The sequence below is a fragment of the Gordonia sp. DT218 genome, assembly GCF_049847105.1.
Classification (GTDB): domain Bacteria; phylum Actinomycetota; class Actinomycetes; order Mycobacteriales; family Mycobacteriaceae; genus Gordonia.
This window is the reverse complement of the sequence record NZ_JBNCNS010000005.1, coordinates 161738-218383: the sequence shown is the minus strand read 5'-3', so window position 1 is coordinate 218383 and position 56646 is coordinate 161738. Positions and strand designations below refer to the sequence as shown.

The window sequence follows — 56646 nt, the reverse complement described above, 5'->3', positions numbered from 1 at the left end:
CATGCCGGGCGACACCCCTGGGTTCTGGGAGAGCCGCGGCTACCACATGCACGGCGATCCCTGGACCGAGCAGCGTTACTCATGAACGAGTGGCAGGTGACGACGGTCCTCTCGCAGATCCGCCACAGCCCCAGTGCGCGTTCGCTACGGCTCGGCCTCGCCGAGCCGTTTCAGGGTCTGCCCGGCCAGTCCATCGACATCCGCCTGACCGCGGAGGACGGCTATTCGACCGCGCGCACCTATTCGCTGTCCGATGTCCGGGAGACCCGGACGATCGAGGTCACGGTCGAACGCGCCGACGACGGTGAGGTGTCGCCCTATCTCGTCGATGTGGTCGAGGTGGGTGAGCCGCTCGAGGTGACCCGCGCACACGGCGGTTGGTTCACCTGGGACGAGCAGGACCCACACCCCGTGCAGCTCATCGCGGGCGGCTCCGGGCTCGCGCCACTGATGGCGATGATCCGCAGTCGGGAGGTTTCCGCGCCGATGGTGCCGTTCGGCCTCGTGTACTCCTTGCGGACGCCGGACCGCCTCCTGTTCGCCGACGAACTACGACAGCTCATGGACCGGGGACGGATGCCGGTACATCTCGCCTACACCCGGGAGGCGCCGGCCGACGATCCGCGACCGGCGGAGCGGCTCGGCGGCGGTGAACTCGCCGAGATCACGATCCCTCCCGACCGCGAACCGACGGTGTTCATCTGCGGGCCCAACGGTTTTGTCGAGCAGTGTGCGGCCGCGATGGTCGCGGCCGGTCATGAGCCCGGCCGGATCCGAACCGAGCGCTTCGGCTGACCGTTGGCGTCAGAACATCGCGGATCGCAGGGCGATCTCACTCGCCAACGCTGCCGCGGCGTTCTGCGGAATCCAATGGTCGACTCCCGGCAGTTCGCAGAACCGGTAATCGGAATACGCGTAGCGGCCGCTCAGCTCCGCCTGCTCGCGCCCGAGCGCGGTGTCGCCGTCGCTCCACACCATCGTCGTCGGGATCTCGACCGCCGGGCAGGCAAGCGTGTCGGCGATGTTCCCGGTGAAGTTGGCGCGGTACCAGTTGAGCGGTCCGGTCAGCGCACCCGGCTCCATCAGAGGCTTGAGCTCGTCGGCCGTCACACCCGCCCGACGCAACAGCACGCCGTTGCGGGCCAGTAGCTTCTCCTCGGCGTCTTCGGCGATGAAATCCTTGATGTACGACGACTTCTCACGCTGATCGCTCGACGCCAGCGCATCGCGTAACGCCGACGGATGACCGGTACTCACCGCGACGAGACTGGTGAACCGGTCCAGATGCTTCGCCGCCAGATGCCACGCGACGATGCCTCCCCAGTCGTGTCCGACCACCATTGCGTATCCGACTCCGAGTTCGTCGAGGACGCCGAGGGCGTCACCCACGAGGTTGGAGAGGTGATAAGCATCCGTACCCTCCGGCCGCGCACCGGGGCTGTAGCCCCGCTGATCGAAGACGATGGTGCGCAGTCCGCTCTCGTGCAGCCGCGGGACCACCGCGTCGAAGCACGAACTGTTGACCGGGAATCCGTGCAGGAGCAGCACCCATTTGCCGTCCTCGGGTCCGCCGATCCGGACGTCGAATGTGTGTTCCCCGACCCTCACCGCGCGCTGTTGCGTGTCCACGGGCCCAGGATAGGCGACATCGTCCGGTTCGGGCTTTGGCGCAGATCATTCGAGACGATGAGTGATCACCGGCGATCGCGGGTCCGGGCCGTGTTCGATGACCGCCTCCAGAGCCGAGAGGTCGAGGTGTTCGCCGACGAGATCGGCCATCAGGTCGACCTGGGTGCCGCGGATCTCGGTCACGACCGTGTCCGGAGCGGCGACGAAGCCGGTGACACCACGTTCCTCGGCGACCGTGCGCAGCAGATCGCGACGAAAGGCATCGGAGGCGAGGAGCCCATGCCAGTGGGTGCCACGCACGGCCCCGCGTACTGCGCCCTCGGGACCGTTCTGTGCATCCACGATCCAGGGCCGCTCACCCGACCATCGCACGCGGCCGTGGTGGATCTCGTAGCCACTGATCGGCCGGCCGTCGCCGTCGCCGGTCACCTGCCGCAGCACCTTGCCCGATTCGAAGCCGATCTCCAGGTCGAGGATCCCGAGCCCCTCGACGCGACCGGCGGCTGACTCCACCGGGTCGTCGATCTGGCGACCGAGCATCTGGAACCCGCCACAGATCCCGATCACCGGCCACCCCCGCCGCGCGCGGCCGACCAGCGCGTCGGCGAGTCCCCGGCTCCGGAGCCACGCGAGATCGGACACCGTCGCCCGTGTGCCCGGCAGGACCACCAGGTCCGCCGACGCCACGCTCGCCGCGTCGTCGACCCAGGTCACATCCACACCGGGCTCACAGCCCAGGGCCTCCACATCCGTGGTGTTGGACACCCGGGGCAATCGGATCGCCGCCACCGACAGCGCCACCGCGGACGGATCGGCGGTGCCGTCGTCGGGAGGACCGACCCGGCGGCCCACCGGAGCGGCGAGCGAATCCTCGGCGTCGATCCAGAGATCGGACCGGAACGGGATCACCCCGAACGTGGATCGTCCGGTCAGCCCCTGCAACTGATCGAGTCCCGGCGCGAGGATTGCCGGGTCGCCCCGGAACTTGTTGATCACGAATCCGGCGATGAGGCGCTGATCCGCGGCGTCGAGTACAGCCGTCGTACCGAACAGATGTGCCAGTGAACCGCCGCGGTCGATGTCGCTCACCAGGATCACCGGCAGATCCGCCGACCGCGCGAGACCCATGTTCGCGATGTCGGTGGGACGCAGGTTGATCTCCGCGACCGAGCCGGCGCCCTCGGCGATGACGACGTCGAAATCGTCTCGGAGCGAGGCGAGTTCGTCGGCGACGATCCCCACGAGCCGAGCGCGCCACGCGTGGTAGTCGCGGGCACCGACGTCACCAGCGGGTTGTCCGCGCACCACCACGTGGGACCGACGATCACTGCCCGGTTTGAGCAGGACCGGATTGAACCGGGTCGACGGTTCCAACCCGCACGCGAAAGCCTGCAGAGCCTGAGCACGCCCGATCTCCCCGCCGTCGAGGGTGACCACGGAGTTGTTCGACATGTTCTGCGCCTTGAAGGGCGCGACGCGAATCCCCTGCCTGGCCAGGTGACGGCACAGCCCCGCGACGATCAGGCTCTTGCCTGCGTCAGAACTGGTGCCGCCGACCAGCAGTGCGCCTTTCACCGCTCCGCCACCACGGCGCCCCGCCGATGCCACGGCCCACCATTCGTGCGCCTGGATTCGCTTCGTGCGCCAGATCCTTCGGGCGCACGAACACACAAGACGCGAACGAACCCCGCCGGGCGCGGGACGGCCATGAAGGACACCGGGGCTAGTCCGGCAGAGTCAGGATCTCCGCGCCGTTCTCGGTCACCACGAGGGTGTGCTCGAACTGTGCGGTCCATTTCTTGTCCGTCGTCGCGACGGTCCAGCCGTCATCCCAGATCTCGTAGCCGAGGCCCCCGAGGTTGATCATCGGTTCGATGGTGAACACCATGCCCGGCTCGATGACGGTGTCCACGTTGGGCTGGTCGTAGTGCAGGACCACGAGTCCGTTGTGAAAGGTCTCACCGATCCCGTGCCCGGTGAAATCGCGCACCACGTTGTACCCGAACCGGTTCGCGTACGCCTCGATGACCCGGCCGATGACGTTGAGTTCCCGGCCCGGTTTGACCGCCTTGATGGCACGCTCCGTGGCGACCCGCGTCCGCTCGACGAGATCGGCGGCCTCGGATGCGACATCGCCGGCCGAGAACGTCGCGTTGGTGTCGCCGTGCACGCCATCGATATAGGCGGTCACGTCGATGTTGACGATGTCGCCGTCCTCGACGACCGTCGAGTCCGGGATTCCGTGACAGATGATCTCGTTCAGAGATGTGCAACACGACTTGGGAAAGCCCTTGTAGCCCAAGGTCGACGGGTATGCACCATGGTCGACCATGTACTCGTGGGCGATGCGATCCAGCTCATCGGTGGTGATGCCGGGCGCCACCGCGGCACCCGCCTGTGCGAGCGCGTTGGCGGCGATCTTGCTCGCCAGCCGCATTTTCTCGATGGTCTCCGGGGTCTGCACCCACGGTTCATTGCCCTCGTTCGCCGTCGGTTTCCACGCGTACTCGGGACGCTCGATCGAGTCGGGAACCGGGCGGGTCGGCGACACGGTGCCGGGCCGCAGGGCAGCGCGAACAGTCATGCACCCACCTTATCCAGACCTCGCGGCCGAGGTGAACGCCGCTCGCACGAGTCCCGGAAGTCGGGACGCCCGTCGGCGCAAACTAAGGTGAGACTCAGTAGACGGGTGCGGAGGACGAGTGATGCGGGTGAGCAGGTGACGAGGGCGCGCCGACTGATACGGCCGGTCCTCGTCGTGGTCGTGCTGATGCTGGCGGGTTCCACCACGGCATGTTTCGTCGAGCCGATCGAGCAGACAACCGAGTCGTCGGTCAACCCCACCGCACACCTCCGCAACGGCCCGCAGACCGCCGAGCTGCCGGAGCATGACGTGCGGCCCGTCGCCGACGACCCGACGCCGTCGCTGCCGGCGACCGTGGACTCGGTCCGCTACGGCAAGGTCACCGTCGCCGACGCCGGCCGCATCATCGCCGTCGACATCAACGGGACGCTCGGCAGCATCGTGTTCTCGCTGGGTCTGGGCTCCCATGTCGTCGGGCGGGACACGTCGACGGCATTCCCGGCGGCCGCACGCCTGCCGGTGGTCACCAACCGGGGCCACAGCCTCGACGCCGAGTCCGTGCTCGCGCTGAATCCCAGCGTGCTGCTCGTCGACGAGAACACCGTCCCGGCCGCCGCAGTCGATCAGATCCGCGACTCCGGGGTCACCGTCGTGGCGTTCCCCGGTACCCGAAGTCTGCAGTCCAACGACTCGCTCATCCGGTCGGTCGCCGGTGCACTCGGTGTTCCGCGCCAGGGCGAACAGCTCGTCTCTCGCACCGACGCGGAGGTCGCCGCCGCCAAGCGGCTCGTGCCCGCGCCGTCCGGCGACCCGACGATGGCATTCGTCTACATCCGCGGTCGCAATCTGATCCTGCTGGCCGGACCCGGCTCCGGCGCCGACGACCTCATCGCGAGCCTCGGAGGCAAGGACGCCGGAGCCGAGGCCGACCTGACCGGAGCATTCACCGCCATCAGCGCCGAGGCGATGATCAAGGCCGATCCCAACGTGATCCTGGTGATGACCCAGGGCGCCGACACGGTCGGCGGCCTCGACGGGGTGCTGAGTCTGCCGGGGATCGCGGAGACCGACGCCGGCCGGAACGGACGCGTGGTCCAGATGGACGAGACGAAGATCCTCGCGTTCGGCCCCGACGTCGGCGAGGTGCTCGGCTCCCTCGCCGGAGCGATCTACACATGAGCGCCCCGACCACACCGCGGGCCTCCGCCGCCACGACAGCCGACCACCGCAGCCGGCACCGAACCCGCAACATCATGGTGATGGCGGTGATGGTGGTCGCGACCGCCGCACTCATCATCGTCTCGGCCGGCGTCGGCAAGGTGTCGGTGCCGCCGATCGAGGTCCTTGGCAGCCTGGCCCACCACTTCCACCTGGACCTCGGACCACTCCCCTCGCACCCCAACGGCGAGGGCGCCCTGTGGAATGTGCGTTTCCCGCGCATCGTCCTGGGTCTGCTCGTCGGGGCGGCACTCGGCGCCGGCGGGTGCCTGCTGCAGGGTGTGCTCGCCAATCCCCTCGCCGAGCCCGGCATCATCGGGGTGTCGTCGGGGGCTGCGGTCGGCGCGTGCCTGATGATCGTGCTCGGCGGCGGGATGACCAACGACTGGGCATTGGCAGGCGCGGCCTTCGTGTTCGGCCTGTTCACCGCCGCGGCCGTCTATCTGCTGTCGCTGCGGGACGGCTCGACGTCCGCGATCATGCTGGTACTCACCGGCATCGCGGTCAACGCCTTCGCCCTCGGCATCATCGCCTACCTCACCTTCGTCGCCTCCACGGCCGCGCGCGAACAGATCGTGTTCTGGCAGCTCGGATCGCTCGCCGGGGCGACCTGGGACGAGATCTGGGTATCGGCACCGCTGATCATCGCCGCGATCGCGGCCGCACTCGTCCTGGTCCACAAGCTCGATCTGCTGGCACTCGGCGAGATCCAGGCGGCTTCCCTCGGCGTCAACGTGGAAGTGGTCCGGCGGCAGGTCATCGTGCTGGTGTCCATCCTGACCGCGGCCGCGGTGGCGTTCTCCGGGATCATCATGTTCGTGGGCCTCGTGGTGCCGCACGTGATGCGCCTCATCGTCGGACCCCGGCATGCGATCCTGCTGCCCACAAGCGTGGTGGGTGGCGCACTCGTCATCACCGCCGCCGACCTCGCGGCACGCACCATGCTCGGCGACGCCGACCTGCCACTGGGCATGTTCACCTCGCTGATCGGCGGGCCGGTGTTCTTCATCCTGCTGCGGCGCAGCAGGCACGCCGGGGCCGGGTGGTGAGCATCGTGGCCGAGGCGACCGACGGCGTGACCGCCGAGCACATCACCGTGACTCTCGGTGGCCGTCACGTGGTGGAGGATGCGTCCCTCCACGTCGAGCCGGGTTCTCTGCTGGCCCTCGTGGGACCCAACGGATGCGGCAAGTCCACCTTGTTGTCCGTGCTCGCGGGTCTGCGCCGCCCCGACCACGGCACGGTGCGCATCGGCGATCATCTGGTGTCCAAGGCCTCGTCGACCGAACTGGCCCGCCTGCGTTCGTTTGTGACGCAACACAACCGCACCGACACCCCGTTCACCGTCGTCGAGGTGGTCGAGATGGGCCGGTTCCCCTGGCTGCGGACACCGCACGCGGCCGAGTCCCCCGAGATCATCGACGACGCGTTGCGTGCCTGCGATCTCACCGACATCACCGACCGTCCGTTCGCCCAGCTCTCCGGCGGCCAGCAGGCCCGTGTGTCGATCGCCCGGGCTCTGGCCCAACGGACACCGGTGATGCTGCTCGACGAACCGACGGCCGCCCTCGACATCCACCACCAGGAATCGGTGCTCGACATCCTGCGAGCCGCACGCGACGGCGGCGGGGCCATCCTGCTGGTGGTGCACGACCTGTCGCTGGCAGCGGCCTACGCCGACCGGGTCGCACTGATGAAGGACGGCCACCTGCTCGCCACCGGACCGACCCGCGAGGTGATGACGGCCGAACTGCTCTCCGAGACCTACGACCATCCCGTCGAGATCTGGAATCACCCGGCGTCGGGACAGCCGATCGTGGTGCCGCGCCGAACCTGACCGGTTCCGCGACTCACGACCGGGCAGCTGCGGCGTATCCCGGCGGTAGTGAGGCGAACATGTCCCTGGTCACGGCGACCGCGTTGTTCGAGTCGCCGCCACGCACCACCAGCGTCGCGAATGCGAGATCGCCTCGGTAACCGGCGAACCACGCATGTGAGCCGCCGTCGAACTCCGCCTCGCCCGTCTTCCCGAGGATGTCGCCCTGTCCGGCGATGACGGTGCCGGTGCCCTGCTGGACGACGGCTCGCATCATCGGCCGGAGCTCGGCCACCACCGACGGATCCAGGGAAGGTTGCGGACCCTCGACCTTTGTCGGCTTGCCCAGGATCAGTTGGGGTATCGGTGCTTTGCCGTTGTGCGCGACGGTGGCCGCGACCAGAGCGAGGCCGAGCGGACTGACCAGGACCTTGCCCTGGCCGAAGCCGTCCTCGGTGCGTGCCACCAACTCCGGGGCGATCGGCACCGACCCGGAGACGGCCGCGAGACCCGGGATGTCGTAGTGCTGTCCGATCCCCATCGACGCAGCGGTGTGTGCGAGGTCCGACGGCCCCATCTCGCTGGCGAGTTTGGCGAACGTCGTGTTGCAGGAATTCGCGAAGGCCTGCAGCATCGGCACGGTCCCCAACGAGAATCGGTCGTAGTTGGGGATACGACGCGGCCCGATCTCGATCTCGCCGGGGCACGGCACCATGGTCCCGGGATGAGCCAGGTTGCGGCTGATGGCCGCGGCCGCGGTGACCATCTTGAACGTCGAGCCGGGCGGATAGAGCCCGGCGGTCGCGATCGGTCCGTCGCGATCGGCCGACTTGTTCTGCGCGACGGCGAGAATATGGCCGGTGGACGGCTGGATGACCACCATCGCGATCTGGAAGCGGTTGGTGGCGTCGACCGCCCGCTGCGCGGCCGTCTGCACCTGCCGTGACAGGCTCAGCGAGACCGCAGGTGCGGGCTGCGCGGCGTGATCGGCGAGGACATCGGCGTCGAGGCCGTTGGGGTTGACGGTGACCACCCGCCACCCCGCCCGACCGTCGACTTCGCTGTCGACCACCTTCTTGACCTCGGTCAGCAGGGCGGGCGCGAAGTCCGGATTCTTCGGTACCAGCTCGGCCTGTTCGTTGTGCTCGACCCCGGGGATGGCCAACCGGTCGCGGAGTCGGTCGAAATCACGCTGGGACAGGCGGGTGATGGGATACGACCCGCCGCCCGCGGTGGACTCCTCGGCGATCTTCTGCGCCGACAGCGTCGGGTCGAACGGCTTCAGCACCGACACGAGCTGCGTCACCGAATCGGCCACCGAGCCACTCGCGGCAGCGGCCTGCGCGTCGAAGTTGATGCCGACCACCGTGCCGTTGACCATCACCTCTGAACCGTCGGATTCGTTCACCGTCGCCCGCGGCGCACCCGTCGTCCGCAGCGAAAGCCGTTGGTTGGCACCGAGGTCCGGGTGGATGTCGGTCGAGATCCACCGCACGCCCCACCCGGAGTCGGAGCGGATCATCGCGATCCGGGCTGGATAGCTCCACTCGCGTCCACCCGGCAGGCCCCATTGGTAGGTGACGTCGATGTCGGCGGTGTCGCCGGTGACCTGCGCCTTCCCGGTACTGAAGGTGAGCTTCTGGGCCGATATGCCCTTCCAGGCGGCGTCGAGATCGGTCTGGGCCTGCGACGCGTTGTCGGTGAGCTGGGCAGCGGCCACGGTGTCGTGGGCACCATATGCGGTCAGGAACCTCTCGACGGCCTGACGGGGTCCGTCGTCAGCCGTGGAGCAGCCGGCCACCCCGAGCACGACGAGAGCACTCACCGACACACAGGTCCCGCTGATCACACGCCATCTCATCTGCCACATCGGTTGCGATCATATGGCGTCGGCCACCGGAATCCGTTGCGCCACGCGCTACGCGCCGCGAAGACGCATCATCGCAGACTGTGACGGCCGTGTCCCGTGCGACCGGACAGTCAGTCGACCAGAACTGTCGCGAACGTCCCGACCTCGCTGAACCCGACCTGCCGGTAGACCTCTCGCGCCGGGAGGTTGAAGCTGTTCACGTAGAGACTCGGCGTCCGGCCGTGCGAGATGATCGCCGCCGCAACGGCCGCAGTGCCGGCGGCGCCGAACCCCTCACCACGTCGGTGCGGGGCCACCCAGACACCCTGAATCTGTCCGACTCTCCTTGAGAGCGAACCGATCTCGGCCTTGAACACGACCTCACCGCGGTCGAACCTGGCGAACACCCGCTGCGCAGTGACCAGCGACGCCAGCCGCCGGCGGTAGGAACGGCCGCCGTCACCGGCACACGGGTCCACGCCGACCTCACCGATGAACATGTCGACGGCGGCCGGCAGATACGCGTCGAGATCGTCCAGGGTGACCAGTCGCACCAGCGGGTCCGGCGTGACGACGGGCGTGCCGGTGAGCGCCATCAGCGGCTGGTTGTCGCGCACCTCACGTGCGGGTCCCCAACACGGTTGGACGCGGTCCCAGAACGGCAGTACCAACTCGGCGCGACCGACGATCGAGGAGCAGATCCGTGGCGCCGAGGCGGCGCGGTCGGCGAAACCCTCCATGTCGTCGGCGGAACCGGCGAGCGGGATCAGGTTCGCCCCCGAGAAGCACAGGGACGTCGTCGGGTCGTCGATGGACCACAGTTCCCCACCGAGCAGCCGCGGGTTGATGCCGTGGGTCTCGAAACGTGCCGCCACCATGCACATCGCCACCGGGTCGGCGGCCATGACGCGCTCGACCACCGGCGCATCACGTGCGCCGAGGGGGCGGTCACCCAGTAGCTTCAGCACCACCGCTCCTCTGCAGTAGTCGGGCAGGGCACGACCTCCGGCTCCGGCGCCTTCGGCAGTGGTCGCCTCTGCTGTCGTCAGCTGATCGTGACGACCGGTGAGCCCACTTCCCTGTCCCCACCAGTGTCACCCGACTCGCCTGCGATTCGCAGCGCTTCTTCGATCAAGGTCTCCACGATCTCAGCCTCGGGCACGGTCTTGATGACCTCTCCCTTGACGAAGATCTGACCCTTGCCGTTACCCGACGCCACACCGAGATCTGCCTCGCGTGCCTCACCGGGACCGTTGACGACACAACCCATCACGGCGACACGCAGCGGGACCTCCATACCCTCGAGTCCCGCGGTGACCGCGTCCGCCAGCTTGTAGACGTCGACTTGCGCCCGCCCGCATGACGGGCACGACACGATCTCGAGTTTGCGTGGCCGGAGGTTGAGTGACTGCAGGATCTGATCACCGACCTTGACCTCCTCGGCGGGCGGCGCCGACAGGGAGACCCGGATGGTGTCGCCGATGCCCTCGGAGAGCAGTGCACCGAAGGCGACCGCCGACTTGATGGTGCCCTGGAATGCAGGTCCGGCCTCGGTGACCCCGAGGTGCAGCGGATAGTCGCACTGCGCAGCGAGCTGCCGGTAGGCCTCGACCATGACCACCGGGTCGTTGTGCTTGACGGAGATCTTGATGTCGCCGAAGCCGTGCTCCTCGAACAGGCCGGCCTCCCAGAGTGCCGATTCGACGAGGGCCTCGGGGGTCGCCTTGCCGTACTTCTTCAGCAGCCTGGGATCGAGGGAGCCGGCGTTGACGCCGATCCGGATCGGGATCCCGGCGTCCTTGGCGGCATATGCCACCTCTTTGACGCGCCCGTCGAACTCCTTGATGTTGCCGGGGTTGACCCGAACCGCCGCGCAGCCGGCGTCGATGGCGGCGAAGATGTACTTCGGCTGGAAGTGGATGTCGGCGATCACCGGGATCTTGCTTTTCTTGGCGATCACGGGCAGTGCCTCGGCGTCTTCGGGACGCGGGCAGGCCACCCGCACGATGTCGCAGCCCGATGCGGTGAGCTCGGCGATCTGCTGGAGCGTCGCGTTGATGTCGTGGGTCTTGGTGGTGGTCATCGACTGCACCGAGATCGGATGGTCGCTGCCCACACCGACCTGACCGACCTGGATCTGGCGTGTCTGGCGGCGGGGCGCCAACACGGGCGGCGGGCCGGCGGGCATGCCGAGCCCGACCGAGAGCGCGTCTCCGGGAGTTGCTGGGGCGTTCATCTCGTTCACCTCGAATGACGAATGGCTGTGTGGTTCAACGGCTGAGCTGGGTGATGGAAGGTTGGGCGACGGCTAAGGCTGGGTCATTTGAACAGTTCGATCGGGTTGACGATGTCGGCGGTGACCGTCAGGACCATGAATCCACCCATGATGATCACCACCGCGTAGGTGATCGGCATGAGCTTCAGGTAGTCGACGGGCCCGCCTGCGCCACGCCCGAACCATCCGCGCACCGTGTTGCGGGCCTTCTCGTACCCGACGATGGCCATGTGCCCACCATCCAACGGTAATAGCGGCACGAGATTGAACAACCCGAGGAAAAAGTTGATGCTGATCAGCAACAGCAGGAAGGTGCTCCACGCACCCCGCTCGACGGCCTGACCACCCAGCACCGACGCGCCGTAGACGCTGACCGGGGTGTCTGCCGAGCGCTCACCACCCGTGACTGCCGTCCACAGGGCACTGACCTTCGACGGCATCGACAGCAAGGCGTCCCAGGTGGCCACGAACAGGTCACCGGTGAACGCGAACGATGCGGGGATCACCTCGAGTCCGTCGTAGTGGTTGATGTTCGGCGGCGGCGTGAACGTGATGCCGACCTGGCGGGCCTGTTCGGTCTCCTTGGTCCCGTCGGACCGCTGGACGACGATGGTCGCGGGTTGCGGAGTGATCGTGAGGTCGATCTTCTCGCCGCCGCGCTGCACGGTCATGTCGACCGGGTCGGAGCCCGTGCCGATCTGTTTGGACACCTCTGAGTAGTCGGAGACCGGCTGACCGTTGACGGCGACGATCGTGTCGCCGGCGCGCAGGCCCGCGTCGGCAGCCGGACCGTTGCCCGCGCACGGGGTCCGCACCGGCTCCGCCGTCTCGGAGTACGTGGTGGTGGCCGACACGCAACTCGTCTTCGACACCGTTGCGGGCACCGGGTCCTGGCTGATGTTCGGCAGGCCGAAAATCGCACCGACGATGACGACCAGGACGAACCCGAGCACGAAGTTCTGCGCCGGACCGGCCAACAGCACCACCAGCCGTTTCCACGGCTTCTGCAGGTACATGGCCCGCGGGCGGTCTTCCTCGGCGATCTCGTCGTAGGGCGTCATGCCCGCGATGTCACAGAAGCCGCCGAGCGGCAGCGCCTTGACGCCGTATTCGGTCTCCCCGCGACGGGTCGACCACAGCGTGGGCCCGAAGCCGACGAAGTATCGGCGGACCTTCATCCCGGTCGCCTGTGCTGCCCACATGTGACCGCATTCGTGCCATGCAACCGACAGCACCAGCGCTGCGGCGAACAGCACCACGCCGAGCGCAAAACTCACTGACTCACTCCATCCGCAGATGCCTTGACCAGACGCGCAGCATGTTCGCGTGCCCACTGATCAGCGGCCAAGACCTCATCCACAGTACCTGGCCGTTCCCGCCACTGATCGGCCTCGGCGAGCACCTCACGGATGATCTCGACGATCCGCGGGAACCGGATGGCACCGGCGAAGAAACCCTCAGCCGCGGCCTCGTTGGCGGCGTTGTAGACGGCGGTGAGCGAGCCACCGCCACGACCCGCCTCACGGGCGAGATCGATCGCCGGGAAGACCGCGTTGTCGACCGGCTCGAACGTCCACGACGACGCGGTCGAGAAGTCACAGGCGGCCGCCGAGCCGGGCACGCGCGCCGGCCAACCGAGCGCCAGCGCGATCGGGAGTTTCATCGACGGGGGCGATGCCTTGGCAATGGTGGCCCCGTCGACGAAGGTCACCATCGAATGGACGATCGACTGCGCGTGCACGGTGACGTCGATGCGGTCGTAGTCCACGCCGAACAGCAGGTGCGCCTCGATGACCTCGAGCGCCTTGTTCACCAGCGTTGCCGAGTTCAGCGTGATCATCGGACCCATCGACCAGGTCGGATGGTGACCTGCCTGCTCCGGGGTCACGTCCTCGAGCGCCGCGCGGGTCCAGCCCCGGAAGGGACCGCCCGATGCGGTGAGGACGAGCCGGTCCACCTCGTCGGCGGTGCCGGCCCGCAAGCATTGCGCGATCGCCGAGTGCTCTGAATCCACGGGCACGATCTGACCGGGGGCGGCGGCGTCGAGAACCAGGGAGCCGCCTGCGACCAGGGACTCCTTGTTCGCCAGCGCCAGTCGCGCTCCGGAACGCAACGCCGCGAGACTCGGCCGGAGACCGATGGACCCGACGACGGCGTTGAGGACCACATCGGCCTCGACGGCGTCGATCAGGTCACACATCGCGTCCGGGCCGCCGAGAACTCGGCTGCCGAGATCGTCGGAGAGCGTTCGCGCGGCAATCGGATCGGCAACCGCCAGGGCGCCGGCCGGAATCCGGAACGACTGTGCCTGGGCACGCAGCAGATCGAGGTTCGCGCCGCCTGCCCCGAGTCCGACCACCTGGAAACGTTCGGGATGCTCGGCGATGACCTCGAGGGCCTGGACACCGATCGACCCGGTCGAGCCGAGAATGAGTACGCGCGTCGTCACGAACTCATTGTCCTGCCTCGGACTGGTGAGCCCAAACTTCCGGTTCAGCCCGCCGGATGCACCTTCCGCCAGTGTTCGGCGATGTCGATGCGACGGGTGACCCAGACGTCGTCGTGGGCCTGCACGTGGTCGAGGAACCGCTCGAGTGCGGCCAGTCGTGCCGGGCGGCCGGCGATCCGGCAGTGCAGTCCGATCGAGAGCATCTTGGGTGCGCCGGCAACACCTTCGGCATACAGCACGTCGAAGGCGTCGCGTAGATGGGCGAAGAACTGATCGCCGGACGGAAACCCGCCGGGTGACGCGAACCGCATGTCGTTCGTGTCGAGGGTGTACGGCACCACGAGGTGATCGACGACCGAGTCACCTCGTGGCACCTTCACCCAATACGGCAGGTCGTCCGCGTAGCTGTCCGAGTCGTAGACGAATCCGCCGTGCTCCACCACGAGTTGGCGGGTGTTGGGCGAATCGCGGCCCGTGTACCAGCCGAGGGGTGGGTGACCGGTGATCTCGGTCAGCAGGTCGACGCCGACCTCCATGTGTTCACGCTCCACGGCCGCGTTGACCAGCTGGTAGCTGAGCCATCGATAGCCGTGACACGCGATCTCGTCGCCGCGTTCGACGAAGGCCGCGGCCGCCTCCGGATTGCGCGCCATCGCCTGTGCGACCGCGAAGATGGTGAGCGGCAGTTGCCGTCGCGAGAACGTCCGCAGAATCCGCCAGACGCCGGCACGCGACCCGTACTCGTAGAGCGATTCCATGCTCATGTGCCGGTTCGGGAACGACTGCGCACCGATCATCTCGGACAGGAAGGTCTCACTGCCACGGTCGTTCTCGAGGACGTTGTTCTCCGAGCCCTCCTCGTAGTTGAGCACGAACTGCACGGCGATCCTGGCGCCGCCCGGCCACTGCGGATCCGGGGTTGTGGCACCGTAACCGATCATGTCGCGCGGATAGTTCTCCGAGCGGTAATCGGCCAGGGTTCGATGCGCGGTGTCGGACATGGCGGCATTCTGTCACCGAACTCGCGGCCATGCGTGGTGGCAGGTACGTCGCGGGTGCGGGGCTACCGCTATGCTGTTCGATGAACTACTACCGACCGTCAGACTTCTGGTCACGTCCGTCAGATCGCTGACCGTGCAGTGAGGAGCCACCGTGGCAAGCACCGAGGTTGAGCACGTCGACACCGGCTGGGTTCGCGAACCCGCGGATGCGCCCTCGGCCCGGTTCGGCTGGCACGGTCAGGCGACCAAGTCTTTCATGATCGCCGGATGGTTCTGTGTGGTCGCGCTGCTCTGCATGCTCATCGGCAACCAGCGGGGACACATCGAGGACATCTACCTCGTCGGGATGGCGGCCGTTCTCGCGTTCTTCCTGATCCGGCCGTCGATCCGCAATCGGGGCCGCTGGAAGAACTGACCGCCTACCGGTCTCAGCGTTCTTCGGCCGCCAACTGCCCACAGGCGGCGGCGATCTCTTGCCCGCGGGTGTCCCGCACCGTGCAGGAGACACCTTGTTCCCGGACCCGCCGGACGAACTCGCGTTCGACCGGTTTGGGACTGGCGTCCCATTCCGACCCCGGGGTGGGATTGAGCGGGATCAGGTTGACGTGCACGCGCGAACCGAGCGCCTTGTGCAGCTTCTCCCCCAACAGATCCGCCCGCCACGGCTGATCGTTGACGTCCCTGATCAGTGCGTACTCGATCGACACGCGCCGGCCCGTGGTATCGGCGTAATAGCGCGCGGCGTCGAGGACCTCCGACACCGACCACCTGTTGTTCACCGGCACCAGGGTGTCGCGGAGTTCGTCGTCGGGTGTGTGCAGCGACACCGCCAGGGTGACCGCGAGTCCCTCGTCCGCCAGGCGCCGGATCGAAGGTGCGAGGCCGACCGTCGAGACGGTCACCGACCGCGCCGAGATCCCCAGCCCGTCCGGTACCGGCGACGTGATCTGCCGGACCGCACTGACCACCCGCTTGTAGTTCGCGAGTGGCTCGCCCATACCCATGAAGACGACATTCGACAACCGGCCGGGCTCACCGAACTCGCCGTCGCGCAACGCCCGCGCCGCAGCCCGAACCTGGTCGACGATCTCGGCCGTCGACAGATTGCGGTCGAGGCCGCCCTGCCCGGTCGCGCAGAACGGACAAGCCATCCCGCAACCGGCCTGACTGGAAATGCACAGTGTGTTGCGCTCGGTGTAGCGCATGAGAACGCTCTCCAGGAGCGTGCCGTCGTGCAGTCGCCACAACGTCTTCCGCGTGTCGCCGTCGTCGCAGGAGATGTGCCGCACCGGACTCAGCAAGGGCGGGAAGAGTTTCTCGCCGACGGCATCGCGTGACGTCGCGGGCAGGTCGCTCATCTCCTCGACGTCGCCGTTGAGGCGACCGTAGTACTGTCGCGCCAGCTGATTGGCCCGGAACTTGGGGAGCCCCAGGGCGGCGAGGGCAGCGACCCGGCCCTCGGGGGCGAGGTCGGCGAAATGAGTCGGCGGACGCCCCCGTTTGGGCGCGTCGAACACGAGCGGCAATGACGACATGTTGACATTGTCGCATGTCATGATAGGTACATGACGACACCTGATCCGCAGCGACCCGAGGTGACACCGGGCGATCTGCCCCCGGCGGATGCCGACCTGGATCGAGATCACCAGGCGCTGCTCGACGAACGTGACGAGCTCCGCACGAAGGTGAAAAACGTCGAACACACGCGCACCCGTGCGACTTTCATCGGCCTGGTGATCGGTGCGGTCATCACGGTGCTGCTGCTTGTCTTCATCCTGCAGAACCTCGACTCGCAGCGGATCACGTTGATCTTCTGGGAGGTCAACCTGCCGCTGGGTGTGAGCCTTCTCATCGCGGCGATCGCCGGAGCACTCATCGTCGCGCTGGCCGGCGGCCTGCGCATGTTGCAGATGAGCCGAGCGATGCGCAAGGCCAAAAAGTAGCGCAGGCCGCGAGCACGCAGCAGCGGCCTGCAGGTCAGAGCAGCGCCGTCAGGACCGCCCACACGATGAACGCCGACGGCAGCAGCGAGTCGAGACGGTCCATGATGCCACCGTGTCCCGGCAGCAACGTGCCCATGTCCTTGATGCCGAGATCTCGTTTGACCTGGGATTCGACCAGATCACCGAGCGTTGCGCAGACGACCAGCACCGGACCGAGGATCGCGCCGACCCACCAGTGGGTGTCGAGGAAGAAGACCACGCAGCAGATTGCGCCCGTCGTACCGACGACCAGTGATCCGACGAGCCCCTCCCAGGACTTCTTCGGGCTGATGGCGGGCGCCATCGCGTGCTTGCCGAACAACACGCCCGCCGCATAACCGCCGACGTCGGAGCACACCACCACCACCATCAACGTCGCCACCCGGGCCGCGCCGTCGTCCTGCACCACCATCTGAGCGCCGAACGACGCGAGCAACGGCAACCATGCCAGGACGAACACACTCGCGGCCAGGTTTCGGAGATAGTTCTCGGGTGCATGACCGATTCCCTGAGCCAGCAGCATCCAGACCATCAGGATCAGCACCGTCGCCGCGAAGGCCGTGAGCACTCCGGTCTGCGCCCAGGGCCAGCTCGACCAGATGATCGCCTGGCCGCCGATCAGCAACGGCCACAGCGCCACCTGGAAGCCGCCGTCGCGCAGCCGCTTGGTCACCTCCCACGTCGCGATCGCGAACGCAACGGCCACCACGCCGTACCAGATCTTCGGCGCGAAGATCAGGATCAGAATGATCGAGACACCGAGAGACCCGCCGACTGCGATCGCCGCGGGAAGATTTCGGCCGGCCCGCGACTTCTTGGGAGCAGGTTCCCCGGAAACGGCCTCGGCAGGGGTCCCCGAACCCTCGCCGCCGTCCGCAGGCGGCGTGTTCGCGGAGGATTCGGTGGCCATCACTTCCGGTATAGACGCGTGGGTTGGGTCAGTGCTCACACTTCGAGCAATTCGTTCTCTTTGTGCTTCACCAGGTCGTCGACCTGTGTGACGTAGCCGCCGGTCGTCTTGTCGAGTTCCTTCTCGGCGCGGTTCACCTCGTCCTCGCCGGCCTCGCCGTCCTTCTGGATGCGCTTGAGTTCGTCGACGGCCTTCCGGCGGACGTTGCGGATGGCCACCTTCGCGTCCTCGCCCTTACCCTTGGCCTGCTTCACGAGTTCGCGACGCCGTTCCTCGGTGAGCTGAGGGATCGCGACACGGATGATCGTGCCGTCGTTGGTCGGGTTCACGCCGAGGTCCGAGTTCCGGATCGCCGTCTCGATGTCACGCAGCGTGGAGGGCTCGTAGGGCTTGATCACCACCATCCTGGCCTCCGGCGTGTTGATGCTCGCCACCTGGGTGACCGGGGTGAGCGCACCGTAGTACTCGATGTTGACCTTGTTGAACATCGCCGGATTGGCACGGCCGGTGCGAATCGAGCCCATGTCGTCCTTGGCGACGCCGACCGCCTTCTCCATCTTCTCTTCGGCGTCCAGCAGCGCGTCGTCGATCATCGTCGTCCCACTTCTACTCGATACGGGTTCGGATTGGTGCACGTCATGAGAGCGCGAGCCGTCATGACTACGTTGCCACCAGGGTGCCGATTCGCTTGCCTGCGACTGCCCGGGCGATGTTGCCCTCCTCCAGCAGATTGAACACCAGGATCGGCATCTTGTTGTCCATACACAGACTGAACGCGGTCGCGTCGGCGACCTTGAGTTCCTTGTCGAGCACCTCGCGATGGGTGACCTCGGTGAACATGGTCGCATCCGGGACGATCCGGGGGTCGGCGTCGTAGATGCCGTCGACTCCCTTCGCCATCAACACGACCTCGGCCTTGATCTCCAGGGCCCGCTGGGCGGCCGTGGTGTCGGTGGAGAAATACGGCATCCCCATGCCTGCACCGAAGATCACCACCCGACCCTTCTCCAGATGGCGCTGCGCCCTCAGCGGCAGATAGGGCTCGGCCACCTGGCCCATCGAGATGGCGGTCTGGACGCGGGTGCTCACGCCACGCTTCTCCAGAAAGTCCTGTAAGGCGAGACAATTCATCACCGTACCGAGCATGCCCATGTAATCCGACCGGGATCGGTCGAGGCCACGCTGCTGGAGTTCGGCGCCTCGGAAGAAGTTGCCACCGCCGATGACGACCGCAACCTGTACTCCCGATCCGACCACCTCGGCGATCTGGTCGGCGACGGTTGCCACCACGTCGGGATCGAGACCGACCTCGCCGCCGCCGAACATCTCACCCCCGAGTTTGAGAAGCACGCGACGGTAGCCGTGACGTTCGGACTGCTGCATGTCGGGGGTTTCGCTCATCAACATCCTCACTCGTCGGTTCGGTGAACATCGTACGTCCCTCGACGAGAGGTCCGGCAAAGAGCGGTCGGCGCGCCCGTTCGCAGGGAGAGACGGCCGACGCAGAGCACCCCGGCGGACGGTGTGACGTGCGCGGTCAGTGAGCGCCGACGTCGGCCAGGGTGCGTCCCGGCACCAGCCGCATCGGAGGCCGATCGTCGAGGACCGGATAGGCACGCCGGACCGAGTGCCCGTCGCCCTCCATCAGGAACTGGGTGAGAGGACTCCCCGAATCCTCGATCCCGAGCCGGCTCATCATCGTCGCGATGATCTGGCGGGACATCGGCCCCAGCTCACGGAGAGGGCGGTTCCGATGGATTCTGGTCCCGAGATTGACCTGACCGATCGCATCCATCCCGTACCGGCTCAGCGTGTCGAGGACGATACCGATCTCCACGCCGTAACCGGGGGCGAACGGGATCGATGTCAGCAGCTCGCGCGTTCCGGCGTATTCACCCGCCAACGGCTGGATCAGGGCGGACAGCTCTGGTCTCAGGGCAGAGACCAGAGGGCGCACCACGAGTTCGGTGACACGCCCACCACCGGTCGGATCGATCCCGCCCGATCCCAGGAGTGGCCGTCGGTAGTAGCCCTTGACCAGCTGCAACTCGGGCACCATCAGCAGCGGACCGACGAGACTGGGAACATACATCGGATCGGGATCGACCAGGTCACTGTCGATGTAGACCACAATGTCGCCGACCGTCGTCGCCAGCGACCGCCACAGGACCTCACCCTTGCCCGGCAGCGGCGTCACTTCCGGCAACGCCGACTCCCGGCTCTCCACACGTGCCCCCGCGGCCTCCGCGCGGGCCATGGTGGCGTCCGACGACCCGGAGTCGACGACGACGACCTCGTCGACGAGCCCACCCACGAGGGGCATGATGCTCGCGATGACGGACCCGACAGTCCGCTCCTCATCGAGGGCGGGCAGCACCACCGAGATAGACCGACCGTCCTTGCGGGCGATCAAGTCGTCAACTGTCCAGTCGGGCCGCTCCCACGTGTTCGATTCCAGCCAGGTCGCCGAGCCCTGCATGGCGGCAATCGTCATCGAATCACGGTCCATCGCGGCCGAACCGTCCGCGGCAACCCCGCCGGGGTCGTGACGACGGGCCGTCACGCGGCGAGCGCCCGTCGGAACTGCGGCCACGCCCGGTGCAGTTCGTCCTGCCAGTACGGCCAGGCGTGCGTGCCGCCTTCGTACAGGTGGAAGGTCGCGGGCACCCCTTGTTCGCGCATCCGTCGCTGGAGGTTGCGGGTGCATTCGCCGGTCGCGGTCTCGATGACCGCACCGACTGCGAGCTGGTCGAACAGTTTGCTGCCGCTGCCGTCGATGCCCGGCCCGTTGATCGTGTCGTAGCGGCCGGGCGTACCCGAACCGTTGGAGACGTAGACGGACTTGCCGCGGAACTTGTCGACGTGCAGGTACGGATCGTTCGCCCGCCAGGCCGGGTCGGTGGACGGCCCCCACATGTTGAGAGTGTTCCCGCCGCCGCGACCCTCCACCACCATCCGGACGACGGCTTGTCCGAGTGGGTCGCTGGTCTGCGCGCACCCGCTGAAGGAACCGATCGCGCGGTAGAGCTGCGGAGCGTGGAGCGACAGCTGGAAGACCGATGTTCCAGCCATGGAGATGCCGGCAATTGCGTTGCGTCCGTTGGCGTCAAACCGCTTGTCGATGGCGCGGGGGAGCTCGTCGGTCAGAAAGGTGGCCCACTTCTGGTACCCCAGAGTGGGATCCGGACGCTTCCAGTCCGTGAAGTAGCTCGCAGCACCTCCCATCGGTACGACGACATTGACATGCTGGTCAGCGAAGAACGATCGGATGTCGGTCTGGTCGAACCAGCTGCTCCCGCCCTCACCTCCGGCAGCTCCGTTCAACAGATAGAGAGTCGGCGCGGGACCACCGCCGGACGCGGGAATCACCTTGACGGACAACGACCTACGCATCGCAGGTGAGCGCACCGTGAGATCGATCTCGTGGGTCGGCCGGACATGTTCGGCAACGATCGTCGCGCCCAACGGAGCCGCCGACGACATCGCCGGCATCAACTGCCCCGCCAGGGCGACACACGCCATTGCGGCCGCCGCCGCCACTCCCCTTACAGCGACCCGCTTGGCACGCGAGACCGAAGGCCCCGTTCCGGGCTGGTCCACCTTGTCACCCCCATCGCAGAAACACCCGACTCGGTGTCGACGATTGGAGTGTGCCGCAACACCGCCCCGCTGTCCAGCCCCACGACAGTACGGATGACTGGGACCTTTGTCCAATTAAAATTGTTGACAGCCAAGACCTTTCATGGGTGGATGCTCTGGGAGGGATTGACATTCCAGTCCGTCCGGTTGGGTCTCGTTTCGGGATCTCATGCTTCAGTGCGGCAGCCCACGGGCGAGCCACCGCTCCATCCGCAATCAGCGAATAGAGGTTAGAGATGGTAAGTTTCGGGCTCATCGACGAGTGGAACCCTCGTCCGGGTCGATTGACCAGCTGGGTCGCGTCACCGTCATCGATCGCCGAATCAGCGCGTGCCGCAATTCATCCGGTGCCCCCGTCGCACCAGCAAGAGGAGTACCTCCGCGCCGCCCGGCGCAACCAATCCACGGGCTTCCGGTTCTCACGTCTCTGTTTGATCGCGTTCGACATCCAGGCGCAGCTGGACCCGTCGGCATTGACCACCGCACTGACCACCTTCCTGCGCCGCCACGACACGTTCAGGTCCTGGTTCTCGGTCGAGCCCGACGGGTCGATCGCCAGGCACGTGACCGAACCCGAGACGATCGACCTGCTCCGGAACGATCACGGCGATTTCCCGACACCGGCCCGAATCCGTACGCATGTACAGCAGGAGACACCTGGCCCATTCGACTGGGATTGCTTCTCGTTCGGCGCAATCGAGTGGGATGGCGGTTTCACCATCTACTGCGCGGTGGATCATCTGAACACCGACGGCATGTCGCAGGCGATGACCTGCGTCGATCTGATGACCTTGTACATGAATGCCGCGTTCGGCATGGACACCCCGCTGGCGCCGGTGGGAAGCTACGTCGACTACTGCGAGCGCGAGCGGTCCATCTCGCGCGAACTCTCTCGGAATTCTCCCCAGGTCCAGCGGTGGATCGACGTTGTGTCGACTCACGGCGGCCATCTTCCCCGTTTTCCGCTACCGCTCGGGAAGGATGCCGACACCCACACCCGCAGCGCACATCTCACGACCAGAGTCTTCGACGACGACGCTGCGGCACAGCGATTCGAGGACGCGTGTCGGGCAAACGGCGGAAACGTCACCGCCGGCCTGATGGCGATCGCCGCGCTGGTCTACGCCGAGTTCACCGGTGAGTCCGGCTATCTGGGCATGACGCCCAAGAGCACCCGGCAGGCCGGGAGTGAACTGAACTCGGTGGGCTGGTTCACCAGCCTCATCCCGGTTCCTGTGACAGTGCAGCCCGACAGCACATTCGCCTCGGCGGTCGCACAGGCCGCCCGGAGTTACGACGCCGGAAAAGACCTGACCGATGTGTCCTTCCACCGGGTCCTCGAACTCGTGCGGCCAGAAGACGACATCGATGTCGAACCCGGCTGGTCGGTCCCGATGATCTCCTACATAGACGTGCGGAAGCTTCCCGGCGTCGAGATGTTCGATGCCATCAACGGATGCCTGTACGGCAACCGGGGCAGCAGCGAGGAAGTGTTCATGTGGATCAACCGATTCCAGGATGAGACCTCGATGACCTTTCTGTACCCCGACACCGAGATCGCCCGGGCATCCGTGCGCGACTATACCGACAAGTTCATCGAGATCATGGAAACTATTGCAAGGCAGGGCGACTACGACCAGGTTGTCCCCGCGTTGACCCGGTGAGCCCGACAGCGCACGACCGCTTGGGCACGATGGCGAGGGCCGATGCCGTGCCCGCGGATTCGATCGCGGCCGAGCCGGTGGTCCGCGCAGCCTGGTTGGCCCTTGCCGGCTGTCTGCTCGGTCTGTTCATGCAGATGCTGGACACCACGATCGTCAACATCGCCCTGCCGGACCTGACCGTCGACCTCGGAGCATCCACCTCCGAGCAACTCCTGGTCCTCAGCGTGTACACCCTGGCATTCGCGTGCACCTTGTTGACAGCCGCAACCCTGGGCGGCCGACTTGGTCGTCGGCGGGTGTTCGTCACCGCGATCCTGGCATTCACTGTCACGTCGGTGCTCTGTGGGGTGGCGCGGGGACCGGTGGAACTGATCGTGTTCCGGGGCGCCCAGGGAGTCAGCGCGGCCCTCATGTCGGCGCAGACGTTGGCGCTCATCGCCGCGCTGTTCCCCAAGACCCGACATGGTCTGGTCTTCGGCATCTACGGCGCGGTCGCAGGTCTCGCCGCCATGCTCGGACCCGTCATCGGCGGTGTCCTCGTCACCTCGGACGTTCTCGGGTGGGGTTGGCGAACGATCTTTTTCGTCAACGTCCCGCTCGGCGTGATCGCGTGCGGATTGGCATGGCGCAGGCTTCCGCAGCTGCGTGAGCTGCCGGCACCCCGACTGGACCTGCGGGGCGTGGTGTTGTCGACCGCGGGTCTGTTCTTCCTGCTGTATCCCCTTGCGGTCGGGCGTGAGCAGGATTGGCCTCCGCAGCTCTGGGTGATGATGGGTGTGTCGGTGGTGCTGCTCGTGCTGTTCGTGGTCCTCGAACGGCGCCTCCTCGCACGTGGCGGCACCCCCCTGCTCAGGGTGGATCTGTTCCGGTCGCGACGCTTCTCCGTCGGGTTGTCGCTGTCACTGCTCTTCTTCAGTGTGTTCGCCGGATTCTTCTTCACCGTGTCCATCTCGGCGCAGTTCGGTCTCGGCTACTCGCCCTTGCGGACCGGGCTGTTGGCGCTGCCGTTCGCTCTCGGCGGCGCGGTGGGCTCCGTGGTCTCCCCTGCCGTCGTCGAACGGATCGGCTCGGCCCGGACACTGTGTGCGGGCGCCATCGTCCTCGGCGCCGGACTGGGCTGGGTCGGGCTGACCCTCCAGCCGATCAGTGGCACGATGTCGATACCCGCCGTGATCGCACCACTCGTGGTCGGCGGGATCGGCACAGGGCTGTTCGTCGCGCCACTACAGACGGCGATCTTGTCGGACACCTCCGAGGCGAACATCGGCTCGGCATCGGGATGCGTGCCGACTGTTCAGCAGATCGGCGCGTCGATAGGGCTGGCCGTCGTGTCGCTGTTCTTCTTCGGTCAGGTTGCCGCTCAAGCGCAGTCCGCGGTGCCCGCGGCGCGCGCTGGGCTCGTGGCAGACCTGCAGAACACCGCCGTCGAGCCGCTGTTCCGTGCTCCGATGGCCGATCGATTCGCCGACTGTGCGCGCGGCCAGCTGACCTCGCCGCATCCCGATCGACCCGCGCCGGGGTGCGGCGACGATGCCTCGGCGCAGACCGGTATGGCCGCGGATCTGGTCGGCAAGGCCACGCGCGAATTGCAGGTGGCGGGCCGGTCGGTGGCGGCACGAAGCTTCGTGGGGGCGTTTCAGACCACGCTGTGGGTGCTCGCCGGGATGTGCGCGGCGATCGCCGTGCTGACGCTGGGTCTCGGCCGCCGACCGCGCGTACAACCCCGGACAGCAGACGACCCCGCGTCACCTGAGCGGTGACGCGGGGTCGTCTTCTGGTCAACAGGTCAGGACTGGCCGACCTCGAAGCGCGTGAACCCGTTGATGGTCACGCCCGCTTCGTCGAGAAGAGCCTTGACGGTCTTCTTGGAGTCCTGCACCGACGGCTGGTCGAGCAGCACGACATCTTTGTAGAAGCCGTTGACGCGGCCGTCGACGATCTTCGGCAGCGCCTGCTCGGGCTTGCCCTCTTCCTTCGCGGTCTGCTCGGCGATGCGGCGCTCGTTCTCCACCACGTCGGCGGGCACCTCGTCACGGGTTGCGTACTTCGCACGCAGCGCGGCGACCTGCATGGCGGCGCCTCGCGCGGCCTCCGCAGCAGCGTCGCCCTCACCGGTGTAGGACACCAGCACGCCGACGGCCGGTGGCAGGTCGGATGCACGCTTGTGCAGGTACACGGCAACAGGCCCGTCGTAGTAGGCGACCCGACGCAATTCGAGCTTCTCGCCGATCTTGGCCGACAGTGCGGCGACGGCCTCGTCCACGGTGCCGCCACCCAGTGCCGCCGTCTTGAGCGCGTCCACGTCACTGGTCTTGGCGACCGCTGCGGCGTCGAGGATCTGGTCGGCGAGTTCCTGGAACTCGGCGTTCTTCGCGACGAAGTCGGTCTCCGAGTTCAGCTCGATCAGCACGCCGTCCTTGGCTGCGACGAGGCCCTCGGCGGTGGAGCGCTCGGCGCGCTTGCCGACGTCCTTCGCGCCCTTGATGCGCAACTCCTCAACGGCCTTGTCGAAGTCGCCGTCGTTGTTCGCGAGCGCGTTCTTGCAGTCCATCATTCCTGAGCCGGTGAGCTCACGGAGACGCTTCACATCGGCTGCGGTGTAGTTCGCCATCGTTGGCGAGCCTCCTTAGAGAGAGTGTCGAATGCCTCCCCGGGCCGGGTCCCGGCCCGGGGAGGCATCAGGACTGGTTCCTACTGGGCCGGGGTGGTACCGGCCTCGCCACCGGCGGGCGCGGTCGCCTGGGTGAGAAGTTCCTGCTCCCACTCGGCCAGCGGCTCGCCGCCGCCTGCTTCCGGCTTGGAATCGTCGGAGGACTGGCCGGCTCGGGCCTGCACTCCCTCGGCGACTGCCGACGCGACCACGCGGGTGAGCAGAGCGGCGCTGCGGATCGCGTCGTCGTTGCCCGGGATCGGGTAGTCGACGAGGTCCGGATCGCAGTTGGTGTCGAGGATCGCGATGACCGGGATGTTGAGCTTGCGTGCCTCACCGACAGCAATGTGCTCCTTGTTGGTGTCCACCACCCAAACGGCGGACGGCACCTTGGCCATATCGCGGATACCACCGAGGGTCCGCTCGAGCTTGTTCTTCTCACGCGTCAGCATGAGGATTTCCTTCTTGGTGCGACCCTCGAAGCCACCGGTCTGCTCCATGGTCTCGAGTTCCTTCAGGCGCTGGAGGCGCTTGTGGACGGTCGAGAAGTTGGTGAGCATGCCGCCGAGCCAGCGCTGGTTCACATACGGCATACCGACGCGAGTGGCCTCTGCGGCGATCGACTCCTGCGCCTGCTTCTTGGTACCGACGAAGAGGATCGTGCCGCCGTGGGCAACGGTCTCCTTGACGAACTCGTACGCCTTGTCGATGTAGGTCAGCGTCTGCTGCAGGTCGATGATGTAGATGCCGTTGCGGTCGGTGAAGATGAACCGCTTCATCTTCGGATTCCAACGGCGGGTCTGATGCCCGAAGTGTGCGCCGCTGTCCAGCAGCTGCTTCATGGTCACGACAGCCATGTCGTCATTTCCTTTGTGTGCAGTTGACATCGACACCGGTCGGTGCCGATCCTGACGCCTGCCGCCGTGGTGGACCCGGGTCGCAGTTCTCGACCGCTTCCGAGACCGCCCACCCGGCGTGATGAACCGCTTTCACGAGGTGATGTGCGGTTCGCAACGCAGGCGCGCGAAGTCACCTCACCGAAATCGATGAGGTGCGTCGGTCAGTTTACGCCGGTCACCTGCCGAAAAACAAAATCCCCACCCGGCGTTCGACCGAACCGTGTACGGCCGGCCCGCCGGCGGCGATCTCCGTGGGAGCCGATCGAGCCGCCGGTGCGTCAGATGTTCATGGCCAACCACGACCGCGGGGCTCGACGGCGCCGCCGGAAACGTCTGTTCGGGATCGTCCTGTACGCATTGTCCGAGCTCGTGATCGTTGCCGTGCTGCTGTATGCGCTGCCGGGCGTCGCCGGCGCCGCTAATCCACGATTCCGATTGCCACTGCCCCCGCCGCCTGCGGTGATCCGCGGATTCGATCCTCCCGAGCACCGGTGGCAACCGGGTCATCGCGGAGTCGATCTCTCCACGTCGCCGGGCAGCGTCGTACGCGCGGCCGGGCCCGGGACGGTGCAGTTCGCCGGTCTGGTCGCCGGACGTCCAGTCGTGTCGGTCCGTCATGCCGATGCGCTGATCACCACCTACGAGCCGGTCCGCGCCTCGGTCCGGCAGGGCGCGACGGTAGGGCGCGGTGAGGTCATCGGCACGGTGATCGCCGGGCATGAGGGATGCCCGGCGATGGCCTGCCTGCACTGGGGCGCTCGCCGGGGCCGGGGCCGAGCGGCCACCTATCTGAATCCGCTCGCCCTGATCGGCGCACTCCGCGTCCGGCTGAAACCCGTCGGCGGGATCAGGCCCGGGGATGCGCCTGCCGATGGACCGCACGCAGACGTTCCACGCTGACATGGGTGTAGAGCTGTGTGGTCGCCAACGAAGAATGCCCGAGCAACTCCTGCACCACCCGGAGATCGGCACCGCCCTCGAGAAGATGGGTGGCCGCGCTGTGCCGCAGTCCGTGCGGCCCCATGTCCGGGCCGCCGGCCGCCGCCACCGCGCGGTGGACCACGCGTCGGGCCATCCGCTGGTTGAGCCGACCGCCCTGTGCGCCGAGCAAGAGCGCACCCGCCGACGACGGTCCGGCCAGTGCCGGCCGCCCGTGAGTCAACCAACGGTCGATCGCCACTTCGGCCGGCTCCCCGTACGGCACCGTCCGCTCCTTGTTCCCCTTACCGGTAACCCGCAGGACGCGTCGCGTCGCGTCGACGTCGCCGACATCGAGGCCACACAGCTCTCCGACACGAATCCCACTGGCGTACAACAGTTCCACGATCAACCGGTCGCGCAATGCGAGCGGCTCCTCATCCGTCGCGCCGCCTGCCACCGATCGCATCGTCGCGGCGGCCTGGTCCGGTGCGAGCACTGCAGGCAACGTCCGGTGCGCCTTCGGCGCCTGCAGCCGCGTGGACGGATCGGCGCCGAGCACACCCTCGCGGGTGGCCCATGCACAGAACGCCTTCGCCGACGACGCCCGGCGCGCGATCGAGGTCCGCGCCGCGCCGCGGCGCGTGTGATCGGCGAGCCAACTCCGCAGCAGCGGCAGGTCGATGTCCGAGACGGACACGCCGCGCGCACCCGCAAACGCGACGAGTCCGCGGACGTCGGCGACGTACGCGCGCACGGTGTGTTCGCTGTGCCCCTTCTCGTAGGTGAGAAAAGTGGCGAAGTCGTCGAGGACGCCGTCGTCGTGAGGCGAAGCGGGGTCGGACTCGGCGGTCATGGCATCGACAGAACTAGTCGCCGTCGCCGAACGCAACCGGGCGCGCGGTCCGTTGCCGGATCGTGCCCGTCCCGGCCGCTACACCGCGGCTCCGGTGGCCTCCTCGGCAGTGCGCAACTCCGACTTCCATTCGCGGAAGCCCTCTTCGGTGCGACCCCGGCGCCAGTAACCGGAGATCGACGCATTCTTTGCCCCGACACCGCGTTCCTTGCGCACGTAGGCGCGCAGATTGTGCATCACCGCCTGCGCCTCGCCGTGGATGAAGACGTGCGGTTCCCCGTCGAGCCATTCGGCGTCGCGGACCGCGGCGATCAGGGGCGCGTTGTCGCCGGCCCGGCCGTCTCCGACCTCACCCGCCGGACCACCGCGATGGACCCACACGATCTCCGCACCCGCCGGTGCCGTGAGTGCGATCTCATCGTCGGGACCGGCGACCTCGATGAACACCTTTGCGACAGCGTCGTCGGGGAGCGCCTCGAGAGCCGCGGCGACCGCGGGTAATCCGGCCTCATCACTGGCCAACAGGTGCCAGGGAGCCGTCGCCGCCGGCCGATAGCCACCGCCGGGACCGAGGAATCGAACGGTCGCACCGGGTTCGACGGTTGCCGCCCACGGACCCGCGATGCCCTCGTCCCCATGGACGACGAAGTCGACGGCGATCTCGCGGCGGTCCACGTCGATCGAGCGCACGGTGTAGGTCCGCAGTACGGGCTGCTCCGCCGGTGGCATCAGCCGCATCTCCTTGCGGTCGACGTCGCCCTGGAATGGCGCCCCATCGGGGCCGAAGGCAATCTTGATGTACAGGTCGGTATCCCAGGTGCCGGGATCGCCGTCGGGAGTGAAGTCGTCGAACTCATCGCCACCGAGGTAGAGACGGACGAAATGCGGGCTGAGCTGCTCACGCCGGAGCACCGTCATGATGTTCATGTGTTTGGCCATGAAGCCTCCTCTCGAGCACCACCGTACGCTGCGTTAGGTAAACCTAAGTAAAGAGATCCGGCGCATCGTATTCGCGGCGTGATCTAACGTGGGAGTTCAGTTCGTCGAATTGCCAGTACACAGTCACAACCCATCGAGGTCAACATGCCGGAGCCGTCCCCTCGACGCGGATCGCGTCTGACCGTGGATGACTGGCTCGATGCCGCGATGCAGCTGCTGATCACCGAGGGCGTCGGAGCCATCAAGATCTCGCGACTGTGCGCACACCTCGGGGTGACCAAGGGTAGCTTCTACTGGCACTTCACCGATATCGCCGCCCTCATGTCGGCGCTCGCCGATCACTGCCGAAAGGTCGAGGAGTCGGCGCGGCAGACCTTGGCCGATCTGCAGACACTTCCCCCGGTGCAGCGGATCGAGGCGATGGTCCGGCTGGTGTCCGACCCTCGACGCTGGACGGTCGAGGCCGCCGTCCGCACCTGGGCGGAAACCGACGAATCCCTGGCGGAAACCGTGGCCGCACTCGACGATCAGATATTCGCCGTCGCCCACGAGACGATGCGCGAACTCGGATTCGACGAGCCGGAGGCACATGCGCGTGCGACGACGCTCCTGTACGCCGGGATCGGCTACCTGCACGCGCGCCGGCGCCACGGCCCGGCGAGTGACGACGACACCCGGATCTTCATCGACCTGCTCACCGGACGCTGAGCGGTCTCCTACCTCCTGATCGTCTTCACGGAGCCCCCACGGTCGCCCATATCCGGCCTATGGCTCGTCGGCTTGCATCATCACGAGGAAGGGGCCGGGAAGGTTCCGGACCGAGCGCGTGCGCGGAGGGTCGTCAAAGCGGCGGGGCATGAACAAGCCTGACACCAGGATCACCTCAGCGGACCGTTGAGCGCACCATGCGGCCGACGTCCTGCTGAGGTGATGCGCATGTCGCCCGCGCCGACTACTCGTTGAGGATCGATGTCATGGGGCCGGTCGAATCAGTCGCAGAGCAGCGAGTGGAATCGAGACCCTCTCACGGACTTCGGGTTCCACCGCATCCACGCCATAAGACCGCTGTGCGCCGCCCACGGCATCCGAACCTTCCTCGACCTACCGATCATCGTCGGCCGGCATGTGTCGGGGGGCGCTCGCTGACAGTGCGGCCGGCGGGCGCACAGTTCGTGCTCTCGTCCGGCTGCCGTCGGTTCCCTCATGGCAATCGCCACATTCCCGCGTCATTCACCACATGTCCAGTGACATCCATCCGGGCCAGAGCGGATCGTACTGCCGAGATGTCGAGGCCCGCGGAGAACGCGATCTCCTCGATCGTGACCGAACCCCGTCCTGGCAACGCGTCGTGCACGCGCTGCTCGTCTGCGGTGAGGCGATCGGTGGACCGCGTTCGGCCGCGGCCGATGTCGCCTGTGCCGTCGGGAGCGGCGAGCGCGATGACCGACCGGGTGTCGATCACGAGAACTGCCAGGTCGTCGGCGATCATCTGGTGACATCCGATCGATGTCGCCGACGTCACGGGGCCGGGTACCGCCCCGAGAGGCCGACCGAGTTTCCGAGCCCACGCGGCAGTGTTCGCAGCGCCCGACCGACGTCCCGCCTCGACCACCACCACGGCGTCGGACATCGCGGCCACCAGGCGATTCCGGGTGAGGAAACGATGCTTGGCAGCCGTGGTGCCAGGCGGGTACTCGGAGACCACCAGGCCCCGGTCGGCGATCTCCGCGAGCAACCGTGCGTGACCGGCGGGATAGTCGCGATCGATCCCACAAGCCATGACCGCCATCGTCGAACCGCCGGAGGCCAGGGCGGCTCGGTGGGCTACCCCGTCGATCCCATACGCCCCGCCCGAGGTCACTGTCCAGTTCTCCGCGGCGAGTCCGGACGCGAGGCTCGACGCGACCTGTTCGCCATAGCCCGACGCGGCACGCGAACCCACCAGCGCGACACCAGTCGTCGCCAATTCGTCGAGCCGCCTCGGCCCACGGACCCACAACGCCAACGGCTCACCGCCGCGGGCGGCCGTGTCCGACTGACTCAACGACATCAGCGGCCAGCCCGGCCATTCGGCGTCGTCGCGGGTCACCAGCCTGGCCCCGGTCCGCTCCGCGATCTCCAGGTCTTCTGCGGAGGTGTCGATGTCGGCGCGCGCGCCCGTGGCCTCGAGTACCAATTGGTGACCGGCGGGAACCGAACGTGCCCGCACCGCGGCTGCCGCCTCGGCGGGGCCGAGCAGATCGCACAGGGCCTCCAGTGCGGCGCACGGTGGCTCGGCGACCCGGGCAAGGTAGGCCCAGGCCCGACGCTCGGCGTCGTCGAGGTGGTGGCTCATCGGTGCCCTCTCCGGTCCCGGTACAGCAGGGCCTCGGCGATCTCGGTCTCACCCGGCTCGGAACATCCCTTCAGGTCGGCCAAGGTCCACGCCAAGCGGATCGCGCGATCGGCGCCGCGAGCCGTCACTCGCCCGTCTCGGAGGAACAGCTCGACCGGACGTAGTGCCTTGGGTGACAATCGAAATCGCTGCCTCAACGCGGACCCCGGCACCTCCGCATTGGTCAGCCAGCCGTGCTCCGACCATCGTTCGATTGCGGTGGCACGAGCCTGCGAGACACGCTCTCGAACCGTCGCACTGGGCTCCTCGACCGAGTTCATCAGGGCGGTGTTCCCGGGTGGATCCATACGAACCCGGATGTCTACGCGGTCCATCAACGGTCCCGACAGCTTCCCGAGGTATCGACGTCGCGCGACGGCCGAACAGACGCAGTCGATGTCATGTGCAGGTGCGCACGGACAAGGATTCGCGGCCATGATCAGCTGAAATCGGGACGGGTAGGTGGCCACGCCATCTCGTCGCGAGACACGGACCTCGCCTTCTTCCAACGGTTGTCGTAATGAGTCGAGAACCTTGGCCCCCATCTCGGCACATTCGTCGAGGAACAGAACACCTCGGTGTGCACGAGACACGGCGCCCGGCCGGGCGAGACCGGTACCGCCGCCGAGCAATGCGGTTGCCGTTGTCGTGTGATGCGGCGCGACGAACGGCGCGTCGGTGATGAGTGGATGGCCGGCCCGCAAGGTCCCGGCGATGGAGTGGATAGCGGTGACCTCCAGGGATTCTTCGGGACACAGCGCGGGCAGGATGCCGGGCAACCGTCGCGCGAGCATCGTCTTGCCGATGCCGGGCGGCCCGGTCATCAGAACGTGATGCGCTCCGGCAGCGGCAATCTCGAGGGCGTGGCGCGCCTCGGCCTGTCCGACGACGTCGGCCATGTCAGCGACCTTCGACGGCGGTGGGATGTTGTCGGCGTCGGTGACCGTGTCCAGCACGTGGTCTCCAGCGAGCCAGCGGACCACCTCCCGCAAGGTATATGCGCCACCGACGTCGAGATCGGCGACAAGAGCGGCCTCGGCGATGTTCGGGATCGGCACCACGGCATGGGTGAAGCCGCAGTCGCGGGCTCTCTTCAGGGCCGGCAGGACGCCGCGCACGGGCCGCAGCCCGCCGTCGAGGCCGAGCTCGCCGAGGAACACTGTGTGATTCAATCTGCTGGTGGCCACCTGATCGGTCGCGGCAAGGATCGCCAGAGCCATACCGAGATCGAACGAGGAGCCCGTCTTGGGGAGGTCGGCCGGAGCGAGTGAGACCGTCACCTTCATGTCCGGGAACTTCAGCGTGCTGTTCGAGATCGCCGCACGGACGCGATCGCGGGCCTCTCGCAGCGACGCATCGACCGTGCCGGTGACCGCGAAACCCGGTAGTCCGTGCCCCACGTTGGCCTGGATCTCGATCTGCCGCGCGACAAACGCGTTGAGCCCCACCGAATGGACGCGCCCGAGCCCGGTGACGAGGCCTGGCTCACTCATTCGAACACGCCTCGATGATGACGCACCACGGCCCGGTCGACTGCGGTCGGGTCCCGCGAATCGAGTTGAACGGACAGCACGTCGAAGCGGATCTCGTTCCACCACCCCTCGCGATGGTCGGCCAGCCACTGTCGGATCAGTCGACGCATACGCGCCAGCTTGAGAGGGGTGACGGCCGCGGCCGGATCGTCGAAGACCCGGGAGGCCCGCGTCTTCACCTCTACGACCACCAACACAGCCCCGTCGGCGGCGATCAGATCCAGCTCGCCGAATCGGTTACGCCAGTTGCGCTCGATAACGGTCCAACCGAGACCCTGCACGTGGTCAGCGGCGAGATCCTCGCCGAGACGGCAGATATCCGCGCTGCGCGGGCGTCGAGTCGAGGCAGACCGCTGCGGCCGGGATGTGTTGTCGCTCATGCCATAAGCATCGCTCCCGCCGATGACGATTCAGTTCGTCACCAACGAAATCGGCCGGTTCTGTGGATGGTTCGGAGAATGTGGACAGCTTGCGTTCTGTTCCCACCGACGGATCAGAGCTTGAGATCCTTGTCGGTCCCATCTGCTTCACCTGATTTTGACGCGGACGATTCGGCCGCTTCCGGAGCCTGCGGCGGCGACCAGTCCCCGATCACCGGCGGCCCGACCAATGGCAGGCTGCCGACGAGCTCCGCCCCGTTTTCCTGCGTGTGGAGATAGTGCGCCGCTTTGTGACTCCGGTCGTCGGATCCGCGCGCGCGCCCGCCGTGGGGTGCACCGCCCATCGGGCCGCCTCCGCGACCCGGACCGGCACCCAGCGGTGCCGTGGAACTCGCAGGCGTAGTCGACGTCGTCGGCGCGGCTGTCGGCATCGCACCGGACAGTCTTCGAGACATCGCCGATGCCGCGTTGGCTCCGCCGGCCGCGCCCGACCCACCGGCGCCCGCACCTGCGCCGCCGACCTTCCCGCCTGCGCCGGTCGCTCCGGCGGCGCCACCGGCGGGCATCATTCCGGACGGGAAGGTCGAACTGCCGGAGTTGTTCGCGCTCCCGAGGCCGCCTCGGCTCAGATCGTCGGGATCATCGGCACCGCCACCACTGCTCGCGGCGTCATTGCCCAGCGACAATGGTTTGTCGCCAGAAGTTTCGGTATTCGATGTCGGCGCCTGAGCTGCTGTACCCGCATCGGTCGGCGTCGCCGCCGTTGTCGACGCACCGTTGTTGCCGTACTCGCCGAGGTCAGAAGATCCGCCTACCGTGGTGTGAGTGCTTCCGCCGCCACTGTTTCCACCTCCACCACCTGAGCCGCCGACGACGTTGGCGGTCGAACCTGAGATCAGGGCAGAACCGACTGTTGGATTCATGATCGAGTCGGGCGCTTGACCTGCCGCAGAGCTCATCGGTCCGTTGTAGAGGCTCGTCATGAGGGATGCAGCGCGCGTCATGATGTCCGCGGCGTCCTCGGGCTTTTCCTCCATCTCCTTCTGCATCTGCTGGAGGAATGGCTCCTGTACCTTGGCGGCCGCGAGAATCCCCTGCGCTGTTGCCAAGGCGCCCACTCCCCCCGAGACGGACTTCGCTCCGGAGGTTATTTCGGTCGCGAGTCGAGTTGCGCGTTCCGCACTTCCTCGCGCGGCGTGGCCTTCGAGACCATCCTGACCGAAGTCTTTCAGGCGTTCTGTCGCCTTGATCGCGGCATCGATTGCCTGTTGCAGCGCGGCCGCATCCGCCCCAGCCGAGCCCGGTTCCATCGAGGCGATACGGCTCAGCATCTGTTGGATAGCGAGCTGCCAGTCGGTCGATCCGCTGCTCGAGCCGCCGGCCGACCCAGCGTTCTTGCCACCATCCGACGCGTTCCAGAAATATTTGGAGCCATCGTCCGCCACGGATCCCCCTCGGTCTGCGCCTTCCACCGGTCGCCACCATCGATGCCCAACGGTTGGCTATCCTACTTGTGACTTCTGTGTCTGCGGGCACGAGACCTGCATGTGTGGACAGCTAGGGTGGAACCGCTGCGACGCATGCGACGTCGAAGGTTCTGTGGGGAGGACTGTATGAGCGGTGGGGATGGGACGTCGATGCGCGGGGAGGTGGGGAGTTTTCTGCCCACTCCCGCCGAAAGTTCGATCCGACTCGTGTCTGACGACTCGGCCTGGACCACGCGTGCTGCTGCTGCTCGCGCGGCCGCGCGAGAGCTGGACGACTGCAGGATGACAATTACCCGCATAGTCGGCATGAATTATTTCGGCCGCGATTGCGTTGAAGGATTGGCCCTGTATGAATCTTTGAGGCGTGCCATAGTCGATAGTGGCTGGAGCACCCAACTCGTTCATCAAGTCAACGAATTGAACACCTTGGCCGCGAACTGCGATGCCGCCGCTAATTCGATTAAAAACCAGGATGAACAAGAAGGTCGGCGTGAATTCCAAAATTAGTGGCCGAGTCGGCTGGAACTTTGTGAAAGTGGGAGCAGTCGCCTGGACCGCGGGCATCGCGCTACTTTCACTAAGTGGTTGCAACAGCGAGGTTGACGGTAGACCGTCCGCGCAGTCGAGCCCATCCGACCCAACACAAGGAATACGGCAGACGGCTGACGACGGGAAACCACTACCATTCCACAACAAATACCCCGATAGATGGAATTCAGCAAATAGCGGCACCGCGTACGAGCCTTGCAATGCCGACGACGAAAGCCTGATTCACATAGGAATCGATCCTCAAACGATTGAAGACGCCGCCACAGTAAATGGGCAGACGCTTCGTGGATGCAACTGGCACTACTCGCCAGAAGAATCTGAGTTTCTGAGTGCATACCAGATAGTCGGGAATTCCGAAAGCCTCAACTGGTACAAAGTACAAAATCGCGTCGGCTCAAACTGGCATCCCGACATCACGATCAACGGCCGCACTGTAGGTATTGCAAGCGATAAGTCGGGTGGCTGCATGACATACGTACAATCAGGAACGGCTGGCGTGGTGACGGGATCGGGATACGGGCTACTTCCCAGCTTGCCAGAGAACGAGATCTGCGGCTACGCAATAGACCTCACCCGCGCCACCATCGACAAAATCCCCAAATAACCACCCCGCCAAATGAATCCGTAGCATTAACCCGCAGCAGGTGCGGATTAATGCTACAAAATCGCGGACGGGCGGAACCGGCGGAGGTTGGGTGGATCAGGGCTCGTCCGGGAGCCGGAGTTCCGGCTTTTCGAGCTCCTCGATGTTGACGTCCTTGAACGTGATGACCCGAACCTGTTTGACGAAGCGCGCGGGTCGATACATGTCCCAGACCCAGGCGTCGGACATGCGCAGCTCGAAGTAGATCTCACCGTCGGTGTTGCGGGGCACCATCTCCACCGCGTTGGCGAGGTAGAAGCGCCGCTCGGTCTCCACCACATAGGTGAACTGACCGACAATGTCCTTGTACTCGCGGTACAGGGAGAGTTCCATCTCGGTTTCGTACTTCTCGAGATCCTCAGCACTCATTCGACAAGCCTATCGTGGTCGGGTCGGGGCCGGACGTCACCCGCGCGGCGACATTCCGGTAGGACATACGGTGCTGCACCGACGGTCCGTGTCGATCGATGCAAGCCATGTGATGGGCTGTGCTGTAGCCCTTGTGAACTGCGAAATCGTAGCCGGGCACGGCGGCGTCCATCGCAACCATGATCCGGTCCCGGGTCACCTTGGCGATGATGCTGGCGGCCGCGATACAGGCGGCGGCACCATCGCCACCGATCACCGGTAGCGACGGGACCGTCAGGCCCGGGACCACGAATCCGTCCGAGAGCACGTACCCGGGTGTGACATCGAGGCCGGCAACCGCGCGACGCATCCCTTCGATGTTCGCGACGTGGATGCCGATCCGGTCGATCTCGTCAGCGTCGATGATCACCGCACTCCAACTCAAGGAGTACTTCGTCACCGCCTTGTACAGCGACTCACGTACCGCCTCGGTGAGGCGCTTGGAGTCGTCGAGATCGGCGAGCGAGGCGATCTGCGTGGGTTTGAGGACGCATGCGGCGACGACCAGCGGTCCCGCGCACGCTCCCCGGCCTGCTTCGTCGACGCCTGCGACCGGACCGAGCCCGTTACGATGCAAAGCGAACTCGAAGGTGCGCAGACTGGCGGCCCGACGAATCGGAAATCGTGGCGGCCAACGGCTCACAGTTCACCTCTTCCCCACATCGGTGCGATCGCCGATGTCATGACTGGGGATTGGGCGAGGACACACCACCGATCCGCGAGAAGGGATAGATGATGAACCGAACCTTGCCGCGGATGTCGCTCTCCGGGACCGTGCCGTGGAACTCGTCCTCCATGTGGAATCGGGAATCCGCCGAATTGGCGCGGTTGTCCCCCATCACCCACACGTTGCCGTCGGGCACTTTGACCGGACCGAAGTCTGGCCCGTAGCAGGAGTTCGGCTGACCGTTGGGGCCCGCAGCCATCTCGTTGCCGGCCGCGACGTCGCTGGCCTGCAACTGCTTGTCGACGTATGGCTCTGTCAACGGCTTACCGCCGACCTTGACCCCGACGTTCTCCTCGTTCTTGCATTCCACGGTCTGTCCGCCGGTCGCGATCACACGCTTCACCAGGTCGTTCTCGTCCGGCGGCGCAAAACCGAACCACGACAGACCATCCTGCAGTCCGTGGACCACCGGGTTCTCCGAGCGGGGCGAGAGCCATGCGCCGTCCCATGACTCACTGGGAGCCTTGAACACCACCACGTCACCGGGACTGGGGTCGCCGAAGCGATACGACAGCTTGTCGATGACGATGCGGTCGTTGGTGCAGCCTGCACAGCCGTGCAGGGTCTGCTCCATCGATTCAGACGGTATGACGTACTGACGGCCGATGAAGGTCTGCAACAACCAGGTCAGCAGCAAGACGCAGCCGATGATGATGACGGCTTCACGAAGTAGCGAGCCACGCTTCATGGGTTTGTCACTCTTGGTGCGCCATGGGCGCTCATCGGGGTGGTCGCCGTCGCGGTCCCAGTCGTAGTCCCCGGCATCGGAGGACGAGCGATCGGCAGCGTGTTCGGATTCCCCACCCGTGGAGTGTGTGTCAGCCACGTCGTCAGGGTAGACGCGTCAGCGCTTTTCCTTGATCTTGGCTGCCTTACCGCGCAGATCGCGCAGGTAGTAGAGCTTTGCGCGACGCACGTCACCGCGGGTGACCACATCGATCTTGGCGATGTTCGGGCTGTGCACCGGGAAGGTGCGCTCCACGCCGACGCCGAAGGACACCTTGCGCACGGTGAAGGTCTCGCGCACGCCGCCGCCCTGGCGACGGATCACGACGCCCTTGAACACCTGAACACGCTCCTTCGAGCCCTCGATCACCTTGACGTGGACGTCGAGGGTGTCACCGGGTCCGAACTTGGGAATGTCGTCGCGCAGCGACTGCTTGTCGAGAAAGTCGAGGGTGTTCATCGTGGTTGGTCCAATCTGGCGGTTCGCGTGAACAGAGGAACCTGGCGGCCCACACTCGACCTCCCGGCCAGCGGGTGATCATGTGTGAGGTTCGACCGGTTCGTGCTCCGAGTCAAGGTGCGTCCCGGGACCACGTCCCTCAGGTGGGACATCATCGCCAGGCAACCCGACCATTGTGCCAGACAGACCCCGCTGCGGCGAAATCGCCGGTGCCGGCGGCGCCGGATGCACCACATGATCGAGCCGATCCTCGGTCGCCGCCCGGACGTGCGGCAGGACGTCGGGCCGCCCGGCGACCAGGTCCTGCACGAAGATCTTCACCCGGACGAACGGACGTCGGAGCTTTCGCTCCCGCTCGATCGCGCGTTCCAGCTTCCTCGGTCGCGACAGATATCGCCAGCGCGCCCACGGTGACGTCGGACGCGCCAGCCGGATCACCCCGACGATCAGCAACGGCCACGCGAAGACCCCGATCACGCCGGTCCACACCTTGCCCTTCAGCACGACGATCGCAGCCAGCACCAGGTTCAGCACCGCGGCGATCAGGTCGACCAGAAAGGTCCGACCGATCCGCAGGTCGTGGAGAGCGTCGAAGTAGAGATCGAGCGGCCGGAAACCGAGCAGGATCATGCCGGTTGCCGCGAGGGCGATGAAGACCGCATCCACAGACGTCCGACCCTCCTGCGACCAGTAGACGTCACGCAGATAGAAGATCAGCGCGAACTCGTCGAGGATGAGGGCAGCACCGATACCGAACAGCCCGGCCAGGATGGACATGGCCGCCTGGTCGCCACTCAGCGCGAACGCGATCAACCCGAGCCCGGACAACAGCGTCAGGACCACCCCGAACACGACGTGGTGGACGTGTGTGTCGCCCGCGGTCACGTTCGAGAACCACCAGCCGACGTCGGCCCTGATCAACCGCACGCTGATGCGGATCACCACGAACCCGACGATCAGGCCCAGAAAGAACACCAGCAGTGGCAATCGACCCCGCTCGATGATGTCGTGCGACATCCAGTCGGCGGCCCGATGCGAGAGCCAGTGGTGCACACGCCAAGGTTAATGCCGCCATTCACCCCGCGTAGCGATTGAGGACGCTCACCACCCCCGGCGTCCCGCTGAACGCGATCGCACCTTCATAGGCGGCCTCCCGCAGCCGGTCCCTCGGCTCCTGGGCGGCGGCGGTCCCGGAGCCCGCCCCGATCACGTGGACGAGACAGTTGACGGCGCGCGCCTGGAAGAAGGCACGATCACGCGCCTCGTGCTCACCTCGACGACCCGCGATGAACGCACGTTGTTCCAATTGCGCGAGGCGGCTGGCGACCTCCAACCGATTTCCCGCGGACACGGCACCGCGCTCCCGCAATTCGGTCAGCGCGGTGGTGAGCTCGGGGCTGTCGCCGACGTCGACACCCGACAGCACCGTGATCGCCAGAAAGTACATGCACGGGGCGAGATCACTGTCGGGGACTCGGTCCACCAGTTCGGCGACTCCGTCGGGCAGTCGCGTGATCCGACTGCTCACGGGTGATCGCTCCCCGATTCGTGGGACAGCGACAGAACACCGTCGTCGGTCCCCTGCTGGTCGGGCGCGAACAACTCGGCGTCGGTTCCGGCCAGTGCCGCGAGGGTCGCCGGCGCCATCGGCGTCGCCGATGCGATCGCTTGCAGGCTGATCCCGGACCCGGTCATGTGATCGACGACGGCGAGTTCGGCCGCGCGCCCGTTGCCGGCCATGATCTCGCCGGCGCCGAGCGTGATCCCCTCTCGCTGATAGGGATACGGGTCGCTGGTACCGACCACCACCGCGCGGGATCCGTCCGGGGCCACACCGATCCCCACAGCCATTCGGACCCAACCCGCCACCGACGACGGCAGACCCGACTGCAGGTGGGCCGCCCGCCGCTGGAGCCAGTCGGTGTCCGCACCGCTCAACTCCGCCGGACCGACACTCACGGTCCCGGCGTGCGTGGCGGCCAGCGCACCGGCTCCCGCGGCCAATCCACTCATCGCCGAGAACGGCAGCATGCCGCTGGTCGCGGCGGGTTGTGGCTGGTCGTCGTGGTGTCGGTGGCCGGCGTCGCCTGCCGCCTCGGTGTAGTCCTCGCCGGCCGCAGTCAGCGCCATTCGACCTCCGCCGGCAGCGACGACGCGCGCAGAGTCGTCCCCCAGCGTCGAGAGCAGATCCGATCGCAGTCGCTCGCGGTCGGCCAGCGACGCGATCACGGTCATCTCGTTGTGTGTGGTCGCCGCGGCGTCTGCGTAGGTGTCCAGCGCCGTCGCGGTCGTCTCGAGCCGTCCGATCAACCGACCGAATCCCGTGTCCGGGGAGTCGGTCAGCGCACGCCCGCCCTCGACGACGCCGTCGTGGAACGCCCCGGCGCCGATCGCACGGTCACGATGCGCCGCTCCGACCTCCGCGGCCAGGTCGGCCACCCGCGACGCGAGGTCACGACAGCGGACAGCGGCCGCTCGTAGTCCGCCGACGTCGGCACTCGGCCACGTGCCGGGTGCCAATTCTTCGGCCAGGGCACGGATCTCCGGCGGCACGGTCATCGGCGTCGCGCCCATGGTCATCGTTCGCCCGACTTCAGCCGCAGAGCCACTTCGTCGTCTGCGTCGCCGATCTCGCGCGCCCCGCGGGCGATCAGCATCTGATGGTCTGCCAGTGCTCGCGCCACCCCGCCCGACGCGGCCGCCAAATCGGTGGCGAGGCCGGCGAATCCAGTGCGAAATGCGCGTGCAGCATCGTCGACGCCGATTGCTGCCTCGGCGTCGGCGAGCGCCTCGGTCACCTCGACGGCGAGCCACCCGAACTGGGTGTCGACGGCCGCCAGGCGGGTGGTGAGCCTGCCCAGCGACTCGACATCGACATCGAGCCGCCCAGCGCCGGCCACCGGATCGCCATGCCCGCCACCACGCGCCGACGCCTCGCCGGGAAACGACATGTCAGCCATCGGTGTCCCCCGGTCGTCGCGGCTGTGCGCTCGCATCCACCCGGACATCGGAGTAGTCCGGTGTTGGTTGGACGGCCGCCGTGTAGATCTGGTTCCGTTGGTCATGCAATCGCTGGTCCGCCTCGGCGACGAGCGTGGTGATCTGCGCGGAGAGCTGTTCGGCCCGGAGGCGACGCATCGCGCGCGGATCGATCGTCAGATCGAGGAGCATCCCACGGGCGTCGACGGTGACCGACACCAGACGATCGATACTGACGGCATGAGCGGTCAACCCCGCCATCGCCTCCCCGACCCTGGTCAACTCCGATCTCTGCCGAGACAGCTCGTCGAGCATCGCCGACCATCGGTCCGCCATCATCCGACCCCCTCCCGGTCGAGCAATCCTAGCGGGCGCCCACGCGAGATTCGAGCGTCGCGTCCAACCACTGTCGGCGGGTGACGACGACAGCGAGGCTTACATGATGCGATCGTCGTGTGGTTCGGCAGGCAGCAGGTCCGGCCTGCGCGCCGCCGTCCGCGCCAGCGACTGCTCGTGCCGCCAGGCCGCCACCTTCGCATGGTCTCCGCTGAGCAGCACCGGGGGCACATCGAGGCCGCGCCAGGACACCGGCCGGGTGTAGCTGGGCCCCTCGAGCAACCCGTCGGAGAACGAATCCTCTTGGTGCGATCGTGGATTGCCGAGGACGCCGTCGATCAGGCGGACGGTGGCCTCGATCATCGCCATCGCGGCGACCTCGCCGCCGATCAGCACGAAGTCGCCGAGGGAGACCTCCTCGACCCGTACGCGACGGGCCGCGTCGTCGAAGACGCGCTGGTCGATGCCCTCGTAGCGCCCACAGGCGAACACCAGATGATCTTCCACGCTCCACCGCTGTGCGGTCGCCTGGCCGAACGGCACGCCCGCCGGTGTCGGGACGACGAGCAGCGCGTCGTCGGGACACACGTCGTCCAGACACGGTCCCCACACCTCGGGCTTCATGACCATCCCGGGCCCGCCGCCGTACGGCGAGTCGTCGACGCTGCGGTGCACGTCGTGGGTCCACGTACGCAGGTCGTGCACGTCGACACTGATGCGACCCGCGTCGATCGCCTTGCCCAGCAGGGCAGCCCGCAACGGGTCCAGGTATTCGGGAAAGATCGAGACGACGTCGATGCGCATCATCACGCCTCGGGATCCAGCAGACCGTCGGGGGGATCTATCTCGATGACCTCGGAGGTCACGGTGGGCACGATCTCGCGGACGAACGGGATCAGCACCTCGCCACCCTCCGAGGTCGTGACGGCGAGGATCTCGCCGCCGGGCAGATGCAGCACGGAAGCGACCACGCCCACCTCCACGCCGTCGATCGTCGAGACCGGCAAACCCTCGAGTTCGTGATCGTAGAACTCGTCGGGGTCCTCACCCGAGTCGACGTCGGCGCTGTCGATGAGAAACAGCGTGCCGCGCAGAGCATCTGCCGCCGACCGATCGGCGACTTCGTCCAGGGACAGCAACAGCCGCCCGGCATGCTGCCGGGCGGCTGTCACCGTGAACGTCTTCTCCCCGCCCCCACGCGGCAGTCTGCCACGCAGGTCGGTGCCGGGAGCGAATCGCGACGCCGGATCGTCGGTGCGGATGTCGACGACCACCTCACCGCGAACACCGTGCGATTTGGCCACACGGCCCACCACGAGATCCATCGCGGAGTCGTTCTCGCTCAGCGATCGGTGTCGACGATGTCCACACGCATACCGCGGCCACCGATACCGGTGACGAGCGTACGCAGTGCGGTTGCGGTGCGGCCGTTGCGACCGATCACCTTGCCGAGGTCCTCGGGATTGACGTGCACCTCGACCAGCCGGCCACGACGGCCGGTGATCATCTCGACACGAACGTCGTCCGGGTTCGCGACGATGCCACGGACGAGGTGCTCGACCGCGTCAGCGACGACTGCGGTCACGCGCCGGCCTTGTCGTCACCGGTGGTCGCGGCGGCGTCGGCGGGGGCCTCGGCCGGGGTCTCCTCGTCGGCCTTCTTGGCGGCCTTCTTCTTCGGGGTGGTGGCCTCGGCCGCCGGTCCGCTGTCGGCAGCGGCCAAGGCAGCGTTGAAGAGGTCGAGCTTCGACGGCTTCGGCTCCTTGGTCTTCAAGGTTCCCTCGGCGCCCGGGAGACCCTTGTGCTTCTGCCAGTCACCCGTGACCTTCAGGATGGCCGCGACAGGCTCGGTCGGCTGCGCCCCGACACCCAGCCAGTACTGCGCGCGGTCCGAATCGACCTCGATCAGACTCGGCTCTTCCTTCGGGTGGTACTTGCCGATGGTCTCGATCACCCGGCCGTTGCGGCGGGTCCGAGAATCTGCGACGACGATGCGGTACTGCGGGTTGCGAATCTTACCGAGACGCGTGAGCTTGATCTTGACAGCCATGTTTCTTCCTCAGTGGTCACTACGCAATTCAGCGGCCCGTCCGGTGACGGACCCGGTTTTGCGATCTGTTGTGGTGTGACCGTCGGTCGGTACGTAACCGGGTCCGACGAACCAGCGTGCCATTCTGCCAGACCGGGCTCCCGGAGCAAAAACCGCATCGGCCTCGACACTGCGGCGCCGACGTCCCAGAGGTCGTGCACGGGGTTCGACATGTGGTTACCCACCCCGCTGAAGGTAACCACATGTCGCGTGCCAACCGCGGAGACCCCGACTCGCCGATATCTCCCATGACGGCCCTCCCCTGACCTGTCTCGGAGTGAAGTCGGCGATGTCTCCGCGCCCGCGAACCCATGCAACGCGGTCGTCACATTACCAGCCGGTAAGTTAGCGGTACCAGCTCAACGAACGTGGAGTACCTCACACGAACACCTCACACTCGGGGATGTGAACTGGGGTTTTGTGCGCGACGAGGTCAGGAGACGGTTAGCCCAGAGCAAACAATCGACCGTGGTCGACGCAGCGTCGTCAGGTCTTCTCGGGGGTCGTCGTCGAGGACGATGAAGTCGGCGCGGTCGCCCTCGCCGAGAACGCCGGCACCGAGCCACTCCCGCGGCGCGACGCTGGCGGCCCGCAACGCACCCTCCGCCCCGAAGCCGACCGCGGCCATCGCCACGATCTCGTCGACGATCCGCCCGTGCTCGACGAAGCCACCCGCATCGGTGCCGGCGAACATCGTGATCCCCGCCTCACGAGCGGCCGCGAACACGGCCTCCGCATTCTGATGGAGCTTGCGCATATTCGCCTGATAGGTCGGGAATCGGTCGGCGCCGTCGGCGATACCCGGAAAGTTCTCCACCTGGATCAGGGTGGGCACCAACGAGATCGACCGCTCGACCATCTCGTCCATGAGATCTGTCGTCAATCCGGTGCCGTGCTCGATGCAGTCGACTCCGGCCCCGATGAGATCGGGTAACGCGTCGGCACCGAAGACGTGGGCGGTGATCCGCGCTCCCTCCGTGTGCGCGGCGGCCACCGCCGCATCGAGTTGCCGCCGCGTCCACAACGGCGTGAGATCCCCCGCCTCGCGGTCGATCCAATCGCCGACGATCTTCACCCAGCCGTCACCGTCGCGCGCCTGCCTGGTCACCTCATCGGCGAGCTCGTCGGGATTCTCGAGGTCGACACCGTAATCCCGCAAATAGCGTTTGGGGCGCGCGATGTGCTTGCCCGACCGGATGAAGCGCGGGCACGACGGGTCGTCGTCGAGCGGGTGGGTGTCCAGCGGCGACCCCACCTCACGGATCAGGAGTGTGCCGGCGCGCGCATCCGCCTTCGCGTACGCACGCGCCCGGTCGATGGTGACGCCGAGCCCCGGTGCGATCCCGACGTGGTTGTGCGCGTCGACCAGGCCCGGGATGATCCAGCCGCCATCGAGGACGGTACGGGCCGACGCCACCGGCTCGCGGGTGATGGTGTCACCCACCACCCAGAGGTCGATCTGTTCGTCGCCGAACGGGTCTCGCCCACGGTAGTGCCGCACGTCGTCGGCGGGCGCCGACCCGATTCCCATCGGTCCGGCCACTGCTGCTACTTCTTCTTCTTGGGCTGGAATTGGCTGACGTCGAGGCCTTCGAGCCCCGGTGGCAGCTCGTCGAGACCCGCGGGCATGTTTGACAGGTCGGGGAAACCGGCAGGCATCCCGGGCATACCGCCCATGCCGGGGAGACCGGCACGCGCGGCCTTCGGTGGCGTGGGTCCGCGGTTCTTGCCCTTCTTGCCCTTGCCCTTCTTGCGGTTGGTCTTGCGTCCGCCACCGCCCATGCCCATCCGGCCGGACATCTGGGACATCATCTTGCGGGCGTCGTAGAACCGGTCGACGAGCTGATTGACCTCGCTGACCGAGACACCCGACCCGTTGGCGATACGCAGCCGGCGCGACGCGTTGATGATCTTCGGGTTGTCCCGCTCGGCCGGTGTCATACCGCGGATGATCGCCTGCACACGGTCGAGCTGCTTGTCGTCGACCTGCGACAACGCGTCCTTCATCTGGCCCGCGCCGGGCAGCATGCCCAGGATGTTGCCGATCGGACCCATCTTGCGGATCATCAGCATCTGCTCGAGGAAGTCCTCGAGGGTCAGCTCCCCCTGCGTGATCTTCGCCGCGGCGGCCTCGGCCTGCTGGGTGTCCCAATGCTGTTCGGCCTGTTCGATGAGCGACAGCACGTCGCCCATCCCGAGAATCCGACTGGCCATCCGGTCCGGATGGAAGACGTCGAAATCGTCGAGCTTCTCGCCCGAGGACGCGAACATGATCGGCCGACCGGTGACCTCACGCACCGAGAGCGCCGCGCCACCACGGGCGTCGCCGTCGAGTTTGGTCAGTACGACGCCGGTGAAGCCGACTCCGTCCTGGAAAGCCTCGGCCGTGGACACCGCGTCCTGACCGATCATCGCGTCGACGACGAACAGGACCTCATCCGGATCGGTGGCATCGCGGATGTCCGATGCCTGCTTCATCAGCTCCTGGTCGATGCCCAGCCGACCCGCGGTGTCGATCACCACGACGTCGTGATGCTGGGCCGCGGCCTCCGCCACTCCGCTGCGCGCCACCGACACCGGGTCGCCGGCGGTGACACCGAGCTGGCCCTCGCCGCCGATGGAGGTTCCGGGATGTGGAGCGAAGACCTTGACGCCGGCACGCTCACCGACGATCTGCAGCTGCGAGACCGCGCCGGGCCGCTGCAGGTCGCAGGCCACCAGCAGGGGTGTGTGGCCCTGCTTCTGCAACCAGTGACCGAGCTTGCCGGCCAGGGTGGTCTTACCGGCACCCTGCAGGCCGGCGAGCATGATCACCGTCGGCGGGTTCTTCGCGAAGGTGATCCGTCGCGTCTCGCCCCCCAGGATCCCGACGAGCTCGTCGTTGACGATCTTGACGACCTGCTGGGCAGGGTTCAGCGCACCGGAGACCTCGGCGCCCTTGGCACGCTCCTTGATCTTGGCGATGAAACCACGGACCACGGGCAGGGAGACGTCGGCCTCGAGCAGCGCCAGTCGGATCTCCCGGCAGGTGCGGTCGATGTCGGCATCGGACAACCGGCCCTTGCCGCGAAGATCCTTCAGGGCATCGGCCAACCGATCGGAAAGCGAATCGAACATGCCTCTAGTCTTCCATGCTCGTGCCCCGGCCCGATCACCTCCGGTGTCGGAATGGATCACCGGCGCGTGGTCGTGTGATCGTCACGGACCTTCCGGCGGGTGCGGTCAGCTGATCGGCACCCCTGACCGCGCGGTCCCGCCATGATTCTGCGGGCCGTCTCCGTCGTCGCCTTCGGCACGCGGTTGCAGAGGTGGACACACCGCGATGACGTCGTCGGCCAGGCGTGTTCTCGCCGGCTCGCCGTCGTCGTCGAGGCGTAGACAGAACGTGTCGACGACGGTGCTGCCCAGGGTGGCGACCTTGGCCCAGCGCACCTGCGCGCCGTGACGTTCGATCACCGCGCTGACACGGCTCAACAAACCGATGCGGTCATCGGTCCGCAACTCCATCAGGACATCGCCGGACTCCGCGGGTGAATCGGCGGCGTCGAGATCGACCCAGATGACACGGGGCGGTGCGACTGCGAACAGAGCGGGCACTGCGGTCTTCGGGTGACCGGCACCATCCACCGCCGGGTCGGTGCTGCCTGCCGAGGCTCCCGTTCCCGCCGACACCCCGGGCGTCGCCGACACCGACCCGATCGTCGGGATCGGCGATTCGGCCTCCCGCACGTCGAGGCGGGCCAGCACGTCGATCTTCCCGTCGACCGCCGCCATCAGCTGCTGGCGCATCAGCCCGCCTTCGGGTGGACTCCCGAAGATCGGGACCACGACGAACGAGTTCACCGCGCTGTCCCCATGCCCCTGCACCGTCGCGGAGTGCGACCGAAGGCCGTTGAGAGCCAGCACACCGGCCATCTTGGACAGCAGACCGGGCTGGTCCGGGGCGACCATCGTCACCCGGAAGGTGTGCGGGCCGTCGGCGGGCGACATGATCACGGAGAATCCGCCTGCCTCCGCCAACGAGATCTGCTCGAGCGACAACGACTCCGGCCGGACCGGGCCTCCCCCGTCGATCAATCGGAGCGCACGACGCACGAGGTCGTTGATCAGGGAGGCCTTCCACTCGCCCCACACACCCGGCCCGGTCGCGAGCGAGTCGGCCTCGGCCAGCGTCGCCAGCAGCTCCAGCAGCGTCCTGTTGTGGCCGAGCGTCGCGGCCACCGATTCCGCGGTTGCCGGGTCGTCGAGGTCGCGGCGGGTGGCCACGCTCGGGAGGAGGAGGTGGTGCCGGACCATCTCCGACAGGAGGGTCACATCCTGGGGCCACAGCCCGAACCGATTTCCCACCTGGATGGCCAGGTCCGCGCCGACGATGCTGTGATCTGCACCGCGCCCCTTGCCGAGATCATGGATCAACGCACCGAGCACCAGCAGATCCGGACGCGACACCCGCGTGGTCATCGACCCGGCATGCGCCGCAGTCTCCACCAGGTGTCGGTCGACGGTCCACGTATGGATGGCATCGCGTGGCGGGAGATCACGAACCGCACCCCACTCCGGCAACAGCCGACCCCACAGCCCGGTCCGGTCGAGCGCCTCGATGGGGTCGACCATGTGATGGCCCGACCCCAGCAGCACCAGAAGATCGCTGAGGGCCTCGGCGGGCCACGGTTCCCTGAGCTCGGGAGCGTAGTCGGCGAGACGGCTGAGCGTCGACGCGCTGATCGGCAGACCCGTACGCGCCGACGCCGACGCCACCCGCAGGATCAGCCCCGGATCTTTGCTCGGAATCGCGTTGCGCGCCAACACGATCTCACCGTTGTGCTCCACCACGCCCTCATCCAGGGGACGGCGGATCGGCGATCGGCGCAGTTTGGCCAGACCGCGGCGCGGCAACGCATTACCCGCGGTCCGGAGGCCGACATCGATGGAATAGCTGATGGTGCGGGCCGAATCGCTGATGACCCGCGCCAGGTCGAAACGGTCGCCGATCCGCAAGGCCGCGCCGATCTCGTCGGCGTCCTGTGCGCGGACCTGTTCCCTGGGACGGCCGGCGATCCGGTGCAATTCGGTGCGGATGTCCAGTAATCGGCCGTAGGCCATCTGCGGCCCGGCCCCCGGGGAGTCCGGCCGCAGACTTGCCATCCCGTCGGTGAGCTGCGCGATGGCGAGCGCACCGAGCAACTGGACGTCACGCAGACCGCCGCGACCGTTCTTCAGGTCTGGCTCGGCACGGTGCGCGATGTCGCCGGCGCGACGCCAGCGATCCTGCGCATGCGCGACCACCGCGGGGAAACGATCGCGGATGTCGGTGCGCCACTGCTGACGGATACCGCCGATCAACAGGGTGGACAGATCCTCGTCACCCACGATGTGCCGCGCCTCGAGCAATCCGAGTGCAGCACTGACGTCTTCACTGGCGACCTGGAGCGCCTGCGGGACCGTGCGCACGCTGTGGTCGAGCGGAATGTTGGCATCCCACAACGGGTACCACAGACCGTCGGCCACCTCGGCGACCTCGTCCGGTGGCATGTCGTCGTGCAACAGGATGAGATCGAGGTCGGAGAACGGCAGCAGTTCGCCGCGTCCGAGTCCGCCGACCGCGATGATCGAATATCCGCTGTCCGACCGGATCCCGAGTTCGACACCCTTGGAGACCAGCCAGAACTCGTGAAGGTCGACGAGCACCTGACGAAGGCCCGGTGCGTCGAGTTTCCCACTCTTGCCCGACTCCAGGAGCTGGCGGCGGGTCGCGGCGAGATCGGTTGCGGCCACCGGCGTCTCGGGAATCGGACGTGCAGGACGCGGCCCCGCGCCTGAGTCATCAGACGCGGGGCCGTGAGATGGGTTGAGAAAGGGCATCGGCCCGGCTTACAGCGCGTCGGCGCCGCGCTCACCGGTGCGGACGCGGACGACCGACTCGACCGGTGACACCCACACCTTCCCGTCACCGATCTTGCCGGTGCGCGCGGCCTCCACGATGACGTCCACGACCTTGTCCACCGCCGCGTCGTCGACGACGACCTCGACGCGGACCTTGGGTACGAAGTCCACCGAGTATTCGGCGCCGCGGTACACCTCCGTGTGACCCTTCTGCCGTCCGTACCCCTGGACCTCACTGACGGTCATACCCAGGATTCCGGCCTGCTCCAAACCTGCTTTGACGTCCTCAAGCGTGAACGGTTTCACGATTGCGGTGATCAGCTTCATGAGTTATCCCTCTCCACAAGAATCAGCGTAGTAGCGAAAGTGCAGGGATTCATGCGAGTTCATATGCCGTCTCCGCATGTTCCGCCTCGTCGATGCCGTTGTGCTCGTCTTCCTGTGCGACCTTCCAGCCCAGCGGCTTGAGGACCAGCGCGATGATCGTGGTGAGTACACCGGTGAACACCAAGGCGAAGAGTGCGATGACGATCTGCACAACGAGCTGCTTGTAGTCGTGTCCGTAGAACAGACCGGTCTCCTCGGCCAGCAGACCGATACCGATCGTGCCCCAGAGACCCGAGACGAGGTGCACACCGACGACGTCGAGCGAGTCGTCGTAGCCGAACTTGTTCTTCAGGCTGATGGCGAGCGCGGACAGGATACCGGCGACAACACCCAGGATCATCGATCCGACCGGGGTCAGCGCCCCACAGGCCGGGGTGATGGCGACCAGACCCGCGACGATGCCCGATGCCGCACCGACCGAGGTGGGATGCCGATCGCGAATCCACTCCACGGCCAGCCAGCCGATCATCGCGGCGGCGGTGGCCGCTGTCGTGTTGATCCACACCTTGCCGGCGACCATGTCGGCGGCGAGTTCCGATCCGGCGTTGAATCCGAACCAGCCGAACCACAGGAGGGCCGCGCCGAGCATCACGAACGGGATGTTGTGCGGCCGGTACGCGGTCTTGCCGAATCCGGCACGGGAACCGACGATCACGGCCAGCACGAGGCCCGCCATACCGGCGTTGATGTGGACCACGGTGCCGCCGGCGAAGTCGATCGGCGCGACGTTCGCGGCGCCGTCGGTCGAGCCGAACATCCATGAGGCGAAACCACTCTCGGCGCCGGACATGATGCCGCCACCCCAGACCATGTGCGACAACGGGAAGTACACGATCGTCGCCCACACAACCGAGAACACCAGCCACGTCGAGAACTTCACGCGCTCGGCGAGCGAGCCCGAGATGAGGGCGACCGTGATGACCGCGAAGGTCAGCTGGAATGCGAGGAACACCGTCGACGGGATGGTGAGCCCGCCGGTGACGACCTGCTCGACCGCCTCCCCGCCCTGGGTCACCTCCTTGGTCTCCATCAACTGATTGGACCCGAAGAGCGCAAACGGATTCGAGAAGACGCCCCAGATGTCGTCGTCGCCTGTGATGCCATTACCGAAAGCCATCGAGAAGCCCCACAACACGTACACGACACTGACGGTCGCGATCGAGCCGAAGGACATCATCATCATGTTCAGAACCGACTTGCCCCGCGACAACCCCCCGTAAAAGAAGGCGAGTGCCGGCGTCATCAACAGAACCATCGACGCACTGGCGAGCATCCACGCTGTATTGCCGGCATCTGGAACTGCGAAAGCATCGTCTGGCAGTGCCAAAACCACTGTAGAAACCTCCTCAGAGTGCGCCGACGGCTCGGCGCCTGCAAAGAGACTGTCGGCACTCGGTTTCATCCGTGGTGCTCGGACGTTTCGAGAATGTGAACCACTCGCCGGTTTATATTTCCTACGGGTAACAGCGCAGGTCGTGCCTCAGCAGGTTCTCAGGCCCGTCGAAGAATCGCCGACCGCGAATTCGCGTTCTCTTGAAGCGCGATTTCAGGACGGTGAACCTTCTACAGCAACGCGTCCACAAATGCCTCCGGCTCGAACGGCGCCAGGTCGTCCGCGCCCTCTCCGAGGCCGACGAGTTTCACCGGTACGCCGAGCTCTTCCTGCACATGGAAAACGATGCCGCCCTTGGCGGTGCCGTCCAGCTTGGTCAGGACCACGCCCGTGATGTCCACGACTTCGGCGAACACCCGCGCCTGCGTGAGGCCGTTCTGACCCACCGTGGCGTCGAGGACGAGCAGGACCTCGTCGACCGGCGCCTTCTTCTCGACGACCCGCTTGACCTTGCCCAACTCGTCCATCAGACCGGTCTTGGTGTGCAGTCTCCCGGCCGTGTCGATCATCACCACGTCGGCACCGTCGTCGATGCCCCTGACGACGGCGTCGAAGGCCACGGACGCCGGGTCCGCCTGTTCCTTGCCCCGGACCACCTCCGCGCCGACACGTTCGCCCCAGGTCTGCAACTGGTCGGCAGCAGCCGCACGGAAGGTGTCGGCGGCCCCCAGCAACACGCGCCGGCCGTCGGCCACCAGTACCCGCGCCAGCTTTCCGGTGGTCGTGGTCTTCCCGGTTCCGTTGACACCGACCACCAGCACCACCGCGGGCTGCCCGGCGTGCGGCAGGGCGCGGACCGAGCGGTCGAACTCGGGACGCAACTGATCGACCAGCACCCGCTTCAGCAGCGCGCGTGCGTCCTCGGCGGTACGCACGTTCGAGGTGGCGAGCTCGGTCCGCAGACGCTCCACCACCGCCATCGTGGCGGCCGTGCCGAGGTCGGCCATCAAGAGCGTGTCCTCGATGTCCTCCCAGCTCTCCTCGTCCAGGTCACCGGCGCCGAGTAGGCCGAGCATGCTCTTGCCGATCGCGCCCTGGGAACGTGACAGCCGCCCGCGGAGACGGCCGAGCCGGCCCGCCGTCGGAGCGATCTCGTCGAGCTCGGGTGCTGCGGCCGCCGGAACCTCGGGTGCTGCCGGTTCGGCCGCGGGCGCCTCGGGTGCCACCGGCGACCCGGGCGCCACCGAGGTCTCGGGCTCCTGAGTGGTCTCGGGCCGCTGAGTGGTTTCGGGCTGCTGAGTGGTCTCGGGCTGCTGAGTGGTCTCGGGTGCCACCGGTTCGGCTGCGGGCGCCTCGGGTGCCGAGGTCGGGGCCTCCACGACGTCGTCCGCTACCGGTGTCCGGACGGTGTCGTCGGGCATGGTCTGCGTGCCGGTGTCCGCATCGGCGTCGGGCAGCGCGACGTCCCGGATGCCGCGCTGCGCGGAGTCGCGGGGCACCGAGGCGTCGTCACCGACACCGGGCTGGCCGTCGACCTCGGTGCGTTCCGTGCCGGGACGCACCACCGGTTCCGGGGGTTCGGCGAGCCCCACCCCGCCACCGCCCTGGCTGAAGTTGAATCCCGACCCCGCCTGATAGCCGCCCGACTTGTCGACCTGCCTGGTGGTGCCGTCGACCGGACCCTGTGTCGCCGAATCGTCGGACAGCGAGATCCGCCGTCGCCGCGACAGCATCACGCCGAGAACGATCAGCGCGATGAGCACGATGACGGCGACAACGATGCCGATGATGACTGCGGTGTTCACTCCGGTAGACCCCTGTCGAATTGGTTGATGCGAGCGACCTGACCCGATCAGGGTCGCATGTGACGGTGAACGGTCGTCAGGTCGCGTCGGTGTTCGTGACCGGCAGGTCCACCCCACGCAGGCGCTGTGAGATCACCGTGGTGATGCCGTCCCCGCGCATACTCACGCCGTAGAGCGCGTCGGCGACCTGCATGGTCGGTTTCTGGTGCGTGATCACGATCAACTGGGATCGCTCACGCAACTGCTCGAACAGCGAGATCAGTCGCCGCAGGTTCGTGTCGTCGAGTGCCGCCTCGACCTCGTCCATCACGTAGAACGGGGAGGGCCGCGCCCGGAAGATCGCCACCAGCATCGCCACCGCGGTCAGCGACTTCTCACCACCGGACAGCAGCGAGAGCCGCTTGACCTTCTTTCCCGGTGGGCGGGCCTCGACCTCGATTCCGGTGGTGAGCATGTCGCCGGGCTCGGTGAGCACGAGACGCCCCTCGCCACCCGGGAACAGGGTGGTGAACACCTGGGCGAACTCTCGCTCGACATCGGCGTATGCCTCGGTGAAGACCTGCAGGATGCGAGCGTCGACCTCCTCGACCACCGACAACAGGTCACGACGGGCCGCCTTGACGTCCTCGAGCTGAGCCGACAGGAAGTTGTAGCGCTCCTCGAGTGCGGCGAACTCCTCGAGCGCGAGAGGGTTGACCTTGCCCAGGGTGTTGAGGTCTTTTTGCGCCTTCTTGGCCCGAGTCTCCTGCGTCGCGCGATCGAACGGCAGCGGCGTAGGTGCGACCACCGACTCGCCGCGGGCCTTCGCCTGCTCGTACTCGTGCATCTCGAGCGCCGACGGTGGCATCGGCACGTCCGGGCCGTACTCGGCCACGAGGTCATCCGGCGCGATCGCGAACGAGTCCAGGATCTGTTCCTCGAGTTGCTCGATCCGGAGAGCGGCCTGTGTCCTGGCCAGCTCGTCGCGGTGCACGGTGTCGCGCAACGCATTGAGTTTGGTGGTCAGCTCCGCGGCCTTGTTCTTGAGTTCATCGACGGCCGCGGTCCGCTCCACGCGGACCTGTTCGAGTTCGTCACGACCGGCCTGTGCGTTCTGCACTGCGACCGAAAGCCGCTGGGAGACTTCAGCTCCCGCCTCCCCGACCGCCGACGCGACGGCGGCCGCACGACGGCGCGCCAGATCCTGACGCTCAGCGCGCAGGCGGGCCTCCCGTTCCCGCTGCGCGGCCCGGCGCAGAGAGTCGGCGCGTCCCCGGACCGAGGCCAGTCGTTCTTCGGCGGTGCGAAGCTGCAGTCGCGCCTCCATCTCCGCCGACCGTGCCGCGGCTACCGCCTCCGCCGCGAGAGTTCGGGGCGTGTCATCGCCTGCGTGGGCCGGGGTGTCGTCGGATTCGTCACGCGCATAACGCAATCGCTCCTCGAGCTCATGCAGGGTGGTCAGCGACTCGGCACGGCCTTCTTCGGCCTTGCCGCGCTGACGGGTCAGACGTTCGCTCTCCGATCTCGCCGCACGTATCTCGTGCCCGAGACGCGCCATCTGCTCGTAGGTGCCCCCGACGTTGGCATCGGACTCGTGCAGCGCTGCCAACGCCTCCTCGGCCGATTCGCGTCGGGCCACCTGCTCGGACGTCGCGCCGTCGAGGGCGGCCTCGATCTCCTCGAGCCGCCGTCGAGCCGTGGCCAGTTCGGACGTCGCCGCATCGATGGCCGACTGCACCTCGAGGGTCGACGGCCGATGCGACGAGCCGCCCTCGATGGATCCCGGACCGATCCGGTCGCCGTCGAGGGTGACCGTCCGGACGCGGTGCCGCTGCGCGATGTCGAGGCCCTGCTCGGCCGTGTCCACCAGGACCGTGTCGGCCAGCACGTGCTCGACGGCACCGCGGATCGACGGCCGGCAGGTCACCACCGACGACGCCCAGCGGGCACCGTTCGGCAGGTCGATGTCCGTCCGGGCTGCGGCGTCCGGCAGTCCGCCGAGGATCAGTGCGGCGCGACCGCCGTCGCCGGATTTCAGCGCGGCGAGCGCCCGCACCGCAGCGATCGCGTCGACGGTGGCGATCGCGTCGACCGCCGGCCCGAGCGCACCGGCGATCGCCGTCTCGTAGCCGGCGTCGACGGTGAGCAGTTCCGACATCGGTGCGACGAGACCGTCGGGCGCGTTGTCGAGCAGCCAGGCACCGCCGTCGTTGCGTTCGAGGCCGACCTCCAGTGCCTCGATCCGCGCGGACAGCGACGCGATCCGCTGCTCGGTCTCACGCTGCCCGGCCTGCAGGGACGCCACCCGCTCGTTGGCCTGGTTCAGTGCCGTGACCGACCGTTCGTGGTGCTCGTCGAGTCCGTGTTCGGCGGCCTCGTACTCGCTCAGCGTTTCGGCCATCGAGTCCTGCTGGGTCTGGGCAGCTTCGGCACGCTCGTTCGCCGCCGCGATCGCGGCGGTGATACGTGCCGTCTCGGCGTCGACCGACTCGGATTTGGTCCGCAGGTTGACGACCTGGCCCTCGAGGCGGGCGAGTCCCTCTCGTCGGTCGGCGATGGCCCGTACCGCCGCCATGTGGGCCTGTTCGGCGTCGGCGGCCACCTGCTCGGATCGGGACAGTTCTGCCTTCGCGGCGTCCAGATACTCAGCCGCGGCGCCGACGGTGCCGTCGAGTTCGGCTTCGGTCAGCGCTGCTTCCTCGGCCTCACGCTCGAGTTCGTCGGGATCGGGGCCACCGGTCGGGCTGGTCGGCTCGCTCAGGTAGCGGCTGCGCTCGGCGGCCACCCGGCAGGTCGCGTCCACCCGCTCGGCCAGCGCCGACAGCCGGAACCAGGTCTGGGCGGCGGCGGTGGCCGCCGGCGCGACCTCCGCGAGGTGGCGTTCGTGCTCGGCGAGTTCGGCCGTGACATGGTCGAGCGCGACGGTCACCTCGTCCTGCTGTTGCCGGACCTCGTCCTCGACCGCCGTGTGCTCGGCCATCTCGGAACGGCGGGACACCAGATCGTCGGCGGCCAGTCGCAGGCGCGCATCGCGGAGGTCGGCCTGCACTGTCTGGGCCCGACGGGCCACCTCGGCCTGCCGTCCCAGTGGTTTGAGCTGACGGCGCAGTTCCGCGGTCAGGTCGGTCAGGCGGGCGAGGTTGGCCTGCATGCCGTCGAGCTTGCGGACCGCCTTCTCTTTCCGCTTGCGATGTTTGAGGACGCCCGCGGCCTCCTCGATGAACGCCCGCCGATCCTCGGGTCGTGACTCCAGGATGGCCGCGAGTCTGCCCTGTCCGACGATGACGTGCAT

56 protein-coding genes (2 of these 56 only partly in view) are annotated in these 56646 nt (G+C 66.9%); 13 read left to right on the top strand and 43 right to left on the bottom strand.

Annotation, left to right across the window (positions count from 1 at the left end; genetic code table 11):
• Positions 1–85: the end of a molybdopterin-dependent oxidoreductase gene (locus ACPXCG_RS19280; protein ID WP_425793709.1), read on the top strand. 512 nt of this gene lie to the left of the window's left edge; the window shows 85 of its 597 coding nt (coding positions 513–597); the start codon falls outside the window, past its left edge; the stop codon is at positions 83–85.
• Complete coding sequence (locus ACPXCG_RS19275) at positions 82–795, top strand: FAD-binding oxidoreductase (RefSeq protein ID WP_425793708.1); 714 nt, start codon at positions 82–84, stop codon at positions 793–795. The genes ACPXCG_RS19280 and ACPXCG_RS19275 overlap by 4 nt, the downstream gene beginning before the upstream one ends.
• A gap of 9 nt (positions 796–804) precedes the next feature.
• Here the strand turns inward: ACPXCG_RS19275 and ACPXCG_RS19270 are convergent, their stop codons facing one another.
• The 3 genes from ACPXCG_RS19270 to map all read right to left on the bottom strand — a co-directional run bounded on the left by ACPXCG_RS19270 (position 805) and on the right by map (position 4213).
• Entirely contained in the window at positions 805–1629 is an 825-nt protein-coding gene (locus ACPXCG_RS19270) for an alpha/beta fold hydrolase (protein WP_425793707.1), read from the bottom strand.
• 45 nt (positions 1630–1674) lie between these two features.
• Positions 1675–3237: a cobyric acid synthase gene (locus ACPXCG_RS19265; RefSeq protein WP_425793706.1), complete on the bottom strand. Its 1563-nt coding sequence runs from the start codon at positions 3235–3237 to the stop codon at positions 1675–1677.
• Between the two features lie 115 nt (positions 3238–3352).
• Entirely contained in the window at positions 3353–4213 is an 861-nt protein-coding gene (gene map / locus ACPXCG_RS19260) for a type I methionyl aminopeptidase (protein ID WP_425793705.1), read from the bottom strand.
• Positions 4214–4399: 186 nt separating this feature from the next.
• Between map and ACPXCG_RS19255 the strand changes: the two genes are divergently transcribed.
• The 3 genes from ACPXCG_RS19255 to ACPXCG_RS19245 are packed head-to-tail and all read left to right on the top strand — an operon-like array spanning position 4400 to position 7268.
• The gene (locus tag ACPXCG_RS19255) at positions 4400–5392 is read left to right on the top strand and encodes a heme/hemin ABC transporter substrate-binding protein (protein WP_425794001.1); all 993 of its coding nucleotides are present in this window, start codon (positions 4400–4402) and stop codon (positions 5390–5392) included.
• Complete coding sequence (locus ACPXCG_RS19250) at positions 5389–6480, top strand: FecCD family ABC transporter permease (RefSeq protein WP_425793704.1); 1092 nt, start codon at positions 5389–5391, stop codon at positions 6478–6480. Before ACPXCG_RS19255 ends, ACPXCG_RS19250 begins: the two co-directional genes overlap by 4 nt.
• Before the next feature lie 5 nt (positions 6481–6485).
• Complete coding sequence (locus tag ACPXCG_RS19245; protein ID WP_425793703.1) at positions 6486–7268, top strand: heme ABC transporter ATP-binding protein; 783 nt, start codon at positions 6486–6488, stop codon at positions 7266–7268.
• Between the two features lie 13 nt (positions 7269–7281).
• Here the strand turns inward: ACPXCG_RS19245 and ACPXCG_RS19240 are convergent, their stop codons facing one another.
• The 6 genes from ACPXCG_RS19240 to puuE form a co-directional block, all read right to left on the bottom strand.
• Positions 7282–9108, bottom strand: coding sequence for a penicillin-binding transpeptidase domain-containing protein (locus ACPXCG_RS19240; protein ID WP_425794000.1), 1827 nt, complete (start codon positions 9106–9108; stop codon positions 7282–7284).
• Between the two features lie 119 nt (positions 9109–9227).
• On the bottom strand, positions 9228–10064 hold the full coding sequence (locus tag ACPXCG_RS19235; protein ID WP_425793702.1) for a GNAT family N-acetyltransferase: 837 nt from the start codon (positions 10062–10064) through the stop codon (positions 9228–9230).
• 77 nt (positions 10065–10141) lie between these two features.
• Positions 10142–11332, bottom strand: coding sequence for a flavodoxin-dependent (E)-4-hydroxy-3-methylbut-2-enyl-diphosphate synthase (gene ispG / locus ACPXCG_RS19230; protein WP_425793701.1), 1191 nt, complete (start codon positions 11330–11332; stop codon positions 10142–10144).
• Positions 11333–11415: 83 nt separating this feature from the next.
• Positions 11416–12648: a M50 family metallopeptidase gene (locus ACPXCG_RS19225; protein WP_425793700.1), complete on the bottom strand. Its 1233-nt coding sequence runs from the start codon at positions 12646–12648 to the stop codon at positions 11416–11418.
• A complete protein-coding gene (gene dxr / locus ACPXCG_RS19220) occupies positions 12645–13820 on the bottom strand; it encodes a 1-deoxy-D-xylulose-5-phosphate reductoisomerase (protein WP_425793699.1) in 1176 nt (391 codons plus the stop codon). Before dxr ends, ACPXCG_RS19225 begins: the two co-directional genes overlap by 4 nt.
• A 44-nt stretch (positions 13821–13864) precedes the next feature.
• A complete protein-coding gene (gene puuE, locus ACPXCG_RS19215; RefSeq protein ID WP_425793698.1) occupies positions 13865–14821 on the bottom strand; it encodes an allantoinase PuuE in 957 nt (318 codons plus the stop codon).
• 151 nt (positions 14822–14972) lie between these two features.
• On the opposite strand from puuE, the gene ACPXCG_RS19210 reads away from it, so the two are divergent.
• On the top strand, positions 14973–15236 hold the full coding sequence (locus ACPXCG_RS19210) for a DUF2631 domain-containing protein (protein ID WP_425793697.1): 264 nt from the start codon (positions 14973–14975) through the stop codon (positions 15234–15236).
• Positions 15237–15249: 13 nt separating this feature from the next.
• Here ACPXCG_RS19210 and rlmN read toward each other — a convergent pair whose 3' ends face one another.
• Positions 15250–16356, bottom strand: coding sequence for a 23S rRNA (adenine(2503)-C(2))-methyltransferase RlmN (gene rlmN / locus ACPXCG_RS19205; RefSeq protein WP_425793696.1), 1107 nt, complete (start codon positions 16354–16356; stop codon positions 15250–15252).
• 30 nt (positions 16357–16386) lie between these two features.
• On the opposite strand from rlmN, the gene ACPXCG_RS19200 reads away from it, so the two are divergent.
• Positions 16387–16764, top strand: a complete 378-nt coding sequence (locus tag ACPXCG_RS19200; protein WP_425793695.1) for a LapA family protein — start codon at positions 16387–16389, stop codon at positions 16762–16764.
• A gap of 34 nt (positions 16765–16798) precedes the next feature.
• Here ACPXCG_RS19200 and ACPXCG_RS19195 read toward each other — a convergent pair whose 3' ends face one another.
• From ACPXCG_RS19195 to ACPXCG_RS19175, 5 genes are all read right to left on the bottom strand, one after another.
• Positions 16799–17713, bottom strand: coding sequence for a phosphatidate cytidylyltransferase (locus ACPXCG_RS19195; protein WP_425793693.1), 915 nt, complete (start codon positions 17711–17713; stop codon positions 16799–16801).
• A gap of 35 nt (positions 17714–17748) precedes the next feature.
• A complete protein-coding gene (frr, locus tag ACPXCG_RS19190; RefSeq protein WP_425793691.1) occupies positions 17749–18306 on the bottom strand; it encodes a ribosome recycling factor in 558 nt (185 codons plus the stop codon).
• Positions 18307–18373: 67 nt separating this feature from the next.
• Positions 18374–19114, bottom strand: coding sequence for a UMP kinase (pyrH, locus tag ACPXCG_RS19185; RefSeq protein WP_425793690.1), 741 nt, complete (start codon positions 19112–19114; stop codon positions 18374–18376).
• Positions 19115–19250: 136 nt separating this feature from the next.
• Entirely contained in the window at positions 19251–20207 is a 957-nt protein-coding gene (locus ACPXCG_RS19180) for a glucosyl-3-phosphoglycerate synthase (protein WP_425793689.1), read from the bottom strand.
• A 65-nt stretch (positions 20208–20272) separates the two neighbouring features.
• Positions 20273–21235 carry an alpha/beta hydrolase gene (locus ACPXCG_RS19175; RefSeq protein WP_425793999.1) on the bottom strand — a complete coding sequence of 321 codons (963 nt, stop codon included), beginning with the start codon at positions 21233–21235 and terminating at the stop codon, positions 20273–20275.
• Between the two features lie 353 nt (positions 21236–21588).
• Here ACPXCG_RS19175 and ACPXCG_RS19170 point away from each other — a divergent pair, with 353 nt between their 5' ends.
• Positions 21589–23016, top strand: a complete 1428-nt coding sequence (locus ACPXCG_RS19170; protein WP_425793687.1) for a condensation domain-containing protein — start codon at positions 21589–21591, stop codon at positions 23014–23016.
• A 29-nt stretch (positions 23017–23045) separates the two neighbouring features.
• Entirely contained in the window at positions 23046–24776 is a 1731-nt protein-coding gene (locus tag ACPXCG_RS19165; protein ID WP_425793998.1) for an MFS transporter, read from the top strand.
• A gap of 26 nt (positions 24777–24802) precedes the next feature.
• Here ACPXCG_RS19165 and tsf read toward each other — a convergent pair whose 3' ends face one another.
• Both tsf and rpsB read right to left on the bottom strand, forming a co-directional pair.
• Positions 24803–25627 carry a translation elongation factor Ts gene (gene tsf / locus ACPXCG_RS19160; protein ID WP_425793686.1) on the bottom strand — a complete coding sequence of 275 codons (825 nt, stop codon included), beginning with the start codon at positions 25625–25627 and terminating at the stop codon, positions 24803–24805.
• Positions 25628–25707: 80 nt separating this feature from the next.
• Positions 25708–26523, bottom strand: a complete 816-nt coding sequence (gene rpsB / locus ACPXCG_RS19155) for a 30S ribosomal protein S2 (RefSeq protein ID WP_164306762.1) — start codon at positions 26521–26523, stop codon at positions 25708–25710.
• A 324-nt stretch (positions 26524–26847) separates the two neighbouring features.
• On the opposite strand from rpsB, the gene ACPXCG_RS19150 reads away from it, so the two are divergent.
• The gene (locus ACPXCG_RS19150) at positions 26848–27465 is read left to right on the top strand and encodes a peptidoglycan DD-metalloendopeptidase family protein (RefSeq protein ID WP_425793997.1); all 618 of its coding nucleotides are present in this window, start codon (positions 26848–26850) and stop codon (positions 27463–27465) included.
• On the opposite strand, the gene ACPXCG_RS19145 is transcribed toward ACPXCG_RS19150, so the two are convergent.
• The gene (locus ACPXCG_RS19145; RefSeq protein ID WP_425793685.1) at positions 27413–28339 is read right to left on the bottom strand and encodes a tyrosine recombinase XerC; all 927 of its coding nucleotides are present in this window, start codon (positions 28337–28339) and stop codon (positions 27413–27415) included. The genes ACPXCG_RS19150 and ACPXCG_RS19145 overlap by 53 nt on opposite strands.
• Before the next feature lie 78 nt (positions 28340–28417).
• On the bottom strand, positions 28418–29278 hold the full coding sequence (locus ACPXCG_RS19140; protein WP_425793683.1) for a siderophore-interacting protein: 861 nt from the start codon (positions 29276–29278) through the stop codon (positions 28418–28420).
• Positions 29279–29422: 144 nt separating this feature from the next.
• Between ACPXCG_RS19140 and ACPXCG_RS19135 the strand changes: the two genes are divergently transcribed.
• Positions 29423–29986, top strand: a complete 564-nt coding sequence (locus ACPXCG_RS19135; RefSeq protein WP_425793682.1) for a TetR/AcrR family transcriptional regulator — start codon at positions 29423–29425, stop codon at positions 29984–29986.
• A 493-nt stretch (positions 29987–30479) separates the two neighbouring features.
• Here ACPXCG_RS19135 and dprA read toward each other — a convergent pair whose 3' ends face one another.
• The 4 genes from dprA to ACPXCG_RS19115 all read right to left on the bottom strand — a co-directional run bounded on the left by dprA (position 30480) and on the right by ACPXCG_RS19115 (position 35009).
• The gene (gene dprA, locus ACPXCG_RS19130; protein WP_425793681.1) at positions 30480–31613 is read right to left on the bottom strand and encodes a DNA-processing protein DprA; all 1134 of its coding nucleotides are present in this window, start codon (positions 31611–31613) and stop codon (positions 30480–30482) included.
• Positions 31610–33145: a YifB family Mg chelatase-like AAA ATPase gene (locus ACPXCG_RS19125; RefSeq protein ID WP_425793680.1), complete on the bottom strand. Its 1536-nt coding sequence runs from the start codon at positions 33143–33145 to the stop codon at positions 31610–31612. The genes dprA and ACPXCG_RS19125 overlap by 4 nt, the downstream gene beginning before the upstream one ends.
• Positions 33142–33564, bottom strand: a complete 423-nt coding sequence (locus tag ACPXCG_RS19120) for a YraN family protein (RefSeq protein WP_425793679.1) — start codon at positions 33562–33564, stop codon at positions 33142–33144. Before ACPXCG_RS19120 ends, ACPXCG_RS19125 begins: the two co-directional genes overlap by 4 nt.
• Positions 33565–33677: 113 nt before the next feature.
• Entirely contained in the window at positions 33678–35009 is a 1332-nt protein-coding gene (locus tag ACPXCG_RS19115; protein ID WP_425793678.1) for a hypothetical protein, read from the bottom strand.
• A 249-nt stretch (positions 35010–35258) separates the two neighbouring features.
• On the opposite strand from ACPXCG_RS19115, the gene ACPXCG_RS19110 reads away from it, so the two are divergent.
• Positions 35259–35558: a hypothetical protein gene (locus ACPXCG_RS19110; protein WP_425793677.1), complete on the top strand. Its 300-nt coding sequence runs from the start codon at positions 35259–35261 to the stop codon at positions 35556–35558.
• On the top strand, positions 35524–36204 hold the full coding sequence (locus ACPXCG_RS19105) for a DUF3558 family protein (RefSeq protein WP_425793676.1): 681 nt from the start codon (positions 35524–35526) through the stop codon (positions 36202–36204). The genes ACPXCG_RS19110 and ACPXCG_RS19105 overlap by 35 nt, the downstream gene beginning before the upstream one ends.
• Before the next feature lie 96 nt (positions 36205–36300).
• Here the strand turns inward: ACPXCG_RS19105 and ACPXCG_RS19100 are convergent, their stop codons facing one another.
• The 20 genes from ACPXCG_RS19100 to smc all read right to left on the bottom strand — a co-directional run.
• Positions 36301–36612 carry a DUF2469 domain-containing protein gene (locus ACPXCG_RS19100; protein ID WP_124706974.1) on the bottom strand — a complete coding sequence of 104 codons (312 nt, stop codon included), beginning with the start codon at positions 36610–36612 and terminating at the stop codon, positions 36301–36303.
• Positions 36602–37294 (bottom strand): ribonuclease HII, encoded by a 693-nt coding sequence (locus tag ACPXCG_RS19095; RefSeq protein ID WP_425793675.1) that lies wholly within the window; start codon positions 37292–37294, stop codon positions 36602–36604. The genes ACPXCG_RS19100 and ACPXCG_RS19095 overlap by 11 nt, the downstream gene beginning before the upstream one ends.
• 37 nt (positions 37295–37331) lie before the next feature.
• Entirely contained in the window at positions 37332–38204 is an 873-nt protein-coding gene (gene lepB, locus ACPXCG_RS19090) for a signal peptidase I (protein WP_425793674.1), read from the bottom strand.
• A gap of 18 nt (positions 38205–38222) precedes the next feature.
• Entirely contained in the window at positions 38223–38564 is a 342-nt protein-coding gene (gene rplS, locus ACPXCG_RS19085) for a 50S ribosomal protein L19 (RefSeq protein ID WP_164306672.1), read from the bottom strand.
• Between the two features lie 78 nt (positions 38565–38642).
• Complete coding sequence (locus ACPXCG_RS19080; protein ID WP_425793672.1) at positions 38643–39617, bottom strand: hypothetical protein; 975 nt, start codon at positions 39615–39617, stop codon at positions 38643–38645.
• Between the two features lie 22 nt (positions 39618–39639).
• Positions 39640–40092 (bottom strand): hypothetical protein, encoded by a 453-nt coding sequence (locus ACPXCG_RS19075; protein ID WP_425793671.1) that lies wholly within the window; start codon positions 40090–40092, stop codon positions 39640–39642.
• Positions 40089–41138 (bottom strand): hypothetical protein, encoded by a 1050-nt coding sequence (locus ACPXCG_RS19070; RefSeq protein ID WP_425793670.1) that lies wholly within the window; start codon positions 41136–41138, stop codon positions 40089–40091. The genes ACPXCG_RS19075 and ACPXCG_RS19070 overlap by 4 nt, the downstream gene beginning before the upstream one ends.
• A gap of 2 nt (positions 41139–41140) precedes the next feature.
• Positions 41141–41524 (bottom strand): hypothetical protein, encoded by a 384-nt coding sequence (locus ACPXCG_RS19065; RefSeq protein WP_425793668.1) that lies wholly within the window; start codon positions 41522–41524, stop codon positions 41141–41143.
• Positions 41517–41882 (bottom strand): YbaB/EbfC family nucleoid-associated protein, encoded by a 366-nt coding sequence (locus tag ACPXCG_RS19060; RefSeq protein WP_425793666.1) that lies wholly within the window; start codon positions 41880–41882, stop codon positions 41517–41519. The genes ACPXCG_RS19065 and ACPXCG_RS19060 overlap by 8 nt, the downstream gene beginning before the upstream one ends.
• 96 nt (positions 41883–41978) lie before the next feature.
• Positions 41979–42683, bottom strand: a complete 705-nt coding sequence (gene trmD / locus ACPXCG_RS19055; protein ID WP_425793664.1) for a tRNA (guanosine(37)-N1)-methyltransferase TrmD — start codon at positions 42681–42683, stop codon at positions 41979–41981.
• Positions 42684–42685: 2 nt separating this feature from the next.
• A complete protein-coding gene (rimM, locus tag ACPXCG_RS19050; protein WP_425793662.1) occupies positions 42686–43204 on the bottom strand; it encodes a ribosome maturation factor RimM in 519 nt (172 codons plus the stop codon).
• Between the two features lie 17 nt (positions 43205–43221).
• Positions 43222–43464, bottom strand: a complete 243-nt coding sequence (locus tag ACPXCG_RS19045; protein WP_124706967.1) for an RNA-binding protein — start codon at positions 43462–43464, stop codon at positions 43222–43224.
• Complete coding sequence (gene rpsP, locus ACPXCG_RS19040) at positions 43461–43928, bottom strand: 30S ribosomal protein S16 (RefSeq protein WP_425793660.1); 468 nt, start codon at positions 43926–43928, stop codon at positions 43461–43463. Before rpsP ends, ACPXCG_RS19045 begins: the two co-directional genes overlap by 4 nt.
• Before the next feature lie 472 nt (positions 43929–44400).
• On the bottom strand, positions 44401–45498 hold the full coding sequence (locus ACPXCG_RS19035) for an amidohydrolase family protein (protein WP_425793996.1): 1098 nt from the start codon (positions 45496–45498) through the stop codon (positions 44401–44403).
• Between the two features lie 17 nt (positions 45499–45515).
• A complete protein-coding gene (gene ffh, locus ACPXCG_RS19030; protein WP_425793659.1) occupies positions 45516–47084 on the bottom strand; it encodes a signal recognition particle protein in 1569 nt (522 codons plus the stop codon).
• 105 nt (positions 47085–47189) lie between these two features.
• Positions 47190–49829, bottom strand: a complete 2640-nt coding sequence (locus ACPXCG_RS19025; RefSeq protein ID WP_425793658.1) for a [protein-PII] uridylyltransferase — start codon at positions 49827–49829, stop codon at positions 47190–47192.
• 9 nt (positions 49830–49838) lie between these two features.
• Entirely contained in the window at positions 49839–50177 is a 339-nt protein-coding gene (locus ACPXCG_RS19020; RefSeq protein ID WP_005176661.1) for a P-II family nitrogen regulator, read from the bottom strand.
• Positions 50178–50226: 49 nt separating this feature from the next.
• Entirely contained in the window at positions 50227–51570 is a 1344-nt protein-coding gene (locus ACPXCG_RS19015) for an ammonium transporter (RefSeq protein ID WP_425793656.1), read from the bottom strand.
• A 230-nt stretch (positions 51571–51800) separates the two neighbouring features.
• Positions 51801–53375: a signal recognition particle-docking protein FtsY gene (gene ftsY, locus ACPXCG_RS19010; RefSeq protein ID WP_425793654.1), complete on the bottom strand. Its 1575-nt coding sequence runs from the start codon at positions 53373–53375 to the stop codon at positions 51801–51803.
• Positions 53376–53451: 76 nt separating this feature from the next.
• Positions 53452–56646 carry the 3' portion of a chromosome segregation protein SMC gene (gene smc / locus ACPXCG_RS19005; RefSeq protein ID WP_425793652.1) on the bottom strand. Its footprint extends 408 nt past the window's final position, so the window shows 3195 of its 3603 coding nt (coding positions 409–3603); the start codon falls outside the window, past its right edge; its stop codon occupies positions 53452–53454.

Bases quoted from the DNA above. Each gene is read 5' to 3' on its own strand.
- ACPXCG_RS19065 (WP_425793668.1), bottom strand. From the start codon at position 41,524: ATGGCTGACATGTCGTTTCCCGGCGAGGCGTCGGCGCGTGGTGGCGGG.
- ACPXCG_RS19140 (WP_425793683.1), bottom strand. From the start codon at position 29,278: ATGGCCAAACACATGAACATCATGACGGTGCTCCGGCGTGAGCAGCTC.
- ACPXCG_RS19150 (WP_425793997.1), top strand. From the start codon at position 26,848: ATGTTCATGGCCAACCACGACCGCGGGGCTCGACGGCGCCGCCGGAAA.
- rlmN (WP_425793696.1), bottom strand. From the start codon at position 16,356: ATGTCGTCATTGCCGCTCGTGTTCGACGCGCCCAAACGGGGGCGTCCG.
- ACPXCG_RS19275 (WP_425793708.1), top strand. From the start codon at position 82: ATGAACGAGTGGCAGGTGACGACGGTCCTCTCGCAGATCCGCCACAGC.
- ACPXCG_RS19100 (WP_124706974.1), bottom strand. From the start codon at position 36,612: ATGAGTGCTGAGGATCTCGAGAAGTACGAAACCGAGATGGAACTCTCC.
- rplS (WP_164306672.1), bottom strand. From the start codon at position 38,564: ATGAACACCCTCGACTTTCTCGACAAGCAGTCGCTGCGCGACGACATT.
- ACPXCG_RS19060 (WP_425793666.1), bottom strand. From the start codon at position 41,882: ATGATGGCGGACCGATGGTCGGCGATGCTCGACGAGCTGTCTCGGCAG.
- ACPXCG_RS19105 (WP_425793676.1), top strand. From the start codon at position 35,524: ATGAACAAGAAGGTCGGCGTGAATTCCAAAATTAGTGGCCGAGTCGGC.
- dprA (WP_425793681.1), bottom strand. From the start codon at position 31,613: ATGAGCCACCACCTCGACGACGCCGAGCGTCGGGCCTGGGCCTACCTT.
- ACPXCG_RS19195 (WP_425793693.1), bottom strand. From the start codon at position 17,713: ATGGCCACCGAATCCTCCGCGAACACGCCGCCTGCGGACGGCGGCGAG.
- ACPXCG_RS19180 (WP_425793689.1), bottom strand. From the start codon at position 20,207: ATGACGATTGCCGCCATGCAGGGCTCGGCGACCTGGCTGGAATCGAAC.
- ACPXCG_RS19025 (WP_425793658.1), bottom strand. From the start codon at position 49,829: ATGCCCTTTCTCAACCCATCTCACGGCCCCGCGTCTGATGACTCAGGC.
- ACPXCG_RS19125 (WP_425793680.1), bottom strand. From the start codon at position 33,145: ATGAGTGAGCCAGGCCTCGTCACCGGGCTCGGGCGCGTCCATTCGGTG.
- ACPXCG_RS19120 (WP_425793679.1), bottom strand. From the start codon at position 33,564: ATGAGCGACAACACATCCCGGCCGCAGCGGTCTGCCTCGACTCGACGC.
- ACPXCG_RS19255 (WP_425794001.1), top strand. From the start codon at position 4,400: ATGCTGGCGGGTTCCACCACGGCATGTTTCGTCGAGCCGATCGAGCAG.
- rimM (WP_425793662.1), bottom strand. From the start codon at position 43,204: ATGGATCTCGTGGTGGGCCGTGTGGCCAAATCGCACGGTGTTCGCGGT.
- ispG (WP_425793701.1), bottom strand. From the start codon at position 11,332: ATGAACGCCCCAGCAACTCCCGGAGACGCGCTCTCGGTCGGGCTCGGC.
- ACPXCG_RS19020 (WP_005176661.1), bottom strand. From the start codon at position 50,177: ATGAAGCTGATCACCGCAATCGTGAAACCGTTCACGCTTGAGGACGTC.
- puuE (WP_425793698.1), bottom strand. From the start codon at position 14,821: ATGTCCGACACCGCGCATCGAACCCTGGCCGATTACCGCTCGGAGAAC.
- ACPXCG_RS19250 (WP_425793704.1), top strand. From the start codon at position 5,389: ATGAGCGCCCCGACCACACCGCGGGCCTCCGCCGCCACGACAGCCGAC.
- ACPXCG_RS19145 (WP_425793685.1), bottom strand. From the start codon at position 28,339: ATGACCGCCGAGTCCGACCCCGCTTCGCCTCACGACGACGGCGTCCTC.
- ffh (WP_425793659.1), bottom strand. From the start codon at position 47,084: ATGTTCGATTCGCTTTCCGATCGGTTGGCCGATGCCCTGAAGGATCTT.
- ACPXCG_RS19240 (WP_425794000.1), bottom strand. From the start codon at position 9,108: ATGAGATGGCGTGTGATCAGCGGGACCTGTGTGTCGGTGAGTGCTCTC.
- rpsP (WP_425793660.1), bottom strand. From the start codon at position 43,928: ATGGCTGTCAAGATCAAGCTCACGCGTCTCGGTAAGATTCGCAACCCG.
- rpsB (WP_164306762.1), bottom strand. From the start codon at position 26,523: ATGGCTGTCGTGACCATGAAGCAGCTGCTGGACAGCGGCGCACACTTC.
- tsf (WP_425793686.1), bottom strand. From the start codon at position 25,627: ATGGCGAACTACACCGCAGCCGATGTGAAGCGTCTCCGTGAGCTCACC.
- ACPXCG_RS19165 (WP_425793998.1), top strand. From the start codon at position 23,046: ATGGCGAGGGCCGATGCCGTGCCCGCGGATTCGATCGCGGCCGAGCCG.
- map (WP_425793705.1), bottom strand. From the start codon at position 4,213: ATGACTGTTCGCGCTGCCCTGCGGCCCGGCACCGTGTCGCCGACCCGC.
- ACPXCG_RS19175 (WP_425793999.1), bottom strand. From the start codon at position 21,235: ATGGCGTGTGTCGCCCTGGCGGGGCAGTTGATGCCGGCGATGTCGTCG.
- ACPXCG_RS19035 (WP_425793996.1), bottom strand. From the start codon at position 45,498: ATGGGAATCGGGTCGGCGCCCGCCGACGACGTGCGGCACTACCGTGGG.
- ACPXCG_RS19170 (WP_425793687.1), top strand. From the start codon at position 21,589: ATGGTAAGTTTCGGGCTCATCGACGAGTGGAACCCTCGTCCGGGTCGA.
- pyrH (WP_425793690.1), bottom strand. From the start codon at position 19,114: ATGAGCGAAACCCCCGACATGCAGCAGTCCGAACGTCACGGCTACCGT.
- ACPXCG_RS19070 (WP_425793670.1), bottom strand. From the start codon at position 41,138: ATGGGCGCGACGCCGATGACCGTGCCGCCGGAGATCCGTGCCCTGGCC.
- ACPXCG_RS19200 (WP_425793695.1), top strand. From the start codon at position 16,387: ATGACGACACCTGATCCGCAGCGACCCGAGGTGACACCGGGCGATCTG.
- trmD (WP_425793664.1), bottom strand. From the start codon at position 42,683: ATGCGCATCGACGTCGTCTCGATCTTTCCCGAATACCTGGACCCGTTG.
- ACPXCG_RS19135 (WP_425793682.1), top strand. From the start codon at position 29,423: ATGCCGGAGCCGTCCCCTCGACGCGGATCGCGTCTGACCGTGGATGAC.
- frr (WP_425793691.1), bottom strand. From the start codon at position 18,306: ATGATCGACGACGCGCTGCTGGACGCCGAAGAGAAGATGGAGAAGGCG.